49 protein-coding genes, 1 tRNA gene and 4 pseudogenes are annotated in these 57671 nt (G+C 53.3%); 17 read left to right on the top strand and 37 right to left on the bottom strand.

Features of this window, described 5'->3' with window-relative positions:
• Positions 1–259: 259 nt before the first annotated feature.
• The 6 genes from csrA to DB847_RS20460 form a co-directional block, all read right to left on the bottom strand.
• Positions 260–457 carry a carbon storage regulator CsrA gene (csrA, locus tag DB847_RS20435; protein WP_108652329.1) on the bottom strand — a complete coding sequence of 66 codons (198 nt, stop codon included), beginning with the start codon at positions 455–457 and terminating at the stop codon, positions 260–262.
• 212 nt (positions 458–669) lie between these two features.
• Positions 670–1923, bottom strand: a complete 1254-nt coding sequence (locus tag DB847_RS20440; RefSeq protein ID WP_108652330.1) for an aspartate kinase — start codon at positions 1921–1923, stop codon at positions 670–672.
• Positions 1924–1953: 30 nt separating this feature from the next.
• Positions 1954–4557: an alanine--tRNA ligase gene (gene alaS / locus DB847_RS20445; RefSeq protein WP_108652331.1), complete on the bottom strand. Its 2604-nt coding sequence runs from the start codon at positions 4555–4557 to the stop codon at positions 1954–1956.
• Between the two features lie 160 nt (positions 4558–4717).
• Complete coding sequence (locus tag DB847_RS20450) at positions 4718–5173, bottom strand: regulatory protein RecX (protein WP_108652332.1); 456 nt, start codon at positions 5171–5173, stop codon at positions 4718–4720.
• 5 nt (positions 5174–5178) lie between these two features.
• Positions 5179–6246 (bottom strand): recombinase RecA, encoded by a 1068-nt coding sequence (gene recA, locus DB847_RS20455; protein ID WP_108652333.1) that lies wholly within the window; start codon positions 6244–6246, stop codon positions 5179–5181.
• 61 nt (positions 6247–6307) lie between these two features.
• A complete protein-coding gene (locus DB847_RS20460) occupies positions 6308–6820 on the bottom strand; it encodes a CinA family protein (protein WP_407644427.1) in 513 nt (170 codons plus the stop codon).
• Between the two features lie 213 nt (positions 6821–7033).
• Between DB847_RS20460 and DB847_RS20465 the strand changes: the two genes are divergently transcribed.
• Together DB847_RS20465 and acnB are read left to right on the top strand one after the other, a co-directional pair.
• Complete coding sequence (locus DB847_RS20465; RefSeq protein WP_108652335.1) at positions 7034–7435, top strand: nuclear transport factor 2 family protein; 402 nt, start codon at positions 7034–7036, stop codon at positions 7433–7435.
• Between the two features lie 417 nt (positions 7436–7852).
• Positions 7853–10431 (top strand): annotated as a pseudogene (gene acnB, locus DB847_RS20470) (bifunctional aconitate hydratase 2/2-methylisocitrate dehydratase).
• A gap of 58 nt (positions 10432–10489) precedes the next feature.
• Here acnB and DB847_RS20475 read toward each other — a convergent pair.
• From DB847_RS20475 to argR, 4 genes and pseudogenes are all read right to left on the bottom strand, one after another.
• The gene (locus DB847_RS20475; RefSeq protein WP_108652336.1) at positions 10490–11629 is read right to left on the bottom strand and encodes a glycerate kinase; all 1140 of its coding nucleotides are present in this window, start codon (positions 11627–11629) and stop codon (positions 10490–10492) included.
• Positions 11630–11639: 10 nt separating this feature from the next.
• A pseudogene (locus DB847_RS20480) lies at positions 11640–12904 on the bottom strand (GntP family permease).
• 123 nt (positions 12905–13027) lie between these two features.
• Positions 13028–14152, bottom strand: coding sequence for a sugar diacid recognition domain-containing protein (locus tag DB847_RS20485; RefSeq protein ID WP_108652337.1), 1125 nt, complete (start codon positions 14150–14152; stop codon positions 13028–13030).
• Between the two features lie 12 nt (positions 14153–14164).
• A complete protein-coding gene (gene argR, locus DB847_RS20490; RefSeq protein ID WP_108652338.1) occupies positions 14165–14635 on the bottom strand; it encodes a transcriptional regulator ArgR in 471 nt (156 codons plus the stop codon).
• Positions 14636–14878: 243 nt separating this feature from the next.
• Between argR and mutS the strand changes: the two genes are divergently transcribed.
• Positions 14879–17476, top strand: a complete 2598-nt coding sequence (gene mutS, locus DB847_RS20495) for a DNA mismatch repair protein MutS (protein ID WP_234418452.1) — start codon at positions 14879–14881, stop codon at positions 17474–17476.
• A gap of 298 nt (positions 17477–17774) precedes the next feature.
• On the opposite strand, the gene DB847_RS20500 is transcribed toward mutS, so the two are convergent.
• From DB847_RS20500 to betB, 3 genes are all read right to left on the bottom strand, one after another.
• Positions 17775–18986 carry a choline transporter gene (locus DB847_RS20500; RefSeq protein WP_108652340.1) on the bottom strand — a complete coding sequence of 404 codons (1212 nt, stop codon included), beginning with the start codon at positions 18984–18986 and terminating at the stop codon, positions 17775–17777.
• A gap of 118 nt (positions 18987–19104) precedes the next feature.
• Positions 19105–20772 carry a choline dehydrogenase gene (gene betA / locus DB847_RS20505; protein ID WP_108652341.1) on the bottom strand — a complete coding sequence of 556 codons (1668 nt, stop codon included), beginning with the start codon at positions 20770–20772 and terminating at the stop codon, positions 19105–19107.
• Between the two features lie 9 nt (positions 20773–20781).
• Entirely contained in the window at positions 20782–22239 is a 1458-nt protein-coding gene (gene betB, locus DB847_RS20510; protein WP_108652342.1) for a betaine-aldehyde dehydrogenase, read from the bottom strand.
• Between the two features lie 275 nt (positions 22240–22514).
• Between betB and DB847_RS24560 the strand changes: the two genes are divergently transcribed.
• The gene (locus DB847_RS24560) at positions 22515–23228 is read left to right on the top strand and encodes a pilin (protein ID WP_159084771.1); all 714 of its coding nucleotides are present in this window, start codon (positions 22515–22517) and stop codon (positions 23226–23228) included.
• Between the two features lie 104 nt (positions 23229–23332).
• On the opposite strand, the gene rpoS is transcribed toward DB847_RS24560, so the two are convergent.
• The 15 genes from rpoS to DB847_RS20590 all read right to left on the bottom strand — a co-directional run bounded on the left by rpoS (position 23333) and on the right by DB847_RS20590 (position 38556).
• Positions 23333–24352: an RNA polymerase sigma factor RpoS gene (gene rpoS, locus DB847_RS20520; RefSeq protein ID WP_108652343.1), complete on the bottom strand. Its 1020-nt coding sequence runs from the start codon at positions 24350–24352 to the stop codon at positions 23333–23335.
• 45 nt (positions 24353–24397) lie between these two features.
• Positions 24398–25387, bottom strand: coding sequence for a peptidoglycan DD-metalloendopeptidase family protein (locus tag DB847_RS20525; protein ID WP_108652344.1), 990 nt, complete (start codon positions 25385–25387; stop codon positions 24398–24400).
• Positions 25384–25965, bottom strand: a complete 582-nt coding sequence (locus DB847_RS20530; protein WP_108652345.1) for a YqaA family protein — start codon at positions 25963–25965, stop codon at positions 25384–25386. The genes DB847_RS20525 and DB847_RS20530 overlap by 4 nt, the downstream gene beginning before the upstream one ends.
• Positions 25962–26588 carry a protein-L-isoaspartate(D-aspartate) O-methyltransferase gene (locus DB847_RS20535; RefSeq protein WP_108652346.1) on the bottom strand — a complete coding sequence of 209 codons (627 nt, stop codon included), beginning with the start codon at positions 26586–26588 and terminating at the stop codon, positions 25962–25964. Before DB847_RS20535 ends, DB847_RS20530 begins: the two co-directional genes overlap by 4 nt.
• Positions 26589–27338, bottom strand: a complete 750-nt coding sequence (gene surE / locus DB847_RS20540) for a 5'/3'-nucleotidase SurE (RefSeq protein ID WP_108652347.1) — start codon at positions 27336–27338, stop codon at positions 26589–26591. It abuts the gene before it with no gap.
• Entirely contained in the window at positions 27335–28363 is a 1029-nt protein-coding gene (gene truD, locus DB847_RS20545; protein ID WP_407644469.1) for a tRNA pseudouridine(13) synthase TruD, read from the bottom strand. Before truD ends, surE begins: the two co-directional genes overlap by 4 nt.
• The gene (gene ispF / locus DB847_RS20550; RefSeq protein WP_108653049.1) at positions 28360–28836 is read right to left on the bottom strand and encodes a 2-C-methyl-D-erythritol 2,4-cyclodiphosphate synthase; all 477 of its coding nucleotides are present in this window, start codon (positions 28834–28836) and stop codon (positions 28360–28362) included. The genes truD and ispF overlap by 4 nt, the downstream gene beginning before the upstream one ends.
• Positions 28836–29525, bottom strand: coding sequence for a 2-C-methyl-D-erythritol 4-phosphate cytidylyltransferase (gene ispD / locus DB847_RS20555; RefSeq protein WP_108652349.1), 690 nt, complete (start codon positions 29523–29525; stop codon positions 28836–28838). The genes ispF and ispD overlap by 1 nt, the downstream gene beginning before the upstream one ends.
• Positions 29522–29821, bottom strand: coding sequence for a cell division protein FtsB (gene ftsB / locus DB847_RS20560; RefSeq protein WP_108652350.1), 300 nt, complete (start codon positions 29819–29821; stop codon positions 29522–29524). Before ftsB ends, ispD begins: the two co-directional genes overlap by 4 nt.
• A gap of 139 nt (positions 29822–29960) precedes the next feature.
• Positions 29961–31550, bottom strand: a complete 1590-nt coding sequence (prfC, locus tag DB847_RS20565) for a peptide chain release factor 3 (RefSeq protein ID WP_199911885.1) — start codon at positions 31548–31550, stop codon at positions 29961–29963.
• Between the two features lie 180 nt (positions 31551–31730).
• On the bottom strand, positions 31731–33104 hold the full coding sequence (pntB, locus tag DB847_RS20570; RefSeq protein ID WP_108652352.1) for a Re/Si-specific NAD(P)(+) transhydrogenase subunit beta: 1374 nt from the start codon (positions 33102–33104) through the stop codon (positions 31731–31733).
• Positions 33105–33117: 13 nt separating this feature from the next.
• Positions 33118–34653, bottom strand: coding sequence for a Re/Si-specific NAD(P)(+) transhydrogenase subunit alpha (pntA, locus tag DB847_RS20575; protein WP_108652353.1), 1536 nt, complete (start codon positions 34651–34653; stop codon positions 33118–33120).
• 359 nt (positions 34654–35012) lie between these two features.
• Positions 35013–37091 carry a YjbH domain-containing protein gene (locus DB847_RS20580; protein ID WP_108652354.1) on the bottom strand — a complete coding sequence of 693 codons (2079 nt, stop codon included), beginning with the start codon at positions 37089–37091 and terminating at the stop codon, positions 35013–35015.
• Between the two features lie 14 nt (positions 37092–37105).
• Positions 37106–37882: a capsule biosynthesis GfcC family protein gene (locus DB847_RS20585; RefSeq protein WP_159084772.1), complete on the bottom strand. Its 777-nt coding sequence runs from the start codon at positions 37880–37882 to the stop codon at positions 37106–37108.
• Positions 37882–38556, bottom strand: a complete 675-nt coding sequence (locus tag DB847_RS20590; protein WP_108652356.1) for a YjbF family lipoprotein — start codon at positions 38554–38556, stop codon at positions 37882–37884. The genes DB847_RS20585 and DB847_RS20590 overlap by 1 nt, the downstream gene beginning before the upstream one ends.
• Positions 38557–38767: 211 nt before the next feature.
• On the opposite strand from DB847_RS20590, the gene DB847_RS24565 reads away from it, so the two are divergent.
• Together DB847_RS24565 and DB847_RS20600 are read left to right on the top strand one after the other, a co-directional pair.
• A complete protein-coding gene (locus DB847_RS24565) occupies positions 38768–38986 on the top strand; it encodes a hypothetical protein (protein ID WP_159084773.1) in 219 nt (72 codons plus the stop codon).
• A 286-nt stretch (positions 38987–39272) separates the two neighbouring features.
• Positions 39273–39845, top strand: coding sequence for a thioredoxin family protein (locus DB847_RS20600; protein WP_108652357.1), 573 nt, complete (start codon positions 39273–39275; stop codon positions 39843–39845).
• 38 nt (positions 39846–39883) lie between these two features.
• Here DB847_RS20600 and DB847_RS20605 read toward each other — a convergent pair whose 3' ends face one another.
• The 5 genes from DB847_RS20605 to DB847_RS20625 all read right to left on the bottom strand — a co-directional run bounded on the left by DB847_RS20605 (position 39884) and on the right by DB847_RS20625 (position 42171).
• Positions 39884–40711: a M23 family metallopeptidase gene (locus DB847_RS20605; protein ID WP_108652358.1), complete on the bottom strand. Its 828-nt coding sequence runs from the start codon at positions 40709–40711 to the stop codon at positions 39884–39886.
• Between the two features lie 475 nt (positions 40712–41186).
• The gene (gene rimI, locus DB847_RS20610) at positions 41187–41444 is read right to left on the bottom strand and encodes a ribosomal protein S18-alanine N-acetyltransferase (protein ID WP_108652359.1); all 258 of its coding nucleotides are present in this window, start codon (positions 41442–41444) and stop codon (positions 41187–41189) included.
• The gene (locus tag DB847_RS20615) at positions 41363–41638 is read right to left on the bottom strand and encodes a GNAT family protein (RefSeq protein WP_108652360.1); all 276 of its coding nucleotides are present in this window, start codon (positions 41636–41638) and stop codon (positions 41363–41365) included. Before DB847_RS20615 ends, rimI begins: the two co-directional genes overlap by 82 nt.
• Positions 41631–42032, bottom strand: coding sequence for a DNA polymerase III subunit psi (locus DB847_RS20620; RefSeq protein WP_159084774.1), 402 nt, complete (start codon positions 42030–42032; stop codon positions 41631–41633). Before DB847_RS20620 ends, DB847_RS20615 begins: the two co-directional genes overlap by 8 nt.
• 62 nt (positions 42033–42094) lie before the next feature.
• Positions 42095–42171: transfer RNA gene (locus DB847_RS20625), tRNA-Trp, on the bottom strand.
• 177 nt (positions 42172–42348) lie between these two features.
• Here DB847_RS20625 and DB847_RS20630 point away from each other — a divergent pair.
• From DB847_RS20630 to DB847_RS20680, 11 genes and pseudogenes are all read left to right on the top strand, one after another.
• Positions 42349–42810, top strand: coding sequence for a type 2 periplasmic-binding domain-containing protein (locus DB847_RS20630; protein WP_199911650.1), 462 nt, complete (start codon positions 42349–42351; stop codon positions 42808–42810).
• Positions 42794–43972, top strand: coding sequence for a hypothetical protein (locus DB847_RS20635; protein WP_108652363.1), 1179 nt, complete (start codon positions 42794–42796; stop codon positions 43970–43972). The genes DB847_RS20630 and DB847_RS20635 overlap by 17 nt, the downstream gene beginning before the upstream one ends.
• Positions 43973–43980: 8 nt before the next feature.
• The gene (locus DB847_RS20640; protein ID WP_108652364.1) at positions 43981–44400 is read left to right on the top strand and encodes a hypothetical protein; all 420 of its coding nucleotides are present in this window, start codon (positions 43981–43983) and stop codon (positions 44398–44400) included.
• Positions 44400–46441, top strand: a pseudogene (locus tag DB847_RS26760) (EAL domain-containing protein). The gene DB847_RS20640 and the pseudogene DB847_RS26760 overlap by 1 nt, the downstream one beginning before the upstream one ends.
• 12 nt (positions 46442–46453) lie before the next feature.
• Positions 46454–46813, top strand: a complete 360-nt coding sequence (locus DB847_RS24570) for a hypothetical protein (RefSeq protein ID WP_159084775.1) — start codon at positions 46454–46456, stop codon at positions 46811–46813.
• Positions 46708–47916, top strand: coding sequence for a putative bifunctional diguanylate cyclase/phosphodiesterase (locus tag DB847_RS20655; protein ID WP_108652367.1), 1209 nt, complete (start codon positions 46708–46710; stop codon positions 47914–47916). The genes DB847_RS24570 and DB847_RS20655 overlap by 106 nt, the downstream gene beginning before the upstream one ends.
• Positions 47917–49231: 1315 nt before the next feature.
• A complete protein-coding gene (locus DB847_RS20660; protein WP_108652368.1) occupies positions 49232–49780 on the top strand; it encodes a hypothetical protein in 549 nt (182 codons plus the stop codon).
• Between the two features lie 343 nt (positions 49781–50123).
• A pseudogene (gene pyrB / locus DB847_RS20665) lies at positions 50124–51046 on the top strand (aspartate carbamoyltransferase).
• Between the two features lie 10 nt (positions 51047–51056).
• The gene (gene pyrI / locus DB847_RS20670; RefSeq protein ID WP_108652369.1) at positions 51057–51515 is read left to right on the top strand and encodes an aspartate carbamoyltransferase regulatory subunit; all 459 of its coding nucleotides are present in this window, start codon (positions 51057–51059) and stop codon (positions 51513–51515) included.
• 147 nt (positions 51516–51662) lie between these two features.
• On the top strand, positions 51663–52163 hold the full coding sequence (locus DB847_RS20675; protein ID WP_108652370.1) for an arginine repressor: 501 nt from the start codon (positions 51663–51665) through the stop codon (positions 52161–52163).
• 28 nt (positions 52164–52191) lie between these two features.
• Positions 52192–52590: a hypothetical protein gene (locus DB847_RS20680; protein WP_159084776.1), complete on the top strand. Its 399-nt coding sequence runs from the start codon at positions 52192–52194 to the stop codon at positions 52588–52590.
• A 213-nt stretch (positions 52591–52803) separates the two neighbouring features.
• Here the strand turns inward: DB847_RS20680 and DB847_RS20685 are convergent, their stop codons facing one another.
• From DB847_RS20685 to arcA, 4 genes are all read right to left on the bottom strand, one after another.
• Entirely contained in the window at positions 52804–54213 is a 1410-nt protein-coding gene (locus DB847_RS20685; protein WP_108652372.1) for a YfcC family protein, read from the bottom strand.
• A gap of 149 nt (positions 54214–54362) precedes the next feature.
• Complete coding sequence (locus DB847_RS20690) at positions 54363–55367, bottom strand: ornithine carbamoyltransferase (RefSeq protein ID WP_108652373.1); 1005 nt, start codon at positions 55365–55367, stop codon at positions 54363–54365.
• Positions 55368–55435: 68 nt separating this feature from the next.
• A complete protein-coding gene (arcC, locus tag DB847_RS20695; RefSeq protein WP_108652374.1) occupies positions 55436–56347 on the bottom strand; it encodes a carbamate kinase in 912 nt (303 codons plus the stop codon).
• Between the two features lie 58 nt (positions 56348–56405).
• The gene (gene arcA / locus DB847_RS20700; protein ID WP_108652375.1) at positions 56406–57626 is read right to left on the bottom strand and encodes an arginine deiminase; all 1221 of its coding nucleotides are present in this window, start codon (positions 57624–57626) and stop codon (positions 56406–56408) included.
• Between the last annotated feature and the right edge of the window lie 45 nt (positions 57627–57671).

Genomic DNA, 57671 nt, shown 5'->3' on the forward strand with positions numbered 1-57671 from the left:
ACTATATCAGACAAAACAGCGCAAAAAATCTGACTTGGACTACGAAACGATCTGAAGCCAATCTCAGTAGTTAAGGGATCAGGATGCAACTAATTCTTATTTGGATAAGCTGATCACCTTTCTTCCATGATTGGTATTAATCTGCCAGTTCAATCGGCGGCAGATAAAAAGATGGCCAGCTGCATTGCGCCAGCTGGCCATCCGGTGAGCACAAAAAAGGCGACTAAGCTAAGCTTGTCGCCTTGATATCATCAGGGACTCAGAAGTTGCCTGGTTCACCCTGCTGTACATTTTTTTCCGCTTGGATCCGCATATAGATCTCTTCACGGTGGACCGATACCTCTTTTGGAGCATTAACACCCAGGCGAACCTGGTTGCCTTTGACACCCAATACAGTTACAGTCACTTCATCACCGATCATCAGGGTTTCCCCAACGCGACGAGTCAGAATTAACATGTGCTCACTCCTTGTTCATTCCGTTTTTCAGCCAGAAAGTCGGCTATTATCCACTAACTGATGGCCAAGAGTAAATGGGCCAATCAAGAAAAACGTAAAGTCCCTTTATTTACTCAATTTATAGTATATATCACCAGTTAGGGAGGATAAATTTGACAATTCTTCCGAATTTAATCCTATTCGCTTCGCATACACACCATGAAAAATGCTAGCTAGGCGCTATTTAGTAGCTGCTCTGGATCGTCCATATCCTTTTGATCAAGACAAAATCCTGAGTGAAGCACCCTGACCGCATCCTGGAGCTCGGACTCATCTACCACCACAGAGATCTTGATCTCCGAAGTTGAGATGAGCTGCATATTGATCCCGGCATCTCCCAATAGCTCAAACATGCTTTTGGCAACTCCGGGATGATGTTTCATTCCAAGCCCCACCAATGAGACACAGGCGATGCTATCGTTACTCATGAAACTTTGCGCCTCGAGAGACTCAGCCCGAGCCTGAGTCAGCATGACGGCTCTGGCATAATCACTGCGCTGAACCGTAAAGGTGAGCTCAGTGGATCCACAGCTGCCGGTGCTTTGAACAATCATATCGATATCGATACCATCATCCGCCACCGGCTCCAGCAGTTTAGCCGCGATCTGCGAACCTTCGGGCAACCCCTGGATCCCGATACTTGCCACCGAACTATCAAAGGCAATGCCGGCGATCAGCGGGCGCTCATCCTGTTCACAGCCATAGGAGATGAGGGTCCCCTGCCCCTGTTCAAAGCTCGATAGTACCCGCAGTGGAACCCGGTACTGGCCTGCCAGCTCAACCGAGCGGACCTGCAAAACCTTAGCGCCAAGGGCTGACATCTCCAGCATCTCTTCGAAGGTGATCTGCTCCAGTCTCCTGGCCTTGGGCTCGACTCTGGGGTCTGTGGTGTAAACACCATCCACATCGGTAAAGATCTGGCACTCATCCGCCTTAAGGGCCGCCGCCAGGGCAACGGCAGTGGTATCTGAACCGCCCCGCCCCAGGGTGGTGATATTATTTTCATCATCCCGCCCCTGAAAACCGGCAACCACCACAACCTTGCCCTCAGCAAGCTGTTTTTGCACCGACTCGGTCTGGCACTCCAGGATCCGGGCCTTACCGAACTGATGATCGGTACGCACCCCCACCTGATCCCCTGTCATGGAGACGGCGGCACAGCCGCGCTTAATCAGGGCGATGGAGAGCAGAGCGATAGAGACCTGCTCTCCGGTTGATAGCAGAACGTCCTGTTCACGGCGCGATGCCTGGGGATCTAACTCTAGAGCCATTCCCAGCAGACGATTGGTTTCACCCGCCATCGCAGAAACCACGACCACTATGTCATGGCCCTGCTGGCGATACTGACAGATCCTGTCAGCCACGGCCTCGATTCGCTGCAAAGAGCCTACCGAGGTTCCACCAAATTTTTGAACATACAGGGCCACGAACAGGTTTCCTTTATTAACGTCTAAAGTTTAAAGCTTATCTTCAAGCCAGGAGTGAACCGAATCCAGCGCACCCTTGAGTGCCTCCGGACGGTTACCACCAGCCTGGGCCATATCGGGGCGTCCACCACCTTTACCACCGACCCGCTGAGCCACCATGTTGACCAGCTCTCCGGCCTTGACGCTGGATGTCAGCCCCTTGGTCACTCCCGCAATCAGGCTCACTTTTCCATTCTGGTGCGTTCCAAGCACGATGATCGCTTCACCCAGCTTGTTCTTGAGTTCATCGACCGACTGACGCAGTCCCTTGGGATCTGCCTCTTCGAGCAGTGCTACCAGCACCTTGGACCCATTGATCTCGACCACCTGCTCCAGCAGGCCGTGTCCCGCCTGAGAAGCCAGTTTTGCCTTGAGCTGCTCAATCTCACGCTCCAGTAAACGGGAGCGGTCGATCGCCTGCTGAACCCGCGCCGCGATAGAGAAGCGATCACCCTTCACCAGGTGAATCACCTCATCGACCTCTTCGGCAACCTGATGCATGAAGTCAATCGCGGCCTGACCGGATACCGCTTCGATACGGCGGATCCCTGCAGCGATGCCCCCTTCAGACAGGATACGGAACACACCAATCTCACCAGTTTGCCCTACATGGGTTCCACCACAAAGCTCTGTCGATACATCACCCATAGTGACGACCCGAACCTTCTCATCATATTTCTCACCAAATAGCGCCATGGCGCCGGAAGCTTTCGCCTGCTCCAGATCCATCAGCTGGGTTTTGACCTGATGATTGGCACGGATCTGCTTATTGACCCAATCCTCGATGGCACGAATCGTCCCGGCGGAGACCCCTTCAAAATGGGAGAAGTCAAAGCGCATCCGCTCGGAACCAACCAGGGATCCTTTCTGGGTGACATGCTCACCCAAAATGTTGCGAAGCGCCGCGTGCAGCAGGTGGGTCACCGAGTGATTGAGGGCGATCCCCTTGCGACGATCTTCGTCGACCTCAGCCAGAACACTATCTCCGATCTTAAGCGTTCCAAGCTCCATATAGCCCTTGTGTACGAAGGCATTACCCACTTTGCGGGTATCTGTGACCGCGAATACACCGCCATCGAGGCGGATTAGTCCGGTGTCTCCGACCTGGCCACCCGACTCGGCATAAAAAGGTGTTTCGTCCAGTAGTAGCAGGCCATCTTCACCCTCAGCAATTTGCTCGACCGGCTGCTGATCTCTGAAGAGCTGAACAATTTGCGCCTGCTGGCTAATTTTTTCATAGCCGGTAAAACAGGTTTTCTCATCGATGCGCTGCATCTCGTTATAGTCAACTGAGAACTGGCTCGCCTTCTTGGCCCGCTCACGCTGCTCAGCCATCGCCTTCTGGAAACCCTCTTCGTCGATACTGTAACCGCGATCCCTGACTACATCAGCGGTCAGATCGGCAGGGAAGCCATAGGTATCATAAAGCTTGAACACCATGGCACCGGGTATGACCCGCGTTTCACCCAGCAGCTCCAGCCCCTCTTCGAGGATCTGCAGACCCCGATCCAGAGTCTTGACGAACTGCTCCTCTTCGAGCTGCAGTACCCGCTCAACAACCGGCTGTTGACGCTTAAGCTCAGGGTAGGCATCAGCCATCAGCTGTGAGAGCTCCTCAACCAGCTTGAAGAAAAATACATCGCTCGCCCCAAGCTTACGGCCGTGGCGAACCGCACGACGAATGATCCGACGCAGGACATAGCCCCGCCCTTCGTTGGAGGGCATCACGCCATCGACAATCAAAAAGGCACAAGCGCGAATGTGATCGGCGATCACTCGCAGGGACTTATTCTCCAGATCATCGGTGCCAACAATGGCTGCTGCTGACTTGATCAATGCCTGGAACAGATCGATCTCATAGTTTGAGTGGACTTTCTGCACCACGGCCGCGATCCGCTCCAGCCCCATTCCGGTATCCACCGAAGGCTTAGGCAGAGGCTCCAGGGTGCCATCGCTCAAGCGGTTGTACTGCATGAACACTAGGTTCCAGATCTCGATGTAGCGATCGCCATCCTCTTCCGGCGTTCCGGGAGGTCCACCAGCCACATCTTCGCCGTGGTCGTAAAATATCTCGGTGCAGGGACCACAGGGACCTGTATCACCCATCTGCCAGAAGTTGTCCTTGGCACCGATGCGCGAAAAGCGCGCCGGATCCGCGCCCATCTCGTTGAGCCAGATATCCGCAGCCTCATCATCCTCTTCAAAGACGGTGATCCAAAGCTTCTCGGCCGGAAGCTTGAGCTCCTCGGTCAAAAAGTTCCAGGCAAAGCGGATCGCATCACGTTTGAAATAATCACCGAAGCTAAAGTTGCCCAGCATTTCAAAAAAGGTGTGGTGACGCGCGGTATAACCCACATTGTCGAGATCATTGTGTTTACCACCGGCCCTGACGCAACGCTGAGAGCTGGTCGCTCGGCTGTAACCACGGTCCTCCAGGCCCAGGAAAACATCTTTAAACTGGTTCATCCCCGCGTTGGTAAATAGCAAGGTTGGATCATTGTCCGGAACCAGCGAACTGGAAGCTACAACTTGGTGCCCTTTAGCACGAAAGAACTCGAGAAACGCAGTGCGGATCTCTGACGTGGTCATATACATGAATAATCCTGCTCAATGTCAGTCATCGAAGTGAAATCTTTACCGGGGATAAGATAAAGTAATCGAGGTCAAAGGTAAAACTGAAAGCTTGGAAATCGCATCAATTTCGAGCAAATTCGCAGTAGCTGGGTGAAATTAAGCTGAAATTGTTATGGAGGTGTTACTCGATAGCGGCCCGAGCCTGCTCCAGGCTAAAGCCACGCCCGACCAGAAAGCGGGTCAATTTGAGCTTTTGTTCCCGGGATAAGCTCCCGGTCTCTTGATGTGAAAGTTTCTTGTGGCAAGCCTTGACTGCCAATTCAAACCAGTCACATTCACTTAAGTTAAGTTGCTCCTCAACGAGCGCCCGGTCAATCCCTTTTGCACCGAGCTCGCTACGGATCCGGCTCGGGCCAAAGCCTTTAGCGGCCCGGGAGCGGATCCAGCACTCGGTATAGCGCGCCTCGTCAAGCCATCCCTGAGTGATGCAATATTCGATGGCTGACGAAGCAATTTCGGCGCAAAAACCTCGCTGAGCAAGCTTGAGCTTAAGCTCCTGGCGGCAGTGCTCCCGATAACTAAGCAGATTCAGCGATGCTGCGATCGCCTGCTTCAATACATCGGAACTCTCTGCCATCGGCTTTACAGGGCGGCCTGATCCTGAGAACTCAGAGATGACATCTCAACCTCAGCACCTTCGCTCGCCGCTCCTTCACTCATCTCAGTAGTCAGCAGCAGCTGACGCAGCTTAGTTTCGATCTCCTGAGCTATGGCACTGTTCTCTTTAAGATACTTGATAGAGTTCGCCTTACCCTGGCCTATCTTATCGCCGTTGTAGCTATACCAGGCGCCGGACTTATCGACAATCTTGTTCTTGACCCCAAGGTCGATGAGCTCACCCTCTTTGGAGATCCCTGCGCCATAGAGGATCTGGAACTCCGCCTGCTTGAATGGCGGTGCCACCTTGTTTTTGACCACCTTCACCCGGGTCTCGTTACCTACAACCTCATCACCCTCTTTGACGGCACCGGTGCGACGGATATCCAGGCGAACGGAGGAGTAGAACTTCAGGGCGTTACCACCCGTGGTGGTCTCAGGGTTACCAAACATCACACCGATCTTCATCCGGATCTGGTTGATGAAGATACACAGACAGTTGGCACTCTTGATGTTGGCGGTGAGCTTTCGCAGCGCCTGGGACATCAGACGCGCCTGCAGGCCCATGTGAGAGTCACCCATCTCACCCTCGATCTCCGCTTTTGGCGTCAGCGCGGCCACCGAGTCGACAATGATCACATCGACTGCCCCGGAGCGAACCAGCATGTCGCAGATCTCAAGAGCCTGCTCACCTGTATCCGGCTGAGAAACCAGCAGTTCATCAACATTAACCCCCAGCTTACCGGCATAGACAGGATCCAGGGCATGCTCAGCATCGACAAAAGCACAGGTTTTACCTACGCGCTGCGCTTCCGCAATCACCTGCAAGGTCAGAGTTGTCTTACCCGAAGATTCGGGACCAAAGATCTCGACAACCCTACCGCAGGGAAGCCCACCAACACCCAGGGCCACATCGATAGCCAGAGAGCCGGTCGAGATGGTTTCAACATCCAGAGCCTTTGAATCACCCAGGCGCATGATAGAGCCTTTGCCAAACTGCTTTTCGATCTGGCCGAGGGCCGCAGCCAGTGCCTTTTGTTTATTCTGATCCATGCATCACTCCAAACTTAAAATCGTTTTTACTGCTGTAAGTATACTGTTTATTTATACAGTATCAAGTTTCAAAGCCAATCCCTTCGAGCTGCTCATTGAGGCCCTCGAGGGCATAAAGCACCGCCTGCTCACGAACCGAGGCGCGATCGCCCTCAAAGTGGCAACATTCACTCCACCACTCATTATCCGGTGCTATATACCAGCTAAACCAGACCGTCCCCACCGGCTTTTCTGTGCTACCGCCATCGGGGCCGGCAATACCACTGATCGCCACAGCCACATCGGCCTGTGAATTCTCAACCGCCCCCCGGCTCATCTGCTGCACCACGGCATCACTGACCGCCCCATGCTCAAGGATTAATGGTTCCGCCACCCCAAGCATCTGCTGCTTGGACTCATTGCTATAGGTCACAAAGCCACACTCAAACCATTGTGAACTCCCAGCAATCGATGTGAGCGCATGAGCAACACCACCTCCGGTGCAAGACTCCGCGGTTGCCATCCTGAGGCCTCTGGCACTCAGTAAACGACCGGTAATATAGGCGGTCTGCTGCAGAACCTGCTCCATCGGCAATCTCCTTGATCCGTGTTGATTGTGGCGATTCTACCCTGTTGTGTGGATCCTCACCAGATACAGAGTTCACCAGCCAGCCAGTTCCTCCCGGATATATGCAAGAAAAATTAACATATCTGACAGATTTAATCGTTAACCACCCTCTAAGAAATTGGCTAATATTTATCCGTAACGATTTATATCTCATTTCATTGAATCAATAGGAGCAAGGATATGACCATTGATAAAGCAAGAGTCCAGCAGATTTTTCAAAACCTCGAAACAGGCGATGCCGATGCATTTTTCTCCCATGTCAGCCCGGACGTTGACTGGACCGTGATGGGAACCCATCCGCTGGCGGGCCACTACCGCACGCTGGATGCATTTCGCAAAAGTACCTTTGAGCGACTCACTCCCTGTCTGACTCAGCCGATCCAACTGGTGCTGCAACATATTTTCGTTGAAGGAAATACCGCCATTGTCGAGCTCCTCGCAACATCAAAATCACGTGCTGGATGGGACTTTGACAACCACTACTGCTGGATCGTCACCTTTGCCGATCACACCATTGTTGAAGTTCGGGCTTATCTGGATTCTGCCATGGTCGCCAAACTAATCACCGAACACGAGGCATAAGGCTAGGCTCTGTTGACGTTTCAATTTTGAACCTGTTGCCCCTGAAAGTGCTCTGCTCGCGACGCGAATCACGCGGTTTAGTTGCTCTAAATAAGTGATGAGCAACAATGAACAGGGCTTTTTCAGGCGCAACACGAAGGGCCGTGGTTATTTTTCCACCCAACTACGTTATCAGATGCTCATGTAGAACAACTACACCACACATCTTTTGCCTTGCTGGTTGAAAAAATGACCAACTGCAGAACCAAATCTGAAACGTCAACAGAGCCTAAAGATCCGATAGCTCTTACAGCGAGATGTTCAGATTAAGTAACATCCATTTTAAATTAACGTTAAACCCTATATACTTCCCGGGTTATTTCGGAGTTCATTCATAACCCGGAGCAGGATCCGGGTTCTGTCGTAAAGGAGTAGATCGTGCTTGAAGCCTACCGTAAACATGTAGCGGAGCGAGCCGCACAGGGGATCGTTGCCCAACCTCTCAATGCCGGACAGGTCGCAGAATTAATCAATCTCATCAAACAGCCCCCGGCGGGAGAAGAGGAATTTCTTCTTGAGCTACTCAGTGAACGCATTCCTCCGGGAGTTGATGAAGCTGCCTACATTAAAGCAGGCTTTTTGACTGCAATCGCCAACGCAGAGGTGAGCTCGCCTATTCTGAGTGCAGAGCGTGCCGTCGAACTGTTAGGCACCATGCAGGGGGGTACAACATAGAGCCCCTGATTAAGCTGCTGGACAACCCAACTCTTGCTGCAACCGCCGCGAAGCAACTTTCATCCACCCTGCTGATGTTTGATGCATTCCATGACGTGGCAGAAAAGGCCAAATCAGGAAATGCTTACGCGCAGCAGATCCTCCAGTCCTGGGCCGATGGCCAGTGGTTCACCGATCGTCCCGAGGTGCCTGAAAAGATCACAGTCACCGTATTCAAGGTTCCAGGCGAAACCAACACTGATGATCTTTCCCCGGCCCAGGATGCCTGGTCTCGCCCGGATATTCCGCTGCATGCCCTAGCGATGCTCAAGAACCCAAGACCCGGGCTGGATGGCAACCCCCTGGAAGTCATTGAGCAGCTCAAAACCAAGGGTTACCCGGTTGCCTATGTGGGCGATGTTGTCGGTACCGGATCCTCACGTAAATCTGCCACCAACTCAGTGCTCTGGCATATGGGGGATGCGATCCCTCATGTGCCGAACAAGAAGGCCGGCGGCTATGTACTGGGGGGCAAAATAGCTCCTATCTTCTTTAACACCATGGAAGATGCGGGCGCCCTGCCAATTGAGTGTGATGTCAGTGCACTCAAGATGGGAGATGTCATCGATATCTATCCCTACCAGGGGCTTATCAAGGATCACAACAGTGGCAGCACCATTAGTGAGTTTGAGCTTAAAACCGATGTGCTGCTCGACGAGGTTCGGGCCGGTGGTCGGATCCCACTGATTATCGGTCGGGGCCTGACCGATAAGGCCCGTGAAACCCTGGGACTGGAGCAGGATAATCTGTTCAAACGTCCCGCCGCGGTTGCCGCATCCGATAAGGGATTCACTCTGGCACAGAAAATGGTAGGCCGCGCCTGTGGCGTCGAGGGGATCCGTCCCGGCCAGTATTGTGAACCCAAGATGACCACGGTCGGCTCTCAGGATACCACGGGCCCGATGACCCGGGATGAGCTCAAAGATCTGGCCTGTCTTGGCTTTAGTGCCGATCTGGTGATGCAATCGTTCTGTCACACCGCAGCCTACCCTAAGCCGGTGGATGTTCAGACCCATCACACCCTGCCTGATTTCATCAAAAACCGCGGTGGTGTGTCACTGCGCCCCGGAGATGGTGTTATTCACTCCTGGCTGAACCGGATGCTGCTACCGGATACCGTGGGAACCGGGGGGGACTCCCACACCCGCTTCCCACTTGGGATCTCCTTCCCGGCGGGCTCTGGATTGGTCGCCTTTGCTGCAGCAACTGGGGTGATGCCACTGGATATGCCGGAATCTATCCTGGTACGTTTTAAAGGCAAGATGCAGCCCGGTATCACCCTGCGCGATCTGGTGCATGCGATTCCCTACGCCGCGATTCAAAAAGGTCTGCTAACCGTCGAAAAAGAGGGGAAAAAGAATGCTTTCTCCGGGCGGGTCATTGAGATCGAGGGGCTGTCCGATCTTAAAGTCGAGCAGGCCTTTGAACTTGCCGATGCTACTGCCGAGCGCTCGGCGGCCGGTTGTACCATCAAGCTGGATGAAGCTCCGGTCATCGAATATCTCAAATCCAATGTGGTGATGCTCAAATGGATGATCGCCGAAGGTTATGGCGATCGCCGCACCATTGAGCGGCGTATTGAGGCGATGGAGGCCTGGCTGGCCAAGCCTGAGCTCCTGTCTGCCGATGCCAACGCCGAGTATGTCGAAGTGCTGGAGATCGATCTCAGCGAGATCAAACAGCCGATTCTGTGTGCGCCAAACGACCCGGATGATGCCAAGTTGCTGTCCGACGTTGCCGGTGAAACCATAGATGAGGTGTTTATCGGCTCCTGCATGACCAATATCGGGCACTTTCGCGCGGCGGGTAAACTGCTGGAGCGCTTTGAGGGCCAGCTACCGGGCCGTTTGTGGCTGGCACCGCCAACCAAGATGGATCAGGCGCAGCTCACCGAAGAGGGCTACTACAGCACCTTCGGTAAGGCGGGGGCTCGCATCGAGATCCCGGGTTGCTCTTTGTGTATGGGGAACCAGGCGCGGGTGGCCGATGGTGCTACCGTGGTCTCGACCTCGACCCGCAACTTCCCGAACCGTTTGGGGACCGGGGCCAATGTCTACCTTGCCTCGGCTGAGCTTGCCGCGGTTGCGGCCATCTTGGGGCGCCTGCCGACCCCGGCCGAGTATCAGGACTATGCCCACCATATCGATATGGTCGCCGCAGACACCTATCGCTACCTCAATTTCAATGAGCTTCCAAGCTATACCGAAATTGCCGATGAGGTAATAGTGCAAAAACCGGCATAAGCGCCCACAAAAAGAGCCCCATAAGGGGCTCTTTTTTTATATATCCCAGGCTAGCGGGCTATCTCTCGATACGAATCATCAGGGTCGCGGCTATGTTGCGCGCGGTTAGCTCAATATTCTGTGCCGCCAGCTCCAATGCCTCGGGCAGGCTGCAGGCACTATTGACCACGGAAAATACCGCATCCAGACCATGCTGATGCACCACGCCACAATCGGGGCTCAGGCAACCCGCTATCCCGATCACCGGCTTACCCTGCTCCCTGGCGACTCGCGCAATGCCGACGGGGGTCTTACCATGAACGCTCTGGCTATCGATCCGCCCCTCGCCGGTGATCACCAGATCTGCATCCATGAGTGCATCCCTGAACTTCAGCGCATCCATCACGATCTCGATACCCGGCCTAAGCTCTGCGGCCAGGCAACCTAACAGCGCCGCTCCCATGCCTCCGGCGGCGCCGGCTCCGGCGCAGTGCAACACTTGGTTGCCGGTGCACTCCTGAATACAGGAGGCGTAATGGGCCAGGTGACGATCAAGCTGCTCGACCATCTCGGGAGTCGCCCCTTTTTGCGGACCAAAAACTGCCGAGGCGCCCTTGGGGCCACACAGGGGATTATCCACGTCACAGGCTATCTGCAATGAAACCTCAGACAACCGGGGATCCAGTCCCTGCAGCTTTATCCGGTCAAGCTCGGCCAGTCCAGCACCGCCGGGGGCGATCCTTTGGCCCTCTTTGGTGAGAAGTTCGGCCCCTAAAGCCTGTAGCATTCCGGCGCCACCATCATTGGTAGCACTGCCACCTATGCCAAGAATAATTTTTTGCACTCCATGATCCAGTGCCCGGAGGATCAGCTCACCGGTTCCAAAACTGCTGGTTTGAAGCGGGTTTCGCTGCCTGGGTTCAACCAGATGCAAGCCGGAAGCTGCCGCCATCTCAATCACCGCCGTCTCACCATCGCCGAGCACCCCGAAAAAGCCCTCAACCGGCTGACCCAGCGGATCTCTGACCCAAGCCTTGATGAGCTGGCCCGAGGTCGCATCGATCATCGACTGTACGGTTCCCTCCCCTCCATCGGCCATCGGTAGCTTAAGATAGCTTACCTCGGGCAATACCTGGCGAAATCCCTTTTCGATGGCATCACAGACCCCCATCGCAGACAAGCTCTCCTTATAGGAATCGGGCGCGATTACAATCTTCATCAAAATCTCCTTAGATAAACCAGCCAAATACGCCAAAGATCAAGGTCGACACTATGGTCATGATCAATCCCACCGCCGACTCATAGGGCATCAATTTGAGCCGCTCTTTAACCCCCATGGAGACGCTCCCTCCCGAGGAGTGGAAAAAGCTACCATGGGGCATATGGTCAAAAACAGTTGCCCCGGCATGGATCATCGCCGCACTGGCCAGGGCCGGAACCCCCATAGAGAACAGGGTATGGCTAAATACGTTAGATGCCACGACGGTACCGGCCGTGGTTGAAGCCGTAGCCAAAGACATCAGCATTCCGCTAAAGGGAGCCAGCAGGTAGGCAGGTAATCCGGTGGATGTCAGCCCGTTAATCAGCAGATCCTTGAGGCCCGAGTTGGCGATGATCCCAGCCAGGGTGCCGGTTCCGAGCAGCATGATGGCAACCGGAGCCATCCGGCTTAACCCGGACACCGAGTACTCATTGAGGCTGGTCCAGCGGCGCATCACCAACACGCCCACCATTCCTCCCAGAGGCAGAGCAATCATGGGATCCACATTGATGCCGAACAGGGGGCGCAGCGCCAGCAGAATGATCGCCACCAGCGGCGCTGTGATAGAGCAGGCAAAGGAGGGAAGCTCACTGCGATCAACCTCAATCACCTCATGGGCAGCAACAAAGCTGCCACGGTTCACCAGCTTAGAGGCGATGAGGTAAGCGGCGAACATCCCGATGAGCCCCGGGATCACCCCGGCGGCCATCACTGAGGTCAGGGGAAGATGAAATGCATCGGCGGCTGCAATCGCATTGGGATTGGGCGACATGATGTTGCCCGCCTTGCCACCACCTATCATAGCCAGCAACACCGCGGTTTTTGAGATATTGGTACGCCTTGCGATCGCAAGACCTATGGGGGCTACCGTAATCACCGAGACATCAACAAACACCCCAACTGCGGTAAGGATCATGGTCGCCAGCGCCAGGGCTAACAGGGCCCGGGTCTCACCCAGCTTACCCACTATGGTTTCTGCAATACTGGTCGCAGCCCCCGACTCAATCAAAACCCCGGCCAGCACACCGGCGGCCAAAATTCGCATTACGGCGGTGACTATGCCCTGAGCCCCGTGGATCATCAACTCAACCGTATGCACCAGACCGGCGCCACCAATCAATCCGCCAATCAGGGCACCAATAATCATTCCATAGGCGGGGGGACTTTTCTAAGAATGAGAGCGATGGCAATGATAAGCGCCACAATCGCTCCAAGAGAGCTCACTTCAACCATGATGACAACCTTGCTGAATAACTATTCGGGCATTATCCAAAAGCTTGCGGCAATAATCTTTATTCAATTTCACAAAAAATAACTGGCTGATTAGTTATTTATTGGAACAATTCACAATTAGAATTAGATTTTAAGTGCCAGGTAGAGCTGCAGAAGATCATCTAACTGATTGAGATCCAATGCAGTTATCTGCTGTATCTGGTTCAGCCGATAGCGAAGGGTGTTGGGGTGAATATGCAGGGATCGGGCGGCGTGATTGAGATCACAACTCTGATCTAAATAATGTTTCAGGGTTTTGCGCAGCTGCTTTTTGGGGTCCTGCTGCTGCAATTTTTGCAAAGGAGCCCTGAGCTGTTCGAGCTTCCAGGGGCTATAGCAGTGATCAAGCAATACAGCTAACCGATAGTCCTGGTAAAAATAGATCCGTTTTCCAGGATGCTTGATCCGTCCAGCCCTCAGGGTCGCAGTGGCGGTCTGGTAGGATTGAGCCAGTCCCTGGACCCCGGGGAAATAGTGCCCCAGCGCGATATCGACCTCAAACTTGTGACGGGTTGCCCGCTCAATGAGCTCTTTTGCCTTTTTGCGCTCCAGCTCAACCTGCCATACTCCTTCATCGAGCTGGATCGGCTTTAACACTACGGCTTCCTGCAAGGAACTGATCGCCACCAGGTTGTGCCTCTCTGGATGCTCCAGTAGCTGCACCAGCTCGCGCAGCGAACCACTTGCCGCCTCCTCTGCCTCACGCAAAGAGACTATTGCAACCACCCGGGGAAGACTCAGATCGATTCCCAGATGGCGGGCCAGACTTTGCAGAGACTCGCTTCGGGAGGGTTCCTTGACCAGTTGCAGAATAAGCTCTTCACGATGGCGCCGGTCCCACTGGATCTCTTCGAGCAGGGCGGCCTGCTCTATGATGAGCTCAGCCGTCATCCGAACAAACTCACCATAGCGGCGCACCGTCTCGGGAGCACCTGAGATCCCAACCACCCCCAGAAGCTGCTGGTGAAAAGCGATCGGCAGATTGATTCCGGGGCGAACCCCATGCAGCCGGTTTGCCATCGACTGATCGATCTCAACCACCCGGTTCTCAGCAAGGGCCAGTACCGCGCCCTCGTGGCGCTCACCTAAACGGGAAAGATCACCGGAGGCGATGATCTGACCCTGGGCATCCATCACGTTCACCGACTCATCGACGATCTGCATCGAACGCTCAACGATCTGCCTGGCAATTCGATGATCGAGCTGCATGACTAAAAAGGTCTAGAGGGTGAACTCAAACAACGCCAAAACCGAGCGATACAGCTCTTCGGTCTTAGAGGCGGACAGAGGGGTTATAAAGATGGTGTCATCACCGGCAATGGTTCCCAGGATCCCCTCGGCCTTGCCAAGAGAATCAAGCAGGCGGGCGATCAGCTGCGCCGCACCCGGACTGGTATGAATCACCACCATGGCACCGTTGTGGTCAATATCGGTCACCAGGCTTTTGAGTTGACTGGTGGGGGTTGGTACCCCGAGCTCGACCGGCAGGCAATACACCATCTCCATCCGGGTATTACGGGTCCGGACCGCACCGAACTTGCTGAGCATCCGTGAGACCTTGGACTGGTTGATATGGTCAAATCCCATCTCTTTGAGGGCATCGACTATTTCTTGTTGAGAGCCAAAACGCTCCTCTTTAAGCAGCGCCTTAAACGCCTTATGCAGTTTTTCCTGTTTTTCAGTGTTTTTCATTATCTTCATGCCTTAGTCATGCGCACCGATATTCTCCTATCTTGCTTTCCCCTTTGCAACCAACTCCCCTGAGCTTCTCAGGCTAAATCACAATAAAAGTTGCTCTATCAATCAGTTGAAAAGTTGCACCCTGAGCAAGGCTCCGAATACGGGCCAAATCATGCTAAAATCAGCGCCAATTTTACGCCTGTGATGCAGGTCGTTTGCATGTCGCACCCGCAATCCCATAGATATGAAGAGACAATGAAAAAGAGCGCTACCACACAACACACGCCGATGATGCAGCAATACTTCAAGCTCAAGGCGGAGCACCCGGATATTTTGCTGTTCTATCGCATGGGAGATTTCTACGAGCTTTTTTATGATGATGCGAAAAAAGCGGCGGAGCTTTTGGATATCTCTCTGACCAAGCGGGGTCAATCTGCGGGAGAGCCGATCCCTATGGCCGGAGTCCCCTATCATGCCGTCGAAGGCTACCTGGCAAGGCTGGTCACCCTGGGTGAATCAGTGGCGATCTGTGAGCAGATTGGCGACCCAGCCACCAGCAAGGGGCCGGTAGAGCGCAAGGTGGTGCGGATCATCACCCCGGGAACCATCTCGGATGAGGCGCTCCTCAAAGAGCGTCAGGACAACCTGATTGCCGCCATTCATCATCAACACCTAAGCTATGGCATCGCGGTGCTGGATATGAGTTCAGGGCGATTTGAGCTCAACGAGTTCGATCACCTGGAAACACTCGCCAGCGAGCTCCAGCGGCTCAAGCCATCCGAGCTTCTCTACTGCGAGGACTTCCCTCATCCTGAACTACTGGAGCAGCAGCGAGGCTTGCGACGCCGCCCTCAGTGGGAGTTTGAGCTGGACAGTGCCCGTCGCCTGTTGTGCCAGCAGTTTGAGACCCGGGATCTCAAGGGCTTTGGTGTGGATGATGCTCATACCGCCCTGTGCGCCGCGGGTTGCCTGTTTCAATACGTGAAAGATACTCAGCGCACCGCCCTGCCCCACATTCACTCGCTGACCCGGATCGACTCCAGCGAGCATGTGATCCTCGATGCCGCCACCCGCCGTAATCTTGAGATCACCGAAAACTTAAGTGGTGGCAACGAGCACACCCTGGCCTGGGTGTTAGATCGTACCGTCACCCCCATGGGGGGGCGACTTCTCAAGCGCTGGCTGCATCAACCCAGCCGCAACCAGCAGATCCTTAAAGCCCGCCAAGAGAGCATCGAGACTCTGAGCAGCCAGCACCTGATAGAGGTGCTGCAGGATGAGCTCAAACCGATTGGTGACATGGAGCGGATCCTGGCGCGGCTGGCACTGCGCAGTGCCCGACCCCGGGATCTGGCGCGGTTGCGCACCGCCTTTGCTCAGCTGCCTCTAATTCGCGAGCTGTTGGAGCAGGCCGATTGCCCACATCTCTCGCACCTCACCCAAAAGGCCCGTCCCTTCCCCGAGCTGAGCGAACTACTCAACAGCGCGCTCATCGAAAATCCACCGGTACTGATCCGCGATGGCGGCGTCATCGCCCCGGGTTGGAACGAGGAGCTCGATGAGCTTAGATCCCTGGCCAGTGGTGCAACCGATGCGCTGGAGCGTATCGAACTGCGCGAGCGTGAACAGACAGGTATTTCTACTCTCAAGGTTGGATTTAATAAGGTCCACGGTTATTACATAGAGGTCAGCCGGGCCAGTGCCCATCTGGTCCCGACCCATTATGTGCGCCGCCAAACTCTTAAAAACAATGAGCGCTACATCATCCATGAGCTCAAAGAGTATGAAGAGAAGGTGCTGAGCGCTCAGAGCAAGTCTCTGGCTCTGGAAAAGCGCCTGTGGGAAGAGCTTTTGGATCAACTGCTGCCACACCTTAAGGCGCTGCAGCTGGCCTCGATGGCCCTGTGTGAGCTGGATGTGCTGACCAACCTGAGTGAACGGGCCGATACCCTTGGCTATAGCAAGCCTCAGCTGGTTGCCGAGTCCTGTATCGATATCGAGTCCGGTCGTCACCCTGTGGTAGAGCAGGTCACTGAGACTCCCTTCATCGCCAACCCGCTCACCCTTCACCCCGAGCGGCAGATGTTGATCGTGACCGGTCCCAACATGGGCGGTAAATCGACCTATATGCGTCAGGCGGCCCTGATCGTGCTGCTGACACATATCGGCTCCTTTGTCCCTGCAGCTTCCGCCCGTATCGGACCTATCGATCGGATCTTTACCCGCATCGGGGCCTCGGACGATCTGGCTTCGGGTCGCTCCACCTTCATGGTGGAGATGACTGAGACCGCCAATATCTTGCACAACGCCACCCGTCATAGCCTGGTGCTGATGGATGAAATTGGCCGCGGAACCAGCACCTATGACGGACTATCCCTGGCCTGGTCCTGCGCCGAACACCTGGCAAGCCAGACTCGCTGCTATACCCTGTTTGCCACCCACTACTTTGAGCTGACCCAGCTCCCTGAGCTAATGCCGGGAGTGGTTAATGTGCACCTGGATGCGATGGAGCATGAGGATGGCATCATCTTTATGCATGAGGTTCAGGATGGGGCAGCCAATCGCTCCTATGGTTTACAGGTTGCAGCCCTTGCGGGTGTTCCCAGCTCGGTCATTGCCAGGGCCCACCAAAAGCTCAACGAGCTCGAGCAACAATCCGTGGAAACCAAGGGTAAACCGCTCGCACCAATCAGCTACCCACAACCCAAAGCAAAGCGGACCTCAGCGGCCGAGAAGCTACTGGCCAGCATCAACCCAGAGCAGATGACTCCACTGGATGCCCTGCAGGCCCTGTATAAGCTAAGACAACTGCACGATGAAGAGAGCCTGACAGCCGCCGACCTTCTATCATAACTCGGGAAAAAGTTAGCACCCGCTGCATCGGGAAGCAAAGCGGAAGTCATTGACCTCCTCTTTGCTTCCCTGCACTCGGACCTGATGATACTCCTTGCAGGTTTATCACCGTTTCAGCCCATAAATACCTTTGGTTATGTCTCAGATCCGTTGCTCATACAAAGGTGTACTGATTTCAAGGTCACCAACCTTCTGTCGCAGGGATGCGGCAGCAGAGGCTCCATGGACGGATACACCCCCTGTTGGTGAGGCGTGAAATCAGACATCAACAACAGATGTGAAACACGACCAATACCTTTTACTCTAATTCAAACTTAGAGTAGTCCACCCTATTACCTTCTGGTGATGCCTGAATACTTTTTATCTCCTGATATTTAATAATGACTATATACCCTACACAGGCAAAGAATAAACCGATCACCAGGGTGCCAACCCACTGTATTCTCAAAAAATCAAGCTTGAATAGTAATGTCAGTAGGCTTAATACCACTATATTACCCAGTATGTACTTCACCTTACCGAGTCTGGATACCGTCATTCCAATGTTGTCTGTATACAAACGAACCAATGAATCCAGCGAGTTAATCACAAAGGTAATTCCGACCACCGCCATGATAAGGCTATAGAAACCCGATACATTCAACCCATGACTATAATAGAAATACAGGGTGGTAAACCAGATTGCAATCGGAATAGAGGGGAATATTAGCATCACTAAGAATACCTGCCAGGTTCTCAGACCGCCAACAAAGCGTGAAGTAAACTGGCCGATCATGATACTCCAAGATAACCACCAAAACAGATAAAATGCGTGATATGAATTAACAGGCAGCAGGAACTTATCTAAATGACTAAAGTACCCCCCAAGCAGTAGGAAGGTAGAAAAAAACTCACTCAGACCTGAGGGGTGAGCAAAAGCCCCGAGCCATATCAAGCCGATGAGAGCGATAAATAACCAGGTTGTCCCAAGGCTTAGCACCCTGACATAACGCAAGCTGGTACTTGAGTATACAGAAATCGAGATCACTAAAAACACGATAAGATAAAAGCTGCCAATCACAGTTTTACCATCACCCATTTGTGGCAGGTACCAGGGAAGATTAAACAAAAGCAAATAAGCGGTAAAAGCACAGGTTCCAATAATCACTATATTATTAATAAATTTAACCAGGGGTATCTCAAAGAATTTAACCCTTGGCTCGATTACGCAAAAATAAAAACAGGTTAAGAAGTAAAAACCCCAGATCAGGCCCCCCCAGAACCCGAACTCAATTGCCAGCGGGTTGGTAAAACTAAACCCAGGGTAAGTGCTGAGATCCGTATAGCGACTGAATTCAGTCAATGGCAGCATGATGAGACCTGCATCGAGTCCCGATGTAAATAAAATAGAGATAAAACTAAAGGTTTTTACCGGGGTAACACCGATACAACGTAGGTTTCCCCATTTAAATAAGATGATTGCAATTGCGACATAGGTAAAAATCATTCCAGCACTTAACCAGGCTGTCATTACGCACTCTCCTTTGCATACAAGATATATCGCGGGGACAGACCTTAGTAAGCCTATAGATTTCTCCACAACGCTCCGAAGTGAAATCCCTGTACTATCCTTTAACCCTTTAAACCCATCAGTCGATGGGCTCTAACGATCTTTGCTCCTTCTGCCAGACCTCTGATACCTGAACCTCTGCAGTCGAGGCGGCTAATGGTGGCTTTCGCAAAATCATGTCGGCGGCTTTCTCTGCCAGCATAATGGTTGGCGCGTTCAGGTTACCATTGGGGATCGTCGGGAAGATGGATGAGTCCACGACCCGAAGTCCCTCTATGCCTCGGACCCGGGTGCTTGAGTCCACCACAGCCATCTCATCCTCACCCATCCTGCAAGAGCAGCTCGGATGATAGGCGCTCTCGACCGACTCACGCACAAATGCATCAATTTCGTCATCCGTTCGCACAGCTATGCCCGGCTGGATCTCCTCCCCCCTGAAGGGATCAAAGGCACTCTGGTTGATGATTTCCCGGGTCAGGCGAACACATTGGCGAAAACCTTGCCTGTCTGCGGGGTGCTGAAGGTAGTTAAATCGGATCTCTGGGGGCCGATTTGGATCCGGGCTAGTCACTCTGACATGACCCCGGCTCCGGGGCTTGTTATGCCCTATATGCACCTGAAAGCCATGGCCATCGAAGGCACTTTGGCCATCGTAGCGCATGGCGGCGGGCAGAAAGTGATATTGAAGATCGGGCCACTCAATCCCGGCTCTTGAGCGAATAAACCCACAGGACTCAAAGTGATTGGTTGCCCCCAGGCCATCTTTTTTTAATAGCCAGCGCGAACCGATTTTAAACTTACTCCATAAATCAAGCTGGCCATTGAGTGTAATCGGCTGTTTACACTTGAACTGGAAATAAAACTCCAGATGATCCTGAAGGTTTTCGCCCACCCCGGGTAATTCATGCTTAAGTTCAATCCCCGCCTTTTGCAGTACCTTAGATGGACCAATTCCGGAAAGCTGAAGTAGCTGTGGTGAACCGATGGAGCCGGCACTTAAAATGACCTCTTTGCGACTAAACGCCTGCTGCAATTTTCCCTTTCGCTCAAACGCGACACCGACCGCTTGCTTTTCCTCCAGTAACACCTTATGTACCAGAGCATGAGTCAACACCGTCAGATTTTTTCTGTGTAAAATCGGTTTAAGATAAGCATTCGCCGTTGACCAGCGAACTCCATTCTTAACCGTCATATGCATCGGCCCAAAGCCCTCCTGCAACTTGCCATTGTAGTCCTGAGTCTCAAAGTAACCTGCCTGGACACCCGCCTGAATAAACGCCCGATACAGGGGATTTTGCATCCGGTTACCATTGTTGACCGCCAAAGGTCCATCCGCACCACGATAACTATCCTCGCCAAGGCTCCAGCTTTCCGCTTTTTTAAAATAGGGCAAACAGTTTGCGTAGCCCCATCCCTGGGCCCCCATCTCTTGCCACTCATCAAAATCACGGGCGTGGCCGCGTACATAGACCATGCCATTAATCGATGAAGAGCCCCCCAGGACTTTCCCACGTGGGCAATGCATTTTTCGCAGGTTCAGGTAAGTCTCGGGTTGGCTTTCAAACTGCCAGGCATATTTGCTGGTGTTCATTGGAATGGATAACGCGGTCGGCATCTGGATCAAGATGCTCTTGTCACTGCCGCCGGTCTCCAGCAGCAGAACCTGATTGGCAGGGTCTTCACTCAAACGATTCGCCAGCACACAGCCCGCAGACCCTGCACCAACTATGATGTAATCATAGGTCACAACGCTCTCCTAAAATGGGCTTTCCAGTGGGCTCATTCCCATGTAGACGGCTTTTAGCTGGGTGTAATGGTTTAAGGTCGCCATCCCATTTTCTCTGCCAATCCCGGATTGCTTATAGCCCCCGACCGGCATCTGGGCCGGGGAGGCTCCATAAGCGTTTACCCAGCAAATTCCCGCTTCAAGTTTGTGGGTCACTCGATGGGCTCGGCTAATATCCTGGGTAAATACGGCTGCAGCCAGGCCGTAATCACTGTTATTGGCCCGGTGAATGACTTCGAGTTCATCCTCAAAGGTAAGGAGGCTCATCACGGGGCCAAAAATTTCTTCCTGAACGATGCGCATCTCATCATGGCAATCGGTGAAGATGGTCGGTGCCACAAAGTACCCCTCAGGAGCCGATTCCGGGGTCAAGGGTTTGCCCCCCGTCAGTAAGCGGGCTCCTTCACTCAGGCCTGAGGCAATATAGTCCAGTACCAGTTGATAGTGCTTCTGAGAGATAAGTGCGCCAAAGTTGACCTTGGGATCCAGGGGGTCACCGGCGACTATATTCGCTTCGGTTCGCTCTAATAGGCGCTCCACAAAAGCGTCATAGATGTTTTGGTGGACAAAAACCCGGGTACCATTGGTGCAAATCTCTCCCTGGGTATAGAAGTTTCCGAGCATCGCTGCAGAGACAGCATTGTCGATATCGGCATCTTCAAAAATAATCAGCGGTGATTTTCCCCCAAGCTCCATGCTGACCTCTTTAAGGGTGCTGGATGCTGCCTGCATCACCTTTTTCCCGGTTTCCACTTCACCGGTAAAAGAAACCTTGGCGATGTCAGGAGATTGCGTCAGCCACTGGCCCACCCTGGCATCCCCTTGAACAACATTGAATACCCCGGGTGGTACACCCGCTTCGATGAAAATCTCAGCCAACTTCAGCGCCCCCAGAGGAGTTTCTTCGGATGGCTTAAAGATCATTGCATTACCGCAAGCCAGAGCCGGGGCAGCCTTCCAGCAAGCGATCTGCAATGGGTAATTCCAGGCCCCAATCCCGCCGCAAATCCCCAGCGGCTCACGGCGGGTATAATAAAAATCCCCCCCCAGGTCCTGCTGATTCCCCTCAATCGAAGACGCCAGACCCGCAAAAAACTCAATGGAGTCAGCTCCGGTCACCACATCAACCACAGAGGCTTCCTGCCAGGGCTTGCCCGTATCCAGTACCTCTATTTTTGCCAACTCATCATTACGTTCCCGAAGTAAATTCACGGCCCTATTCAGGATACGTCCCCGATCCATACCCGACATTGATGACCAAACTTCGAATCCATGACGCGCACTTTCAATCGCGGCCTTCTTAATTTTTTCGTCAGCAATTTCAACCTGATAGATGACTTTCCCGGTCGCAGGATTCAGCACATCGAAGGTTTCACCCGATTGATTATCAAGATACTGACCCGAGATATAATTTTTGTAGCAAAACATAACCTAACAAACCAGAAACATAAGAATTTTAGTATCCTAACAAATTTAACAATCAAAGATCCAAACAAGCTTGATCACTTATCCAAGACTTTCGCTCTGCTACGCAAGCAAACTCCCGGCAAAGGCCGCACCAGTGCCATGCCACAGCTCAGAAGCAGGAGAGCTCCGAACTCTGAGCCTCAGCCTGGCTCCATTTTGTAAAAGTGCTCTAGACTAAAATCATCGATACTTGGCTTTCAGCTCGACTCTCCACCTTTCAAGATCAAGGGATCACTATGGACAGCTATTGCAGAGAGTGCGGGGCACAAGTTGAAGCATCCAGCCCCAGGTGCGATCAATGCGGTACGATTCAGGACTCTTTTGTCTATAAAAGCCGGATCGCGGCGGCCTCCCTTGCGATGTTCGCCGGGGTATTTGGGTTCCATCGGTTTTTCCTGGGCCAGTGGTGGGGGATTTTTTACCTGCTGCTGTGCTGGACCTATCTCCCCTGGCTGGTTGGCATCATTGAGGGAATCGTGTTTCTTGCCACCTCTCAGGAAAAATGGAACAAGAAATACAACCAGGGGATTTCGGCAGGCTCGGAAAAAGGCACTGTACTGGTGGTGGTGGCGGTGCTGTTTCCGCTGATCGCTATTATCGGTATCCTTGCGGCGATCGCGATTCCGGCCTATCTTGATTTCACCATCCGCGCCAAGCTGGCACCGGCCCATCAAGCGATACACAGCGCAACCCAGGCCGTTGAAGCCTATACCATTCGCGAGCAGGCCTGGCCGGCAGACAACGCTACTCTGGGCCTGAGTACTGAGCCTGTAAATTCACGGCTTGGTGCGATCCGGATTGAGGGTGGTGTTATCCATCTCGATGTATCATCGGCGGCAGGGACATCCGGCAGCATAATTTATGTTCCCAAAGCCACTGAGCAGGGGATCCAGTGGAGCTGCAGCAAGTCCACCATCCCCAGGAAGTATTTGCCGACGAAGTGCCGGTAGATGCCGGAATAGCGATGCATAAGGATATGCGAATGCAGTGATAACCATATAATAAAGGGGCTGAATGATCAGCCCCTTTGACGATAAAAGAGAACTCCTGGAATCTAGCTTAAACGGAACAGCGCATCAATTGACAGTCCCTGTTGACTCAAAAGCTCGCGCAGCCGATGCAGGGCTTCCACCTGGATTTGCCGGACCCGCTCACGAGTCAGACCAATTTCACGCCCTACCAGCTCCAGGGTAGATGCCTCATAACCCAGCAGGCCAAAGCGCCGTGCCAGCACCTCTCGCTGCTTGGGGGAAAGCTCTTCGAGCCAGCGCACTATGCTCAGGCGGATATCCTCCTCCTGGGTCTGGGACTCCGGCTCGGAGCCGTGATCGTCGGCAATCACATCCAGCAGCGCCTTATCTCCATTGCCCCCGATCGGCATATCCACCGAGCCTATCTTCTCATTGAGCTTGAGCATCTTGCTCACCTCTTCCACCGGACGCTCCAGCTCACAGGCGATCTCTTCGGCGGAGGGCTCGTGATCCAGACGATGGGCCAGCTCCCGGGCGGTTCGAAGATAGACATTGAGCTCTTTCACCACATGGATGGGCAGACGTATGGTGCGGGTTTGATTCATGATCGCCCGCTCTATGGTTTGACGGATCCACCAGGTGGCATAGGTCGAAAAGCGGAATCCGCGCTCGGGGTCGAATTTTTCGACGGCACGGATAAGACCAAGGTTTCCCTCTTCGATGAGATCTAAAAAGGCTAATCCGCGGTTGTTATAGCGTCTTGCGATCTTAACCACCAATCGCAGATTGGACTCAATCATCCGCTTGCGGGCAACCTTATCTCCTTTGAGGGCCCGACGTGCATAATAGACCTCCTCCTCTGCTGTGAGCAGCGGGGAAAAACCTATCTCGCCTAAATAGAGCTGGGTTGCATCCAGATTCTTGCTCTGTAACTCAACCGCTTCCTCTTCGGCCTGCTGCTCTTCAATTGCGGCCAGCTCCTCGGTGCGAGCATCCTGCTCAACCAACTCGGCAACTTCGGCCACCTCTGCCTCATAACTAACCTTTTTTTCGTCTTGCTGCTGTTGAGTTTCTTGTTGTTTATTCTTGGTTTCCCGGCCCATAGCTCTCACTCCCTGATCCTCTCAGGTTTTAAGCCAAAGGAACTCTCAGCGCTTTGGCAAAAAACGAATAGGATTGACGGATTTTCCCCGATAACGAATCTCAAAATGGAGGGCAACTTTCACCGCTCCAGTATTTCCCATGTCGGCAATCCTTTGCCCAACTTTAATTTTTTGTTGCTCTTTCACCCGGATATGCGCGTTGTGTGCATAAGCGGACAGGTAATCATCGTTGTGCTTGATGATGATCAACTTGCCGTAGCCTCTCAGTGCACTTCCGGCATATACCACGACTCCGGATGCGGCTGCATAGATGGGCTGGCCGAGCTTGCCACCGATATCGATACCCTTATTGCCAGTTTCAGATAAAGAGAAGCTGGCAATAATTGGGCCAGATGCGGGCCAGCTCCATTTGATTTTCTGAGAGCTATGGGCTACAGCCTTACGGGACGCGGGTTGTGAGACTCGTTTGACTGACGAGGAGCTCGCCTTGCGCGAGGAAACCGGGGCGGGTGTAGGGGAGGTTTTCGGGGAGGAGCTACTAGTCACTTGACGCTTTTTCGTCAAGGAGGAGGAGCCGGAGTGTGATGAATGACGAACTTTTGGCTGACCATTGGCCACCAGGTTGAGCTTTTGACCGGGATAGAGACGATAGGGAGAACGTAATCCATTCAAGGCCGCCAACCGGGAGGCAGAAACTCCAAGCTTGCGGGAGATCCCGTACAGGGTGTCGCCTTTTCGGACCTTATAGTAGCCCGATGAGGAAGCAACAACCTTGGGAGTCAGGCGTAGTAGCTGGCCCGGGTAGATATTATAGGGAGCGGAAATCTTGTTATAGCGGGCAATCTCCTGAAAATCTTTGCCCGAACCCCAGGCGATGGAATAGAGGGTATCCCCGGGCTGGACTCGCCAATAGCCTCCGACCGGCCCCACACTTGAAACCGGAGCGGGTCCGTTAGAGGCACAGCCAACCAGCCCCAGAGTAATGAGCAGCACCAGCCATTGTCTGATATATCTTCTCGCTATCCCTGTACTCATCTACCCCAGACAAAATATATCAGAGCTATCCCAATCAGGGTCGCCCAGCCCAACCTGTCGATCCACAGCAGTAGCTTTTGCTCCATCCTGGGACCACCCAATACCATCACCAGGGATACAAGATAAAAGCGCATCCCCCTACCTACAATAGAGATCAGTATAAAGGGGAGAAATGCCATCTGCAGCAAGCCAGCAGTCACGGTAAACACCTTGTAAGGCACCGGGGTAAAGCTGGCGATGAAGATGATCCAGACTCCCCACTGGGTGAACCAGCCGCGGGCCAGCTCAATATAGTGCTGATAGCCAGCCCACTCTACCAAAGGTTGAACTAAGGGATCATAGAGGGCATATCCCAACCCATAGCCAACCGCAGCGCCTGCCACCGAAAACAGCGTGGTAATCATGGCGTAGAACCAGGCTTTATTTGGCTTAGCCAATGACATGGGAGCCAGCATCACATCGGCCGGGATCGGCCAGAAAATGGACTCGATAAAGCTACAGAACGCCAGATAATAGGGGGCATGGCGGTGGCGTGCCCACTCCATCATCCGGATAAACATAGAGGAGAAGATCTTCATCCTCGGCTCCCCTCTACCAGAGGTACAAAGCGAACCGCCTCCAGGATTTGGGTCGTGAAGTGTTCGCCATGGCGACTAATGCGTTGCAGGTTTTGCGAAGACTCACCCACGGGGATCACCATCACTCCTCCATCAGCCAATTGCTCCAGTAGCATTCTTGGTACACAGCGGGCCGCTGCCGATACAATAATAGCATCAAACGGCGCCTTGCTCTGCCACCCCTGCCAACCATCCCCCTGGCGGGAGATCACATTGTGCAGATCCAACATCTTCAGACGCCGCCTGGCCTGATACAACAGAGGCTCCAGCAGCTCCACCGAATAGACCCGCTCAAACAGCTGCGCCAGAATCGCGGTCTGATAACCCGATCCCGTGCCTATCTCCAGCACTCGCCTGGGGCTAGACTTGCTGAGCTCTGAGATCATGCGAGCTACGATATAGGGCTGGGAGATGGTCTGACCAAACCCTATCGGCAGCGCCGTATTATCCCAGGCCTGATGCGCCAGCGCCTCATCCACAAACCGTTGACGGGGCACGCAGCGGATCGCCGCTAAAACCCGTGAGTCATGGATCCCCTGGGCCTGTAGCTGCTGATAGAGTAACTGTTCGCAATGACTGATCACTTACATCTCCAATGTCTCGGCCCACTCACTCAACTGGGGCATCTGAGTGTAGGCCGTCAGATCGATACGCAGCGGTGTGATGGAGACAAAACCCTCATCAACTGCAGCAAAATCGGTTCCATCCCCGGCATCCTGACGCTCTCCCGGAGGACCCAGCCAAAAGATGGTCTTGCCCCTGGGGTCCTGGGTTCTGATCATCTCTTCGGCGCGGTGACGCGCCCCCTGGCGGGTGATTTTAAACCCCTTGAGCTCAGCATAGGGCAGATCCGGGACATTGACATTGAGGATCTGATCGGCGGGCAGAGGCTGTTTCTGCAAGCGTTTGACCAGCTGCACCGCAACCTGAGCGGCGCTGGCAAAGTGCTTGTCTCCCACCAGTGAAATAGCAATCGCAGGAAGCCCCAAGTGACGCCCCTCGGTGGCCGCGGCGACCGTTCCCGAATAGATCACATCATCCCCGAGATTCGCTCCATGGTTGATCCCGGAGATCACCAGATCCGGCTCCGGCGATACCAACTCATTGAGGGCCAGGTGAACACAGTCGGTCGGTGTTCCATTCACCGCCAGAAAGCCACTGCCCTCCACCGGCTGGACCCGCAAGGGGGTTTCCAGGGTCAGAGAGTTACTGGCGCCGGAGCAGTTTCTGTCCGGCGCCACCGTCACCACTTCGGCTATCTCGGACAGGGCCAGACTCAGTACAGAAATTCCCTCGGCATGGACACCATCATCATTACTGATCAGTATTTTCATCTTTCGCTGTCTACCTCAATGGCCTGAACCAACTCCCGAACAACCGAGGTTGCAAATGACCCGCTTGGCAGGTGAAAACTCAGGGTAAGCATATCGCCTTCAAGCTGCCAATCCAAAGCTTCGGGATGAAGCATCAGGGCTCGCCGCTCCTGCTTCATTCCGGCCTTCTCAAGCCCCTCACAAAAATCAGCGAATTCACTCAGTGCCGACTGCTCAAGCTCCCGGGCAGCTCCCTGAGAGCCCAGCTCACCACGTCCCCACAGGGGCGCAGAAAGCTGAATATCTCCCGATGCAAAACGCTCAAGCAACTCATCGCTTAGCTCTGGCTCACTGAAAAACGAACGGCTACCCCTGAGCATCACACAGTCACCCGCCATCAGGGTGGTTGCCAGCTCCTGGCTTAATCGCTCACTCACCACCTGGTTAAACAGCAGGCTTCGCGCTGACGACAGGGCCATCGAACGCTGCATCTTATCCCGTACCCGGGCCCCGCCAAACATGGCAGCGGCTCGCTCTATGTTTTTCCCATCGCGGCCGAAACGTTGCAGACCATAATAGTTCGGCACCCCAAGCTCCTTGAGGCGCTCAAGACGCGTCATCACCTCATCTGGGTCACTGAGCTCACGCAGCACCAGCTTAAAGTCATTGCCACTCAAAGCCCCGGTGCGCATCTTCTTGTTGTGACGAGTCACCTCAAGGATCTGTAGCTCGTCGCTCTCAAGAGGACTTAGATCAGGCATCGCCTTACCTGGCAGGTGGATCGCGAACCACTGTTCGGTAACCGCATGCCTGTCTTTGAGGCCGGCCCAACCGACCTGACGGGCCGGGACCTCCACCAGCTCGGCCAATTTTTTGGCCACAAAAGCGGTATTCATCCCCCGCTTGCGAACACGGATCAGCAGGTGCTCTCCCTCTCCGGATGGGGTGAAATTAAGGTGCTCACGCACAAAGAAATCTTCGGGGGTGGTTTTTAACCGCCCGGTTCCGGCAGGCTGGCCCTGCAGATAGCTAAATTCTGGGATCAACATCGGTTTATCAGTACCACGGCTTCAGTTGCGATCGCCTCCTGGCGACCTATGGTGCCAACTTTCTCAGTGGTTGTGGCTTTCACATTCACCTGATCCGGCTTGGCTTCAAGAATTTCAGCGATCGCATCACGCATCGCTTCAATATGGGGAGAGAGTTTGGGAGCCTGGGCCAATACAGTGACATCAAGGTTCCCCAGCAGAAAGCCCCGCTCTTTCACCAGAGCATAGACTCTTTGCAGCAACAGTTTGCTATCTACATCTTTAAATTCACTGCTGGTATCTGGGAAGTGATAACCTATATCCCGGGCTGCTATTGCGCCAAGCAAAGCATCGGATACGGCATGCAGAACCACATCCCCGTCGGAGTGAGCGATGAGCCCCTGGGAGTATGGGATCTCTACGCCCCCAAGGATCAGGGGCTTTTGTGCACCAAAGCGATGCAGATCAAACCCATGTCCGATTCTTATCATCATCCATTACTCTCCTGTAACTGCATAAAGATCTCAGCCAGCCTGAGATCCTTGGGGTGGGTGATCTTAATATTATCAAAGCGCCCCTCAACTAAAGCTGGATGATAACCGGCAAACTCCATCGCAGATGATTCATCGGTGACCTCAAGGCCTGCTTCCCCCGCCTGCTCAAGGGCTCGGTATAAGAGCTCGGTACGAAATAGCTGAGGAGTCAGAGCATGCCAGAGCCGCTCTCGACAAACCGTCTGGGCAACTCGCCCACTTAAGTCACCACGCTTCATGGTATCACGCACCGGAGCTGCCAGCAGGGCTCCAACGCCGTCGCTGCGTGCCGTATCCCACAGTTTTTTAAGATCCTCATGGGTAATACAGGGGCGGGCCGCATCATGAACCATCACCCAGGGAGCCTTCGCCTTTGCCAGTGCATGGAGCACGGAGTCGGCTCGCTCCCGGCCCCCTTCCACCCGGATGATTCTTGGGTCGCGTAAAATTGCCAGCTCACTGGCATATTCATCATCGGCCCCCAGGGCCAATATCAGCTGGCTGACCGCAGGAAAAGCCAACAAGCGTTGCAGGGTATGCTCCAAAATGGTCTGCTTACCCAGTTTAAGATACTGTTTTGGGCGGTCCGCACCCATCCGGCGTCCAACGCCGGCAGCAGGCACCACGGCAATCAGTTCATCAGTCATGGATTACTCTTTGAATGAGGGTTTCGGGAGGGAAGAATACGGTAAAAGGTCTCGCCCTGACGGATCATCCCCAGATCATTACGGGCATGCTCCTCAACACCCTCAAAACCATTTCGCAGATCGGCGACCTCGCGTCGCATCATCGCATTTCGCTCCTCAAGCTCACTGTTACGTTGCTGCTGCAGGACCACACTCTTGGAGACCTGCTGATACTCCAGCATCCCATTGTTACCAAACCAGAATTGGTAGGTAAGTCCCAACAACAGACAAAACAGTATCAGAGCCAGTAACCGCATCTATTTTCTCCCTGCAAGGTCCCGTGATCCATCCCCCGAAAAAGCTGTATGAGGGGCTCAGCTACCATAACCGAACCCGCTCTCTCAACAAACAGACTCACTCATAAGCTTAGGATCTGCTGTGAATGAGTCCCCGAACTTAGTGCTCACGTGTCTTATGGAACTCGATATCCGGGTAACGCTCCATGGTCAGATTGAGGTTGACCATGGTGGGGGCAATATAGGTGAGGTTATCACCTCCATCCAGGGCCAGGTTCAGTGAGCACTTACGGCGGAACTCATCGAGCTTGCGCTCATCCTGGGCACCAACCCAGCGAGCGGTGGCCACGTTGACCGGCTCATACAGGGCCTCGACCTTGTATTCTCCCTTAAGGCGCGCCACCACCACATCAAACTGCAGCACCCCGACGGCACCAACGATCAGATCATTGCTATCCAGGGGACGGAACACCTGGACCGCTCCCTCTTCGGAGAGCTGTACCAGCCCCTTGAGCAGCTGCTTTTGCTTGAGTGGATCCTTGAGACGAATGCGCCGGAACAGCTCAGGGGCAAAATTAGGGATCCCGGTAAAGCGCATCACTTCACCCTGGGTAAAGGCATCACCGATCTGAATGGTGCCATGATTGTGCAAGCCGATAATATCCCCGGCAAACGCCTCTTCGGCGTGGCTGCGATCACCCGCCATGAAGGTCACAGCATCCGAGATGCTGACATCCTTGCCAAGGCGCACATGGCGCATCTTCATCCCTTTACGATAGGTCCCGGAGCAGATCCGCAGGAAAGCGATCCGATCCCGATGGCGAGGATCCATGTTGGCCTGGATTTTAAACACAAAGCCGGAGAAGTTCTCCTCATCGGCACTCACCTCTCGCTGATCGCTCTGACGTGGTTGCGGCGCTGGCGCCCACTCGGTCAGGCCATCGAGCATATGATCCACCCCAAAGTTCCCAAGGGCGGTGCCGAAAAACACCGGAGTCAGCTCACCAGCCAGAAACAGCTCTCGATCGAATTCGTGAGAAGCGCCCTGCACCAGCTCCATCTCTTCACGCAGCTGGGTCGCATACTCTTCACCCACGGCCTCATCCAGCTCGGGGTTATCCAGCCCCTTGATGATCCGGCTATCCTGGATCTGGTGGCCCTGACCCGTCTCGTAGAGGATCGCCTCATCACGGTAGATGTGATACACCCCCTTGAACTGCTTACCCATGCCGATCGGCCAGCTGATCGGTGCACAAGCGATATTCAGCACCTCTTCAACCTCATCCATCAGCTCCAGTGGATCCCGGATATCCCGGTCCAGCTTGTTCATAAAGGTGACGATCGGCGTATCACGCAGCCGGGTGACATCCATCAGCTTGATGGTGCGTTCCTCGACACCCTTGGCCGAATCAATCACCATCAGGCAGGAGTCCACGGCGGTCAGGGTCCGGTAGGTATCCTCAGAGAAATCTTCGTGCCCCGGGGTATCCAGCAGGTTTACCAGGCAGTCGTTATAGGGAAACTGCATCACAGAGGTGGTGACCGAGATCCCACGCTCTTTTTCCATCTCCATCCAGTCGGACTTGGCATGCTGACCTGACTTCTTGCCCTTTACCGTACCTGCGCGCTGCAGCGCGTTACCGAACAACAGCACCTTCTCTGTGATGGTTGTTTTACCCGCATCCGGGTGGGAAATGATGGCAAACGTTCTGCGTTTGCCGACTTCTTGCAAGAAATCAGACATGCTTATATCACTCAACCACTCTGGCTATATAGAACGACGATAGCGACAGATTATGGCGCTATCGAAAAAATTAACTGCTCATTATATCCAGCCTCAGGGGATCACTAAAGCCTGACCGGGGTAAATTTATCCAAAAAAAAAGCGGGAAGGTTATCCTTCCCGCTTTATCATGAGCATAAGCGTGAATTACAGCTCGCTCAGAATCGCCTCGACACTGTCCTTGGCATCGCCAAACAGCATCTGGGTGTTCTCTTTGAAGAACAACGGGTTTTGCACCCCGGCATAACCTGTGTTCATTGAGCGCTTAAACACCACCACGTTGCGTGCATGCCATACTTCGAGGACCGGCATCCCGGCGATTGGGCTGTTCGGATCTTCCTCGGCCGAAGGGTTGACCGTATCGTTGGCACCAATTACCAATACCGTATCCGTATCGCTGAAATCATCGTTGATTTCATCCATCTCCAGCACGATATCGTAAGGCACCTTGGCTTCAGCCAGCAGGACGTTCATGTGTCCAGGCAGACGCCCGGCTACCGGGTGGATACCAAAGCGAACATTGACGCCCTTCTCACGCAGGCGACGGGTCAACTCGGCAACCGGATATTGCGCCTGAGCCACGGCCAGACCGTAACCCGGGGTGATGATCACTGAGCTTGAGTCCTTGAGCATCTCAGCCACATCGGCCGCAGAGATCTCGGTATGCTCACCCACCACGCCTTCACCGGTTGAGGAGCCGTCGGTCCCGAAGCCACCGGCAATCACCGAGATGAAGGAGCGGTTCATCGCCTTACACATGATGTAAGACAGGATCGCACCCGAGGAGCCCACCAGGGCACCTGTCACGATCAAAAGATCGTTGGAGAGCATGAAACCGGCCGCCGCTGCCGCCCATCCAGAGTAGGAGTTGAGCATGGAGATCACCACCGGCATATCCGCGCCACCGATAGATGCCACCAGGTGCCAGCCAAAGGCCAAAGCTATGATAGTCATCACCAGCAGAGCCAGCCAGCTGCCGCCGTTGTGAACAAAATAGACCAGCAGTACCACAGAGATGATAAGACCCAGCAGGTTCATCTTGTGACGCTGAGGCAGCATCAGCGGGCTCGAAGAGAAGATCCCACGCAGCTTACCGAAGGCGACGATAGAGCCGGTAAAGGTCACGGCACCGATAAACACCCCGATGAAGATCTCGGCGAGGTGGATATTGAGCAGGACCCCGGTCAGCTCCCCATGATCGATATAGGAGTTATAGCCGACGAATACCGCCGCCAGACCGACGAAGCTATGGAGGATCGCCACCAGCTCCGGCATCTCGGTCATCTCAACCTTGAGAGCAAAGCGGATACCGATCACCGCACCGATCACCATCGCCAGCAGAATCCATCCGACACTGCTAACATCCGGGCTACAGATGGTTGCGATCAGGGCGATCGCCATCCCGATAATTCCGTACCAGTTACCGGTACGCGCCGTCTCCTGCTTGGAGAGGCCAGCCAAACTGAGGATAAACAGGATGGCAGCAACAATATAAGACGCGATTACGAGTCCATGAGACATCTTGTTGTTCTCCCTATTTCCTGAACATCTTCAGCATGCGCTGAGTCACGGTGAAGCCACCAAATATATTGATCGAAGCGATGAGGGTTGCCACGAAGGCAAGGATCGCGATGATCGCGTGGTTATGGCCAAACTGCAACAAAGCCCCGACGATTATGATCCCGGAGATCGCATTGGTCACCGACATCAGCGGAGTATGCAGGGCGTGGGTAACGTTCCAGATGACGTAATACCCCACCACACAGGCAAGAACAAACACGGTTAAGTGCGACAGGAATGAAACCGGAGCGACACTCGCCAACCAGCCAAACAGCACCACACCGACGGCCATAGAGATATGGTGCTTGAGATGGGACTTGGGTGTCTCATCCTCTTTTTTCTGCTTGGCCGGCTCAGGTTTGAGCTTAGGCTGAGGCGCAGCAGAGACATTTATCGGTGGTGGTGGCCAGCTGATCTCCCCCTCCTGAATCACGCTCATGTGGCGGATCACCTCATCCTCATAGTTGAGGGTGATGGCACCATCTTTTTCAGGACACAGTAATTTGATGAGATTCACCAGGTTGGTGCTATAAAGCTGGGAGGATTGGGCTGGCAGACGCCCCGCCATATCCGTATAGCCGATGATCCGCACTCCATTGTCGGTCACCGAAAGCTCACCGGGCACGGTCAGCTCACAGTTACCGCCATTTTGCGCCGCCAGGTCAACAATCACGCTGCCGGGAGCCATGCTCTCGACCATGGCTTTGGTAATGAGCTTAGGCGCAGGCTTGCCCGGGATAAGCGCTGTGGTGATGATGACATCCACCTCTTTGGCCTGCTCGGCAAATAGCTCCATCTCCGCCTTAATGAAGGCTTCAGACATCACCTTGGCATAGCCATCGGAGGAGGAGCCATCCTCTTCAAAATCAAGCATCAGGAACTCGGCGCCCATCGACTCAATTTGCTCACTCACCTCGGGACGGGTATCAAAGGCACGCACGATGGCGCCCAGAGAGCCTGCCGCACCTATGGCGGCAAGACCGGCGACACCGGCACCGATCACCAGCACCTTGGCGGGTGGAACCTTACCGGCGGCGGTGATCTGGCCATTAAAGAAGCGCCCAAACTCGTGAGCCGCCTCAACCACGGCGCGATAGCCTGCAATATTAGCCATCGAACTCAGGGCGTCCAGGGACTGGGCCCTGGAGATCCGCGGCACCATGTCCATCGCCAATACATTGATCTTCTTGGCGGTGAGCTTTTTCAACAGTGCTTCATTTTGAGCCGGCCAGATAAAGCTGACCAAGGTTGCTCCCTCGGGGATCAACTCTATCTCTTCATCGGTTGGGGCATTCAGTTTGAACAAGAGTTCACTCTGCCAGACATCGGCAGGGGTTGCGAGCTCAGCTCCCGCATCAACATATGCTTGATCGGTAAAGCTTGCCAGCAGACCTGCATCCTGCTCAACAGCTACCGTGAAGCCGAACTTCCTGAGCTGCTCAACCGTCTTAGGTGTCGCCGCAACGCGGGTCTCCCCGGCGAGTCGCTCCTTTGGTATACCTATTTGCATGATATATCCCTGAATTGAATTAACAAAATCACCTCTGTTATACAGCCAATCCTGATAAAACTGGTTTTGGTTCTATTTTTTGTGGCCGGCTCAGCACGCAGCCCTTTGGCTTTGTAACAGCAGAACTGTTCTATCTTCGCTCATCAAACACAAAAAAAAAACAATCAGTTTCATGTGTTTGTAAAATAGTTCTGCAAACTTTGTCACAAAACAGGCTGTCTCCTGTTGTGCCGGTGTCGCAGAATATGATTGGTACCGTCACTTGTCAAAAGGTATCGGCAGAAATCACGGGAATGAATCGGGATGAGATTCACCCGGAATCTTTGTTAAGGATCCCGGGTGACATATAACAAATACCTCTAGCTCTCGTTAAACTCACGAGCCGAGGTGATCTGGTAGAGATCGTACTTATGTTGGAGCATCTGCCCGCCATCGCGAGTCAGTGGGATCCAGTTCAGATCAGCGGTTGAGGTGCTGGGGCGTACCGTCATCACATCAAACGGAATCGAGAGGTAAAAGCCCTTGGTAAAGCTTCCCTCACCGTACTCCTCGGCACTGACATCCGTCTTGGTGGCAAAAAAGCCGGCGCGGATCCCGTTAGCAAATGTCTTGGAGAGATCTATGGTTCCACCCCAGTCTTTTGCCAGGTAACGTCCGACACTCACCTTGGCCAGAAGCCCACCATAAGGGATCTGGTAGTAGCCTGTTAGGTGGCCGGTGATGGTGTCGTAATCACGCATCCCCAGCTGGTTCTCATAGCTACGCTGCTTCACCGCATCGGTCTGGATACCCACAGCCCAACGCTTATCCAGCGGCCGATACAGGAGCTGACCACCGGCCCCGGCATACATCATCTCCAGATATCCCCCATAGACCTGGCTGTACCAGTTCTCACCAAAACGATCAAAATGGGTCAGTTGCAGGTTATTGAGGCGCACCGTCGATTGATTCAGATACTCGGCGATATAGGTCCGAACCCTTGGTAAGTTGCTGGGCGCCGTATAGGTAAACTTGTCCATGTTATCGAAAAGATTAATATAGGCTGACCCATAGACTTGCAGGTGATCGGTAAACCAGTAGCGGGCCCCCGGAACAAGCCCCAGCTGATACAGAATAAAGCCATCGGGGCCACCGATCGACTGGTTAAATGCAGGATCGATGGAGTAGCCGAGATCCCCCTGACTGCCCTGGTACATAAGCTCGCCCGGTTGATGAGGTGGTGAACTGTTGGTGACCCTGTCATCAAGCTGCTGCTCTGAGATCTCGTAGGCCTTGGCCTGTTTAAAGGGCTTGGCCGGGATATTGGTCTGAGTCAACGGCAGGCGCTTTTGCTCATCGACAATCTGGTAGCCCGTAACTGTATCCGGCAGGGCATTGGCCATCAACCGCGCGGCCCTATCCTCTCCAACTTTGGCATCCCGGTATTTCCTCTGGGTACCACGCAGAGTAACCTTGTCGCCCTCCCGGTAGAAGCTTGGCTGCTGATAACCGGCATTCTTGCTGACATCCTGAGAGAGTTTCTGCCAGTCTACCTCATCCATCGACTTAACCTTGGAGGGTTTCACCTCGGCCGGTGCCTCATCCAGGTGGGAGTGGGGAATGATCTCATTGAAGTTGGTGCGCATGGTCAGCCCCAACATCCAGGTATTACCCCGCTCATAGCCAAGACGCAGCCCGAAATATTTACTCAGTTGCAACTCGGCGCCGTAGTTGATGGGGGATGCCGCATCTATATTGGGGGCAAAATCATTCTTGTAGTTGTTGCCGTCATACTCAATCTTGAGCCTGAGTGGTTGCCAGGGAGTCTGGTACTCGATGCCGCCAAACAGGGCCGCCGGGCCGTGGAACATGGCGCCGGTATCTATGGTGCCGCCATTGCCCACATCGTTGGTGCGGGTCTCATAGGAGGAGCTCGCCCAGGTAAAGGGGTTTTTCACATTATCGCGCTGCCCCAAGTAACCCCAGCCCATCCCCAGGGTAAAATCAAAGTCATAAACCCGTTTGGAAGCCACCAGGTATTCCGCTGAAAAAAGCCCGGTCCCCCCGAGGTCACGCGCCCCGAGAGAAACCTCAGGATTGTAATAGCCCTCGCTCAGCAGCCGTACCCTGGCATCGATGCTCTTATCCTTATAATCCTGGTCACCTGATAAGCTCTCGGCCCCATATCTGACCCCCTGGATATTCACATAGCGCCCGGTAAATTGCAGCCAGGAAAAGGGCTGCAGGGAGAGGTTGAGATAGGAGTAGGGATAAACATGGTTAACGCTGGCACTAAACTCGCCGGCGGGTGCCATCCGTGCCGAAGGCATCTGAATCAGCCCGGTATCCCCAAAATCGGTCAGTGACGCGATGGGGACCTGCTCCACCAGGCTGCTCGCCTGAGCCTGACCATAGATGCCCAGCAGACAGCACCCCACTAATAAGCTTATTTTCTTCACAGCTACATCCCTGCCTAAGTTCGGATCTGCCGCGCCACCAGGGTCGCGATCTGATAATTGAGTTGCTGATAGTCACTGCCCGCCAGCGGCACAAAAAGGGTGCCTCCCGGAGCCAGGTAACGCTTAAGGTGATTCCAATAGGCAACCGGCGCCTGGCTAATTTCACCATCGGGCTGAATGAGATATACCTGGTTGTGGCTTGCCAGCTTGAGTCGCTCCATCTCATTGAGATAGCCGGAAACCGGCTGGGCCGGCACAAAGGTCACGGCACCTGGTTTGTTAATCAGCCCCATCAACTTGATGGTATCAGGCTGCTTGGGAAGATAGAGCTCAATATGTTCGGCCCTGCCAGAAGTCTCCCTGAATTTAGTAGTTTTAAGTAGCAGATCATGCTGAGGTTGTAGCCGCAGCAGGTCCGGATCCAATGGTGTCAGCAGGCGTCCCTGGGGCGAAAGCCTTCTAACCTCATCCAAGAGTACCTTGATGCTGGCGGCCTCGGCATCATCATCATCTTTAAGATATTTTTCATAGAGCCCGCTGAGCTCCTGCTCAAGCTTCTGCTTCAGCGCCCGGGTATCGGCATCGCTCAGATCGGTCTGCAGGCTGGCGCCCCGATACCAGAGCTCTTTGCCATGGGTCGCCTTCAATACCAGCTGACTCACCCGGACTTTACTCTGGCTCAGCCAGTACTGGCCTGATTCCTGGCCCGTGACCTTCAAAAAAATCTCGGCACGGGATGCCTGTGACCAAACCGCACACAGCAGCATCCCGACAACTAGTAGTTTACGCATCATGAATACTTTCCTATGTAGGGTCTGAGCTGAGTGATGGTCAGAGGTGGCACATCCGGCGCGTAGTGCTGGATGCTTTTACGAACCAGCCCGGTGTCCGGCTCGACCCAGAAAGTATTGACCGCCTGATAGTCGAAGGCGGGAATGGTAAGGAACTCGGTGAATTTATTGAGCTCCATGCTGTGGCCGGCAATAGTCAACTGCTCTTTGCCGATAAATTGAAAGCTGGACTCCTCCTTGATATCACTGAAGTATCCGGGCATCCAGCTTATCTTCCGGCTATAACTTTGGGGCATATTCGCGGGTTTTAGACCTTCAATAACAGGGTCTTTTTGCTGATTGGAGACTGAAATTAGCTGATGTTCCAGGCCGATCGCTTTGACCAGCCGCCCTTTACGGGTCACCAGCATCGCATGGTCGCTGGAAACCCATTTATCCAGCCCCTGTTCAGCAAAAGCCAGTACCATAAAGGCTTGGGGGCCGTCACCCTGGCGGGCATAGATACTGGCATAGGGAATGGCTGCGATCTGCTCTGGTGTGAGCTCGGCCCCCTTCTGCCCCAAAAATGCAAGCTTGGCGGTTTCACCCACCTGCTGAAACTTTGCGCTGCAACTGCTGAGAAGCAACGCCATCAGGATCATCAATATGACCCTCAATCGAACCGCACAAGACATCTGTCCTTGACCTCACACTGCAATGGGAGTTAGTGGCAGTCACGGCTGCCCCAGACTCGAATATACCCTGTTTGTTGGTAGCAAACCAGATAGCCAGAGCTTTGCTAAATGGATAGCAGGCACTGGATCACAAACATAAAAAAACCGCCAATGAGGCGGCTTTTAAACTCACAGCAGAGATCAGGTAGAGCCTGTCGTCGCAGTGGTCCCTGTGGTATCAGAGTTACTGGCCACGGCCGCTGCAGCCGCCGCAACCGCACCCGCGGTTCCCACTGCAACCGCAGTGATGGTGCCTGTGGTGACGCCGGTTGTGGTCGCTGTGCCGGTTGCGACTGTCGCCCCAGTAGTAGAGCCTGTGGTAGTTCCCGTGGTGGTTCCTGTAGTCGCACCTGTGGTGCTACCTGAGCCCCCCCCGTACCACTACCGGTAGCTGGAGCAGCCATAGCGCCACCTGCAGCCAGGACTGCCGCCGCCGCCAGTGCAATCAAAGTTTTCTTCATAAGAGTTTCCCTCTCGCTAAGCAAAAAACGAGGAAGCAGCACTCCATAACGAGCTTCCCCTGAGGCTTAGTGTATGTTTTTTTAGCAAATCCTGCCAGAGGGGAAACTCCCTATAGGCAACAAAAACGCAGATAAGTTTCGAACTCAAGCGAAACTTATCTGCTGCAATATACTTAGAGATATCAGAGGATATCGCCATATTAGCGGAGAAACCTTGTGAAACAACAGCTATTACGCCATAGCCTGGGCGCCCTGATTGGTGCACTGATAGTGCTACTGGGTGCTGTGGCTTGGTTTTACCTCAAACGTCCGGCAGAAATTCCCGAGCCCTTCACCCCGATCATCTGGTTTGAGAATGAAAGAGGCTATCTGAAGGGACGCGCCGAGGCGATGGGTAGCGGCAAACCGCTGTTAGTCCTCATCGAGAAAAAGCGTTGCCGGCGCTGCAAGCTGTTTGAGGAGCATTTTCTGCGGGATAAAGAGCTAAAAGCAGAGCTTAAAAAATTCATCAAGATCCGCCTTAATATCAGTGCTACTGATAACAGCCGTAATCTGGCGCGACGCTACCCCTACCAGAGTCGTCTTCCGGCCCTGTTTGTCCAGAACAATGTCGATGATATGCCGCGTCCCATCCATGTGCTGGTGGATCTGGAGCAGATCTGGATGCCATCCCCTAGCTATAGCCGGGGTAACTATATGCCCCTGTCTCCCACCACCATCACCATGGCGATCAATGAGACACTGAAGATCCCAAGGGATGTGTTGACTAAGGAGCTCAACAACAGTTAGCTCACCCTAAAAGCGCCCTGGTCGAGTAATAGGTGCTTCTATTGAGTCGCCGCTGGCCGTTGCAGATAACTTCCAAGCCAGGCAAAACGCTCCGGTCGCTTACCCGAGAAGTTAAAAGGTATAGAGATAAACTTATCACCGCGCTTGCGCTGCATCGCAAAGTGCAAATGGGGACCTGTGCTAAAGCCATTAAATCCGGAGCGAGCCAGCAGCTGTCCCTCTTTAACCTTTTGTCCAACCTTCACCCTGGCACTTCGATTCTGGATATGCGCATACAGGCTGTAACTGCCATCCCGGTGCTTGAGACGAATATGGTTCATCTCAGAGCGCTTCCCCTTCGCCGAGCCGAGATCCCTATGTCGATCCACCACCTCTATGACCACACCATCGCGGACCGCCACAATCGGATTACCCAGCGGCATAGCCACATCAATGGCGTAACGATTCTGTGGTCCCTGGTGGCTAAAGCTCCCCATAAATCCCTGGGATACCTGAAACCGCCCCCAAAACGGTAGGGTCGTCAGTACTATATCTCCAGAAGAGAGGATCTCATCTGTCAGCAGGCGATGCTGATATCGGTAGCTCCATTGGCCCTCTTTAACCGGGGTTATTTTAAGCAGTGCAATTTCACGAAGGGCCGGAAGTTCAAAAATCAGCGGGCCGGATTGGCCGGTGCTGGCATTGATAAGCTCACTAAACAAAAACTCGATGCGAACCGAAACCGGATGAGAGTTATAGGCAAAAAGGTAGTGACCATCTTCACGTTTAACCACCCTGGTACTCAGAGTCGATTTACTATGACCGATTTTTAGTAGCTGGGGCTTATAGGGTGCGGCCTTGTCTATCTTATCGGTAAAGCTGACCACCCCCGCGAGTCCACATATTGATAGATATCTGTCGCTGCTGCGAGGGATGAAAAAAGCATCAGAGGAACCAATAACCGGTAAGGCCACATAAGCTACCCGAAAAAATCACTTTTTTTGAGTATAGAGGGATTGACTCATTCAGAGCCTTAATCTTGTTTTCATCAGCCATTTCTGTGGCAGATGCCATCACCGTGCAGCTAAGCGTTATTGCCTTTAAAGTTTATGCTGATGCTCCTGGTTTGCCGAACAGCTGCAAACCCTGTCGGGGGGTGCCCGACAGCACCCAACTTTTAGATCGTCAAAAGTAGGCAAAACCTTACTGCGCGCGATGAGTCCCTCCATCGAGCTACGTGGCTCGCCATCCATGGCTCAAATACTTCATGGTACAGGTAGGTGGTTTAGGTATTTGAGCTGTTTGATACCAGAAAGCTTACCAACGGCCAAGGATAGTACAGGCAAAAAGTGTTTTTAGAGTTCAGCTTTTCTGTGGAAGAGTTAAACGCATCACCAAAGCATCTTCACGGCCACTTTCAGCCGGGTAGTAGTCTTTGCGAACTCCCTGAGACTCAAAACCGAGCTCCTGATAGAGATTCAAAGCAGCCTGATTCGAGCGCCTGACCTCAAGCCATAGCAGATCCGCCTTTTTTTGCTTCAGCTGCCCAATGAGGTGCTCCAGCAACTGCCGGCCGAGGCCACGACGACGAAAAGCCGGCGCGATGCAGATATTAAACAGAGTCGACTCCCCCCGATAAGATCAGCAAGATAAAAGCCGAACGTCTGTCCGCCTGAAACCAGCCGTGAACCAAAATAGCGGCCGCCGATGCAGGAGGCCAGCTGCTGGCGCGACCAGGGGTACTCCTGAGCCAAGGTCTCAAGATGCAGCAGCTCATCGAGATCCTGCGCCTCAATGGGTAGAGTCTCAAACATCGAGCTCTCGCAGCTCACGCCACAGCGCGCGCTTGGCTTGCCAGTCCTGGCGTAAGCTCTCCAGTGCCAAAGTTTCGATTATCTGGCCCTCTCCCATCGGCTGAGGACTCACACCGGCAAACCAACAGATTGAGGGGGTATGGGACACCCCGTTGCAAAACTCTCGCTCAGAGGTCACAAAAAGCTCACTGACCTTAATTCCCAGGGCCTGCAGCACCGAGCTTAGCAAAGGTTCCTGACTTGAGGCATCATTACCTATAACCAGTAACAGGCGACACTGCTGTGGAACGGCCAGAGCCTGAGATTTGGATGAGTGCTCTTTTAAAGGACTATGGTGAAAAAACGGGCTATCTGAAGAAAATTGGTCACGCAAACTCCAGAGTTCAAAACCCATCTCTTGTAAGGTTTGTATCTGTAATGCGTTCATGGTGGAAAATGACTATCTTGATGAGAATTTGGCAGGGGCGGAGGGACTCGAACCCCCAACCATCGGTTTTGGAGACCGCTGTTCTACCAATTCGAACTACGCCCCTGCTGAAGTCGAGATGGATTATACGTATTCAGCGGGTAAGGTAAAGCCCTATTTACAAAAAAAAATCCGTTCGCCTAATTAGTAAACAGTGATATCTGCCGCTGCACTCACAGGCATCTACCACTATCATTAGAAATACGTTAATAATAAAGAGATTAACCACTTTGAGGGATCAAGGGTGAAAGGACGCACCACCTCGTTACTTTGCTGGATGCTATTATTCGTGCTGTACCCTGCTCTGAGTGCTGCCTCTGAGCCCCAGGCCTGCTCACCTGAGCAGCTGAAGGTTATCACCACCCCGGGATCATCCATTCAAACTCTGAGTAAGCAGCAACTTCTGACCATATTTACCATGAAACGGACCTTCTGGAGTGATGGTAGCCCCATCCATGTTTTTGTTCTCCCATCCAATAGCAGCCTGCATCAGCAGTTCAGTGAGCAATATCTATCTATGTTTCCCTACCAACTTTCCCGGATCTGGTATCGCCAGGTCTTCTCAGGAGCCGGACAAGCCCCAACCCGGGTTAAAACAGGCTCGGATATGTTGCAAAAAGTAGCCACCACGCCAGGAGCCATTGGATATGCCTGCCTGACGACCCCACGCATGGCAGAGGAGGTTGATCATGTTACGATTGATTAGCCTACTGCTGGTTCTGATAAGCGCATCCTCACTAGCTGCAGAAAACAATAAGCTGCATTGGCAGGGTTACCTCTCGGGAGGTTTTGCCGATACCAACTATGATAACTTCCTGGTCAATGGTGATGGTGGATCGACCATGCTGTATAGTGGTGGGCTATCGGCCCGTTGGCACTTCACCCCGGGGATTAGCCTCACCGGCCAGACCATCTACCAGGACACAGGCGATCACAATGACAACGGTCTGAGCCTGGATTATCTGCAACTGGATTTGAGCGATAACCTCCTGCCCAACAGTGAGCAAACCCTGTCGATTGGCCGCTTCAAGAGCCAGATAGGCCTGTATAACAGTACCCGGGATATCCCCTTCACCCGTCCCAGCATCTATCTGCCTCAGTCAATCTACTCCGAAGGGCTCAGGGACTTTATGCTGGGGATGGATGGGCTCAAGGTGAAGTCGGATTTCTTTTTGGATTACGGCACCCTCACCGCCGAAGCGGCTGTTGGCAAAAATGTGATCGACAGCAAGTTTAACGATAATGTGCTGGGGCCAACTTATCCCGGAGATTGGAGCTCGGCGATCAACTACTATTTCGATCTGCGCTATCAGATCGATCGCTGGCTACTGGCCGCCAACCTGACCCGTAGTAATGTGCACTATGACTCATCAAACGCAATCATCGAAAGTGGTGGTATCCACTCCCTGCAAAGCGTGTTTAGCCTGCAGTACCGGGAGCGTTGGTGGGAGTTTGTCACCGAGTATGGTGAACGGCGCATGGATCTTAGAGGCTTTGTGATTACCAATGGGAACAACTATTTCAATAACGATCGCACCATGCAGTCCTGGTATGCGCAGCTGCGCTTCTTCCCCAGCAACGACTGGACTCTGCTGGCCCGCTATGATCTACACTACAACGATAAGAACGATAAAAACGGTGATTATTTGAGTCGGATCCCAGGGGGGCTATTTCCTACATATTTTGCCAATAGCCAGGACTGGACCATTGGCGCTTCCTGGCATCCGGATGATCACTGGCTGATACAGCTGGAGCACCACTGGGTGGATGGAGCCTCCTGGTTGCCACCGATCGGCAACCCGGATCCAAGTGTGAACACTCACGCGCGCTGGCGTCTGTTTGCGGTTCAGGTGAGCTACCGGTTTTAAGGAGCGGTATGGAGCGTCCTCAACATAGTCATTATTTCAGCTTAAGCTGCAAAATAATCACGACGATCCTGTTTCTGCTGACTCTTATCATCAGTATCTATGGCTTTGTCTCCCAGCGGCACTTGCGCAACCTGATGGATGAGGATCTCCAGCTCCAATATAGCCACTACCAAAACGACTACGACTTCCTGCTGCAACAGCTGACCGATCACCTGGTGCTGCTCGGAGAGCAGGTAGGGAATTTCTTTGTCCAGGCCGAAGAGAGCTCCAACAAAAGCGGCTTTAATCTGCTGAAACAGACCTGGCCCAATCTGCAGCTATTGGCCAATATCGATGGCATCGCCCTGTATGGCGCCAAGAGCAATAAGCCTATCCTGCGTCTGTCTTCACTACCCGATTACCAGGGGGGAATATCGCAGCCAAGGTGATGAAGAGTAAACTCCCCGAGTCGGTGATCGAGTGCACCCGGGAGTGCTCTTTGTATGTGGGGATCCCAATTCATAGCATCTTTGGCACCCAGGTACTGGTAATGAGCTCCAGCCTGCTGGAGACCATGATTGAATTTAGCCGCCTCAATGAAATTGATGTCGCCCTGCTTAACCCGGCAAAAAAAGATCGCCCGGAGCGCGAAGCCCGCTACCTTGGTAACTGGCAGGCCACGGTTCCCTCGCTGACCAATGGCAACGCCACTTTTCAACTACTGGCCAAGGCATCCACCCGCATGCCGCTGAGCGCCATCGGGCAACGAGGGGTCGAGCTAACCCTGGCCGGTAAGCATTTCATGCTCTGGTCGCTGCCGGTCCACCAGAAGCTGGATCCGAAAACCGCGAACCTGCTCCTCATCAAGGATATCTCCCAGCAGAAACAGGTGTTGCGCAATAACATCAAGAATATTGCACTGCTTGGGATCAGCAGCATCATCTTGCTGGCCGCCCTTGGGATCTTTATCACCCTGGCCCCACTCAGGCGAATTCGCCTGCTTTCGCAAAAACTGCCACTGCTGGCTCAGCATCGCTATCAGGAGTTTCGTGATGAGCTCAAGGTCCCCAATGCCCTGGTCCATGATGAGCTGGATCTTTTGAGTGATGCGACAACCTCTCTGTCCCTGGAGTTGGAGCAGATGCAGCAACAGATCGAGGATAAAACCAAGCAGCTTGAACAGATCGCCATGTACGATGCCCTCACCGGACTTGCCAACCGATCTATGTTCCTGTTCCAGCTCGATAAATCAATCGCCACCCTGGGACGGACTCAGCGCCTGATGGCGATCATTTTTCTCGATCTCGATAAGTTCAAATCGATCAACGACACCCTGGGTCACCACTATGGTGATGAGCTACTGAAAATAGTATCCCACCGTATCAAAAACTGTGTGCGTGATATGGATATGGTATGCCGCCTTGGGGGGGATGAGTTTACCGTACTGTTGACCGGTCTGTCTCAGGTAGCCGACATCGAACTCATCATGGAAAAGATCGCTTATGAGATGAACCGCCCCGTCTACCTTGCCAACCGTAACCTGTTGGTGACCAGTAGTGCCGGGGTTGCCTTTGCTGACTCGCCGAAAATTCGCAGTGAGGAGCTTCTCAAGCGTGCCGATATCGCCATGTATGAAGCCAAGCGCCTGGGCCGCAACCAATATGTGATGTTTAGTGAGGGGATGTACCAGCAGGCGGTGCGCTCCTTTGCTATCGAAACCGAGTTTGTTGAGGCGATAGAGAAAGGGGAGCTGCGGCTACATCTGCAACCCAAGGTGTCGGCTAAGGATAATGAGCTCGAGGGCTTTGAGGCGCTGATCCGCTGGCAGCACCCTGAGCAGGGGCTGATCCTCCCCGGTGAATTTATCCCAATTCTTGAAGATACGGATCATATCAACACCCTGGGCAGCTGGGTTATCTCCCATGCTCTCAAGCTAATGGAGATGCTCGATGAACAGGGATTCCCTCCCCTGTCGGTCGCTATCAACCTGAGCGCCCGCCAGTTCTCGGACCCGGATCTGCTGCGCCATCTGCTGAGCACCTGCAGCAAGCATAATATCCCTCCCAAGCGGGTGGAGCTTGAGGTCACGGAAACCGTGATGATCAAAGATTTTAAAACCACTCAGCAGCTGATGCGGGCCATGAAAAACATGAGTTCCGCCTGGCCATTGATGATTTCGGAACCGGCTACTCCTCGCTCTCATACCTGAATAAACTGCCCTTTGACACGGTCAAGTTTGACCGCTCCTTCATCGTCAAAATAACTCGTTCCAAGAATGATCAGAAGTTTATCGGGGCACTGATCAACATGGTGCAACTGATGCATTGCCAGGTGGTTGCCGAGGGGGTCGAGTCCTGTCAGCAGCTGGATCTGCTACAGGGTCTTGGCTGCGATACCATTCAGGGGAACTATTTCTCCAAACCAATCCCGGAAGAGCGGTTGGTTGAAACACTGGAACAACATTTGCAGAAAGGAAATATCTGGCACTGACAGGAGGTCGCCATGCTGCTGACTCTACTTCTTTGTTCAAACCTGTTGTTTGCTGCAGCACTGCTGATCCTGATCTTCTACTGGAAGCGCCACCCCGAGCTCCACACGTCCAAAGAGCAGCATGCAATGGATCCCCAAGCTCCTTTCAACTCACTGAGCGATCCCGTCAACCCCTTTTTGCAAGACCCACTGACCGGGCTGGATAATCGCTCACTCTTTCTAACCCAGCTTAAAAAGAGCTGGCGACCCTGGGGCGCACACAGCAGATGCTGGCGCTTTTATGCCTCAACCTGGATGAGTTCGAAAAGTTTAACCTTAAACACGGCTACCCCACAGGCGATCGCCTCCTGCAGCTGGTTGCCGAACGGCTAACCCATAAGCTGCGGGAGATGGATCTGGTGTGTCGTCTCGCCGAGGATGAATTTGCAGTGCTGCTCAAGGGGCTGCAAAACAGTAGCGATCTGCCAATCGTGTTAAACAAGGTTCTCGGTGAATTTCAAAAACCCTGGAAAATCAATCAACGCAACTATCATGCAACCGCCAGTATCGGGGTCGCCATGGCTGAAAATGCAGACAATGGCCACCGGGAGTTGATGCGCCGAGCCAATACAGCCATGCATGAGGCCAAGCGCCAGGGAGGCAATCAGTTCTGCCTGTTCAGTCCTGAGTCTCATCACCAGCTGGCCGATAACTTTGTGATTGAAGCCGATTTTCCTAACGCTATCACCCATAATGAACTGCGCTTATCCCTGCAGCCCCAGGTCAATGCCCACACCAATCACTTAGAGGGATTTGAGGCCCTGATCCGTTGGAAGCACCCTCAACGGGGGATGATGATGCCACTGGAGTTTATTCCGGTACTGGAAAATACCCAGCAGATCCATGCCTTAGGCCATTGGGTGATCAAACATTCCCTGCGGCTACTCAGCCAGCTGGATAAAAATGGCTTCCCATCCTTGAATATGGCGATCAATCTAAGTCCCTGCCAATTTTCCGACCCTGTGCTGATGAAGGTGTTACTGCGTAACTGTGAAGAGTACCAGATCGCCACCGAGCGGGTTGAGCTTGAGATCACCGAAAGCATGATGCTTCAGGATTACGAACATGCTCTGGGGCTGTGTAGCCGCTTTAAACAACATGACTTTAGATTAGCCATCGATGATTTCGGCACCGGCTACTCCTCCTTTGCCACCCTCAACCGCCTGCCCTTTGATACGGTGAAGTTTGATCGCTCCTTTATCATGCAGCTCGGCCAATCCAGGCAGAACCAGAGATTCATGAATTCGATGATCAATATGATGCAGCAGATGAACCTCACCACTATCGCTGAGGGGGTTGAAACCGCCCAGCAGCGCGAGCTTCTCGATGATTTTGAGTGCGATCTGCTACAAGGTTTTCATATCTCCAAGCCAATCATCCAATCCCAGCTACTGCCCATCATGAACCAGCATCTACATGCGGGGGCATGGCACTGAGGTGCTTGTTGACCTTCGGTCAGAATAATTGTGCCTGCGGCACATTGCCGCTGCCGAGCGGCGGCGGGAAAAAGGTATTGCTTGTCCAATACCCTCTTCACTCCCAAGGACACCCCGCACCTCGCTGAACTTTCGGCTTCCCTGAGACTTGAAGCACCACGTAAACAGGCCTTCCATGGCCTGGCTACGCTTTCACAACATCCTGTTGCTCAACTTCAATCCTCTACTGCTCGCCTCGATGCTCGCTCACGGGGATTTAACTTCCTCTCTCCGATTCCAGTATCGTGAATAAGCTGCACTTCATGCTTTAAACCAGATCCACAGCAAAGGAGCACGATAAAACTCACTATAGTGCTGGCTCACTGGCATAACTCCCCTTTGATTCGTACCGAAAAAATATGCCGCGATTGAAGCTGAATGGCTGGACGCCATGAGTGCATAGCCACGCCATGGATGGCGTGTCTATGCTGAGCTTTAGGGAGCAAATGGTTTTGAGGAGATATACGAATCGAGGGGCACCCTCGGGGTTGTTAGGGGGACTGGGTGAGCAGTCCCCCTGACCCGTAGTCCGCGGCCGGACAATTGTGCCAAAGGCACAAATCAGCTGACCGCAGGTCGAACTACGTCGATCTTTATCCTGCGGATGGCAGGTTTGCAGTAATTGTCGGGATCGCCCGACAGCGAGCAAAGGGGCAAACGCCTTCCCCTTTGCAAGCCCCTCGCGCCCCGGATCTTGCTTAATCCTTGGCTCACCTGAGCATTAAGGCACCGCTTAGACGCAACATCCCTGTAGCGGCTAAGCTCTCATCACGCTTATCATCCCTGATAAGCCTTCCCAGTTTGACTTCCTTGTCTCTCGTTTTGTTTCTCTAAGAGAAACGTCACCCATGTGATTCGACCTGAATCTTCTACGGCTCGCCTCGCGCTCGCTCACGGGGGGATTAACTTCCTCTCTCCGATCACACGCTGTGACTCAGATTTGAAATGAATCTTGTATTCGAGGCAGGATGCCGAGCCGCGTAGCTCTGCGGATGGACTCGCAGCGCGCAGCGAGTTTTTGCCTACTTTTGGCGATACAAAAGTAGGGCGCTGTCGGCGCCCCGACATCTGTGCCGAAAGGATAAAACAACAGCCCGTAGGGCAAACAAGAGTCTCTTCCCGTCGCCGCTCGGCAGTGGCAATTGCGCCAAAGGCACAAATCAGCTGACCGCAGGTCACAAAATTGCATATTACATATTTATCTACCTTTTACGCCATAAATATGTCAAATTAAAGATTAAAGGCACTTTACGCGGCAACCCAGGGAGGGAACATCATGCTTAATTATCATCTGATGCGAACACTCGCCCCCTTGCATTTTCGCAGCGACTGCAGCGAAGAAAAATGCCCGGAATACCTGAGCCGCATGCGACGAGAGGTGCCTGACATTCCACAAAACATCCTGCAGCACTGGATTTTTCGCCATTGGCGTGGGTTTGAATCGAACTGGGGATGGTTGGATCTGGAACAGATCCATTTTGAAAAGTTATGCTATTCCACGAAAGTATTGATTCAGGAGCTGGGGACCCACCGGCGTGACACCATCAACTACTGGAGCCGGGTCCACCAGGATAATAGTTATGTCCGGGACAGCTGGCTTGCTCAATCGATGCTGGAACAGGGGAGCTGGCCAGAGCCAATTATCGTGTTAAACAATAACCAGCAGCTCAACGATCCTTCGGGCAGGCCGATGGCAAAGCTGCATCTCTTAGAGGGACATCACAGGTTTGCCTACCTCAAATCGATGTATGATAACAGCCCGCAGCTACTGCTGCCGGAGCATGAGATCTGGCTGCTGACGCCAAAAACCAAGTTTTTCATGTAATCCCCCAGGACTCCTCGGGCGATCCAATCCCCGAAGAGTCCTGGCCTCCTGGTGACCCCCTAACCCCGAATGCCTCCCGATCCAGTCCCGGATAAAAAAACCTTGACAATCTCTCAAATAGCAATAAAATTTCGAGGATTTTTTATCCAGGTTGGGTCATGTACGAAATTTCATTCGAAACTTCTTCACCTCGACGCTCCGACATCCTCCCAGGTCGGTCGCCACACTCTTTTTTCTATTCAACCTGTTTCAACAAATCCCCAATTTTTCAAAAAAAGCCCCTGTTATCAGGGGCTTTTTTTTATCTAAATCCCCCCAACTCCATCACAAAGGAACGCACATGATGAGCAACCCACTCTATCAAAAGCATGTCATCTCCATCCCGGACATGAGCCGTGAAGAGCTTGAGCTGGTGGTTCAGACCGCCGCCCGACTCAAGGCCGATCCACAGCCTGAGCTGCTGAAAAACAAAGTGATCGCCAGCTGTTTCTTTGAGGCATCCACTCGTACCCGCCTCTCCTTTGAGACCGCAATTTCACGGCTGGGGGTTCTGTTATCGGCTTTGATAACGGTGGCAATACCTCCCTTGCCAAAAAAGGGGAAACCCTGGCCGACTCGATGAAGATCATCGGCTCCTACAGTGATGCGGTGGTGATGCGTCACCCTCAGGAGGGCGCGGCACGGCTGGCTTCTGAATTCTCCGATGTGCCAATCATCAACGGTGGTGACGGCTCAAACCAGCACCCAACCCAAACCCTGCTGGATCTCTTTTCCATCTTCGAAACCCAAAATACCCTGGACGAGCTCAATGTCGCTTTCGTCGGGGACCTCAAGTATGGACGCACGGTTCACTCACTGGCCCAGGCCCTGAGCCTGTTTAACTGCCGCTTCTTCTTTATCGCACCGGATGCACTGAAGATGCCCGACTATATCTGTGATGAGCTCAACGAAAAGGGAATTCGTTACAGCTGCCATGAGAGCATCGAGGAGGTGGTTTCAGAGCTGGATGTCCTGTATATGACCCGGGTTCAGAAAGAGCGCTTCGATGAGACCGAGTACAAGTACATGGCATCCAAATATATCCTCACCACAGACAGCCTCAAAGAGGTCAAAAATAACCTCAAGATCCTGCACCCCCTGCCACGGGTTGATGAGATAAGTGTCGAGGTCGATAAAACCCCCTACGCTTACTACTTCGAGCAGGCAGAGAACGGGGTTTACGCCCGCGAAGCCCTGCTATCCCTCATCCTCAACCCAAGCGTATAAGGAGGTCGTCATGACTGAGAAGAAGCAACTGCAAGTCGAAGCCATTGAGAATGGTTCTGTCATCGACCACATTCCGGCAGGCGCCGGCGTCAAGATCCTGCACCTGTTTAACCTGACCAATAATGGCGAGCGGATCACCGTGGGTCTCAACCTGCCATCCGGATTGCAGGGCAAGAAAGACCTCATCAAGGTTGAGAACACCATTTTGACCGAGCCTCAGGCGAACCAGCTGGCACTGTTCGCTCCAGAGGCGACCATCAATATCATCAAAGAGTTTCAGGTGATCAACAAATATGAGGTCCGCCTCCCTGAGCGGATCACCGGCGTATTTGACTGCCCGAACTCAAACTGTATCTCCCACCATGAACCTGTCAGTAGCTCTTTCAGGGTCAAGGCGGTCAACCAAGATGTACAGCTTAAATGCAAGTATTGTGAAAAGTCTTTCTCACGGGATATCGTCGGTCACTAATCCGATTTAGCCTCTGTGACACGAGAAAAAGCGCCAGGTTCACAAAAAGGACCTGGCGTTGCTGTTTCTGGCTGTCGGTACCCCATAAACTCCGTATAATACAGGTTCAGATCGACTCGACTATGCCAGAGATTAGGGAGGAGTGCAGTGAGTGAGAACAGATCCGGTCAGGGACGACACTGCCAGGAAACACAACAGCTGGATGCATGCCGGCTGATCGTCGAAAAACAGTGCTGCTCAACTCAGGAGGAGATCCGCAGCGAACTCGCCCAGGCTGGCTTTGCAGAGATAAGTCAGTCAACTGTTTCCAGGCTGCTGCACCGCCTCGGAGTCGTCAAGGCGCAAAATGCCAGCGGTAAAAAAGTCTACACCCTGGTTGAACAGCAACTCGAACCCGTAGACAACGCCCGCTCAGTCCCGGAAATGGTGCGCGATATCAGTCATAACGAACATGTCATCCTGATCAAGACAGCGCCGGGGGCAGCCAATGTGGTGGCCCGCCTGCTGGATCGCCAACCCATGCCAGAGGTAATGGGTTCGGTAGCCGGTAACGATGTGGTGCTGATCGCCCCGCGTCATATCACTCGCATCAAGCAGAGCTATCACTCGATTCGCAAAGCCCTGGAGCTCAATTTAAACTCTCACTGAGAGTCATCAACAATCGGGTACTATGGTAGTGAACGATCCTCTGTTTTCAGCCCATGGACTGAGTCACTACCAGCAACAGGGACGGGCGATCATCCACTGCCCGTCAGGCTCATTCAACAAAGAAGGCATCATTGAGCAGCATAGGGTATTGCTCGGCATCCTGGAGAAGCAAAATCTCAGGGACTGGTGCTTTATCGAAGCTCCCAGCGCCGATGGCCTGATGACCGAAGCCGCAATCTTTGAGCTTGGGCAGAGTTATATGGAGCTCGCCCGGCATGGCTGCCTCGGAGTGATCCTGGTCCAGACTCACCCCTTACAAAAAATGTATCTCTCGAAAGCCTGTGGTTACTCTGCCCTTCCCTGGCTACTGACAACCGACACCCTTGAGAAGGCTCTGGAGTTTGTCAAAAGCCTCTCCCTTCCCTGAGAGTAATCTGAACTCCCCGGTTTAACGAACGAGCTCCCATCCAAAGCCCGTCCCCTGGTGATCCCCGGTGGATTCCCTGGCGCAAATATATTTCACAAACGGTAACAGGATGATTAGGCCGAACAATAATACTTGAGAGCGTTGTCACTTCGGATTAGCAATAAAAAACGCCCTGCACGAAGGCAGGGCGTCGCAGGTCACCAATCGACAAAGTTAGCCGATCATCACCCCGATACTCAGCAGGATCATCGAGACCACAGCCAAAATCAGGATCAGCGGCGCAACCCACTTGAGATAGCGATTATAAGGAACCCGGGCAATCGCCAGTCCTCCCATCACCACGGCAGAGGTTGGAGTCACCAGATTCACCAGGCCGGATGCTGACTGGTAAGCCGTGACCACCAGCTCACGTCCCACATGGGCAAAGTCAGCCAATGGCGCCAGGATCGGCATACTCAGCACCGCCAGGCCAGAGCTTGATGGCACCAGGAAGGACATCAGCACCTCAATCCAGTAGATCACATTGATAAACACTATGTTGGACAGGCCATGGACCGAGTCTTCAAAGGCATGCAGAATGGTATCGGTGATCATGCCGTTGTTCATCACCACCACGATACCACGCGCCACCCCGATGATCAGGGCAACCCCAAGGAGATCCCGGGCACCATCAATGAAGGTGGAGATAAACTCCTCCTCACTCATCCGTGCCACGAAGGCGATGATGATACTGAACACCAGGAACACCGCGCCCATCTTGGCCATCCACCAGCCCTGGGTTACGACACCCCAGATCATGACAGCAAAAGCCAGGGTCCCCAGGATCAGAACCAATTTTCGCTTGAGGGTAAACTCAAGGACTTCGTCCTCATCAATGTTAGCCAGGAAGTGCTTACGATTGGACTCACGCAGGTCATAAACAATCGATTGAGTCGGATCTTTTTGGATCTTAGCGGCATAGCGCATCACATAGGCCACACAAATAAGCCAGCCAATCACCAAAAAGGCGATCCTGAGCATCATCCCCTGAGTGAAGGGGATCTGCGCCGCATTGGAGGCGATGACAGTGGCAAAGGCGTTAATGGTCGAGCCCAGGGTACCGATCCCTGCCCCCAGCAAGATGGTCGCGGCCGCCACCAGGGGATCGAAGCGAGCCGCCATCATCACCGGAACCAATAGTATGTAGAAGGGTATCGATTCCTCGCACATACCATAAACGGTTCCTCCGGCGGCAAACAACGCCATCAGGATCGGGATCATCAGAACCTCCCGCCCCTTGAACCGAACCATCACCCGCTCGATACCGGCATCGATCGCCTTAGTACGGTTTACTATCCCAAGAAACCCACCAATGACCAGGATAAACAGGGATACATCGATGGCGTTGGCTTCATTGGTTTCATGGTTATACAAGCCATCCATGGGAGCCAGGAAGATAGCAGCCAGTCCCTGAGGATTTGGCTCAACCTTGTGGTAGGTTCCTGCGACCGCAGTCTCTCTTCCAAGCTCGGGGTTCATCTTGGTTTCATATTTGCCCGCCGGGATAATCCAGGTCAACGCTGCCACTAAAATAATCAGCAGAAACAGGATCGTAAAGGCAGAAGGAAACTTCAATTTACTCATCACATTGCTTCCTTATGGTTACATCACACACCGCAACTCTTTAAACTTCATGCTTCAACAGGCTCAGTGATCCCGTTGAGAAAGGTACTCAAACATCCTGAAGGGATAAAAAAGCCGAGACCCTGGGCCTCGGCTTAATAGAGGAGAGATTAGGCTCCCAAAGTTGCAACCATCACAGCCTTGATGGTATGCATGCGGTTTTCTGCCTCATCAAAGACGATGGAGTGCTTGGACTCAAAAACGTCCTCAGTTACTTCCAGGCCCTTCATGCCGAACTTCTCTTCGATTTCGCGGCCCACGGTTGTCTCTTCGTTGTGGAACGCAGGCAGACAGTGCATGAACTTCACATCCGGGTTGCCGGTTGCCTTGATGACATCCATGTTGACCTGATATGGCTTCATCAGCTTGATCCGCTCAGCCCAGGCAGACTCAGGCTCACCCATGGATACCCAAACGTCGGTATACAGGTAGTCGGTGCCCTGCACCCCTTCCTGAACATCTTCGGTCAGGGTGATCTTACCGCCGGTCTCGGCCGCCACCTCACGGCACTTAGCCACCAGCTCATCTTCCGGCCAGTAAGCCTTAGGAGCCACCAGGCGAATATCCATCCCCATCTTGGCGGCGCCAACCATCAGGGAGTTCCCCATGTTGTTGCGAGCATCACCCAGGTAGGCAAACTTGATCTGGTTCAGACGCTTGCCGTTGCCGTGCTCCAGCATGGTCATGAAGTCCGCCAGGATCTGAGTGGGATGGAACTCATCGGTCAGGCCATTCCACACAGGAACACCCGCATTGGCGGCAAGATCCTCAACAATTTCCTGGCCAAAGCCACGGTACTCAATGCCGTCATACATACGGCCCAGCACACGAGCGGTATCTTTCATCGACTCCTTGTGGCCAATCTGTGAGCCGGATGGGCCAAGATAGGTGACCTTGGCACCCTGATCGTAAGCGGCAACCTCAAAGGCACAGCGGGTACGGGTGGAGCTCTTCTCAAAGATCAGTGCAATATTTTTGCCCTGCAGCCGTGGCTGCTCACATCCTGCATACTTAGCCTTTTTCAGCTCGATGGACAGATCGATCATGTGAGCGATCTCGGCAGTGGTGAAGTCCAGCAGTTTCAGGAAGTGACGGTTACGCAGATTAAAAGCCATAATAAATTCTCTCTCATTCAGACGACTCACCGCGGTGAGTCTCATTAAATTGGGTATCTTCGATTTATTTAGTCGGTCGCAATGGTTGTGCCCTTGTCACCCCGAAGGATGGCCAGACCATCTTCCAGAGCGCCAATCCCTACCTTGCCACCGGTTGCTTTTACAAACTCACAGGATGCTTCGATCTTGGGCCCCATGGAGCCGGCATCAAACGGAATTTCGGCAAGCTCTGCCGGAGTCGCCTGATGCAGCGCACGCTGAGTCTCTTTGCCCCAGTCCAGGTATACCGCATCGGCATCGGTCAGGATCAACAGGTGATCGGCCTTGATCTGCCGGGCCAGGAAGGCTGCCGACATATCCTTATCGATGACCGCTTCAATACCAGTAATCTGCTGATTATTGATAGTGACAGGAACACCGCCGCCACCGGTACAGATCACCAAATGATCGCGACCAATAAGGGCCTCAATCGCATCACCCTCTACAATATGCTGTGGCAATGGCGATGGCACAACCCGGCGGAAGAATTTTCCATCTGGTTTGACCACCCAGCCCTTGGCCTCGGCCAGAGACTTAGCTTCTGCCTCGGAGTAAACAGGGCCGATAAATTTGGTTGGATTTTCAAAGGCAGGATCATCTGAGTTCACCTGCACCTGGGTCAGCAGGGCTGTCACATCCTGCTCCGGCATCAGGTTCTTGAGCTCCTGAACCAACATGATACCGATCATCCCCTGGGATTCTGCTCCCAGGACATCCAAAGGATAGGGAGAAACCTTGTCATAGGCATTATTTTGCAGTGCCAGCAGCCCCACCTGAGGGCCATTACCATGAACCAGAACCACGTTATATTCTTTGGCGATCTCACTGATGGTCTTGGCTGCTACCGCTATATTTTTACGTTGGATATCTGCTTCAAGTGGCTCACCGCGACGCAGCAGGGCATTTCCCCCCAGAGCCACTACAACTGTTTTCTTGCTCATAATGATTACTTCTTTGAATAGGGCTGAGACAGTGGGGCCTTAAGCCCCACATCCTGAATTAGAGACCGTCACGCTCCAGAGGACAGCTCATGCAGCGAGCGCCTCCGCGACCACGACCGAGTTCATCACCAGGGATGGGCAGTACAGTGATCCCCGCCTTATCGTATTTCTCGTTGGTGTAAACGTTGCGCTCATAGCCCACAACCACACCGGGGCGAACCGTCAATACGTTATTGGCGTCATTCCACTGCTCACGCTCGGCCTCGAAACTGTCGCCACCTGTGGTGATGAGTTTGAGCTGATCAACACCCAGCGCTTTCTCAATGGCGGTCACAAAGTAACCTTTCTCTTTGACGCTGAGATTGCCAGCCGTGCCCGGAGTCAGGCTCCAGCACTTCACATCTTTACGAACCACTTCCGGATAGACGGAGAAGGTGTCGTAATCCATGTGAGTCATCACTGTATCTAAGTGCATGCAGGAGCGATGATGAGGCAGCTCAATGGCAATTACCTGCTTGGCCTGCTCATGCTTAAACAGCTGACGGGCCAGGTGCTCAACCCCCTGAGGCGTGGTCCGCTCGGACATACCGATCAGCACAGCACCGTTACCTATGACCTCGACATCTCCACCCTCGATGCTGGAGTTATCATAGTTGCGTTCCTCATCCCCGTAATACTTGATGAAGTCCGCATCTTTGAACATGGGATGCCAGCGATAGATCGCCTTGAGGTTGTTGGTTTCACGCTGACGAGCCGGTTTTGCCATCGGGTTGATAGAAACCCCGCCATAAACCCAGCATGAGGTGTCGCGGGTAAACAGGTGGTTTGGCAGCGGGTTGATGATGAAATCGCTCTCATTTGCCATTCCCTGCACCATGTTGACGCCGCTAAATGGCATCTCACCGAAGGTCAGGCCACCGATCATGATGCTGGCGATCTCGGTATTTGGCAGCTCGCTCAGGTAGCGACGCACATCATTGGCAAACGATGGACCCAAACGATAATCTGAAACCTGATTGGCCAGTAACCACTCTTTGGCTTCTGCAATGGCCAGGGTTTCAGCCAAGACATCACGCAGCAGGAAAACCTCAACATCCTGATCCCTGAGTACCTGAGCAAACTGGTCGTGCTCTTCGCCCGCCCGCTCAACCGACAGCACATCATCAAACAACAAATCCTGGCAGTTTGATGGTGTTAATCTCTTCAGGCTTAGCTCCGGTCGATGAAGAAGTACGCGACGAAGTTGACCAATCTCAGAACCTACATAAAACGTGCTCATGGTTAGTACCTGTCCTCTATTAGGCTTCCTGCTGACTACAGATGG

Source organism: Dongshaea marina, from assembly GCF_003072645.1.
Taxonomy (GTDB): domain Bacteria; phylum Pseudomonadota; class Gammaproteobacteria; order Enterobacterales; family Aeromonadaceae; genus Dongshaea; species Dongshaea marina.

Coding starts and splice junctions, on each gene's coding strand:
- rpoS (WP_108652343.1), bottom strand. CDS start 24,352: ATGGGCCGGGAAACCAAGAATAAACAACAAGAAACTCAACAGCAGCAA.
- betB (WP_108652342.1), bottom strand. CDS start 22,239: ATGTTTTGCTACAAAAATTATATCTCGGGTCAGTATCTTGATAATCAA.
- DB847_RS20450 (WP_108652332.1), bottom strand. CDS start 5,173: ATGGCAGAGAGTTCCGATGTATTGAAGCAGGCGATCGCAGCATCGCTG.
- ispF (WP_108653049.1), bottom strand. CDS start 28,836: ATGATAAGAATCGGACATGGGTTTGATCTGCATCGCTTTGGTGCACAA.
- DB847_RS24570 (WP_159084775.1), top strand. CDS start 46,454: ATGCTGCTGACTCTACTTCTTTGTTCAAACCTGTTGTTTGCTGCAGCA.
- argR (WP_108652338.1), bottom strand. CDS start 14,635: ATGAAAAACACTGAAAAACAGGAAAAACTGCATAAGGCGTTTAAGGCG.
- DB847_RS20640 (WP_108652364.1), top strand. CDS start 43,981: ATGGAGCGTCCTCAACATAGTCATTATTTCAGCTTAAGCTGCAAAATA.
- DB847_RS20530 (WP_108652345.1), bottom strand. CDS start 25,965: ATGAAGATCTTCTCCTCTATGTTTATCCGGATGATGGAGTGGGCACGC.
- DB847_RS20500 (WP_108652340.1), bottom strand. CDS start 18,986: ATGACAGCCTGGTTAAGTGCTGGAATGATTTTTACCTATGTCGCAATT.
- surE (WP_108652347.1), bottom strand. CDS start 27,338: ATGAAAATACTGATCAGTAATGATGATGGTGTCCATGCCGAGGGAATT.
- pyrI (WP_108652369.1), top strand. CDS start 51,057: ATGACTGAGAAGAAGCAACTGCAAGTCGAAGCCATTGAGAATGGTTCT.
- arcA (WP_108652375.1), bottom strand. CDS start 57,626: ATGAGCACGTTTTATGTAGGTTCTGAGATTGGTCAACTTCGTCGCGTA.
- DB847_RS20620 (WP_159084774.1), bottom strand. CDS start 42,032: ATGGGTTTTGAACTCTGGAGTTTGCGTGACCAATTTTCTTCAGATAGC.
- ispD (WP_108652349.1), bottom strand. CDS start 29,525: ATGACTGATGAACTGATTGCCGTGGTGCCTGCTGCCGGCGTTGGACGC.
- DB847_RS24560 (WP_159084771.1), top strand. CDS start 22,515: ATGGACAGCTATTGCAGAGAGTGCGGGGCACAAGTTGAAGCATCCAGC.
- DB847_RS20465 (WP_108652335.1), top strand. CDS start 7,034: ATGACCATTGATAAAGCAAGAGTCCAGCAGATTTTTCAAAACCTCGAA.
- DB847_RS20660 (WP_108652368.1), top strand. CDS start 49,232: ATGCTTAATTATCATCTGATGCGAACACTCGCCCCCTTGCATTTTCGC.
- DB847_RS20590 (WP_108652356.1), bottom strand. CDS start 38,556: ATGTCTTGTGCGGTTCGATTGAGGGTCATATTGATGATCCTGATGGCG.
- pntB (WP_108652352.1), bottom strand. CDS start 33,104: ATGTCTCATGGACTCGTAATCGCGTCTTATATTGTTGCTGCCATCCTG.
- recA (WP_108652333.1), bottom strand. CDS start 6,246: ATGGATCAGAATAAACAAAAGGCACTGGCTGCGGCCCTCGGCCAGATC.
- arcC (WP_108652374.1), bottom strand. CDS start 56,347: ATGAGCAAGAAAACAGTTGTAGTGGCTCTGGGGGGAAATGCCCTGCTG.
- DB847_RS20655 (WP_108652367.1), top strand. CDS start 46,708: ATGCTGGCGCTTTTATGCCTCAACCTGGATGAGTTCGAAAAGTTTAAC.
- DB847_RS20485 (WP_108652337.1), bottom strand. CDS start 14,152: ATGCAGCTCGATCATCGAATTGCCAGGCAGATCGTTGAGCGTTCGATG.
- DB847_RS20475 (WP_108652336.1), bottom strand. CDS start 11,629: ATGAAGATTGTAATCGCGCCCGATTCCTATAAGGAGAGCTTGTCTGCG.
- DB847_RS20525 (WP_108652344.1), bottom strand. CDS start 25,387: ATGAGTACAGGGATAGCGAGAAGATATATCAGACAATGGCTGGTGCTG.
- DB847_RS20690 (WP_108652373.1), bottom strand. CDS start 55,367: ATGGCTTTTAATCTGCGTAACCGTCACTTCCTGAAACTGCTGGACTTC.
- ftsB (WP_108652350.1), bottom strand. CDS start 29,821: ATGCGGTTACTGGCTCTGATACTGTTTTGTCTGTTGTTGGGACTTACC.
- pntA (WP_108652353.1), bottom strand. CDS start 34,653: ATGCAAATAGGTATACCAAAGGAGCGACTCGCCGGGGAGACCCGCGTT.
- mutS (WP_234418452.1), top strand. CDS start 14,879: ATGAAAAAGAGCGCTACCACACAACACACGCCGATGATGCAGCAATAC.
- DB847_RS20585 (WP_159084772.1), bottom strand. CDS start 37,882: ATGCGTAAACTACTAGTTGTCGGGATGCTGCTGTGTGCGGTTTGGTCA.
- DB847_RS20685 (WP_108652372.1), bottom strand. CDS start 54,213: ATGAGTAAATTGAAGTTTCCTTCTGCCTTTACGATCCTGTTTCTGCTG.
- csrA (WP_108652329.1), bottom strand. CDS start 457: ATGTTAATTCTGACTCGTCGCGTTGGGGAAACCCTGATGATCGGTGAT.
- DB847_RS20615 (WP_108652360.1), bottom strand. CDS start 41,638: ATGTTTGAGACTCTACCCATTGAGGCGCAGGATCTCGATGAGCTGCTG.
- DB847_RS20635 (WP_108652363.1), top strand. CDS start 42,794: ATGTTACGATTGATTAGCCTACTGCTGGTTCTGATAAGCGCATCCTCA.
- alaS (WP_108652331.1), bottom strand. CDS start 4,557: ATGTATATGACCACGTCAGAGATCCGCACTGCGTTTCTCGAGTTCTTT.